A 55457-nucleotide genomic window follows, 5' to 3' on the forward strand; every position below is an offset into this window, starting at 1 on the left:
CAGGCCGGCTACCCGTCGTCGCCTTGGTAGGCCATTACCCCACCAACAAGCTGATAGGCCGCGGGCCCATCTCGTACCGATAAATCTTTCCACCCACGGACATGCATCCGAAGGTCATATCCGGTATTAGACCCAGTTTCCCAGGCTTATCCCGAAGTACGAGGCAGATCACCCACGTGTTACTCACCCGTTCGCCGCTCGTGTACCCCGAAGGGCCTTACCGCTCGACTTGCATGTGTTAAGCACGCCGCCAGCGTTCGTCCTGAGCCAGGATCAAACTCTCCGTTGAAGACTCTCAATCACACCCGAAGGTGTAATCAGAAATATCTAACTAGAGTCCGAAAACCTAGCAATGCCGAACACCAGCAAAAGTTTGCTGACATTCAAAATGTCCGACCTCGTCAACCGGGGGGTATGAGAGGCCGGAACCAATAATAATAATATTGGCACTGACATTCATCGACACACTATTGAGTTCTCAAAGAACACACGCACAAGCAGAACCACCGGCTCTCGTCCGGATCTTCTGCAGGGCAACTGTTCCAGCCTAACTGCGCTTCCAGGCGATGTCAATCGTAACGCTGGTCACACAGTCGAGGCAACGCCAGGCGCTCCCCGTCCTACCGCGTTTTCCCTGGCCCGCCGACCCTCTGGATCAGCGTCTCGGCTCCGGGTTGGTGTCCGTGTCGCTCTGACTTCCAATAAGTTACGCGCCGGAAAACGCTGCGTCAAATCGCCTGGACAGCAGGGCATCTGCGCAGGTCAGCGCGACGTCATCGGACCGCGTACCAGCCTGAATCACACGGATGTGACTCAGGCCTCCGCCGCGCGGTCAGGCTATGCGGCGCACGCCGGCCATGTTCTTCTTGCCGCGACGCAGCACCAGCCACTCGCCGTGCAGGTAGTCGGCGTCGGACGGGGTCCACTCGATGTCGCCGATGCGCTCGTTGTTCACCGACGCACCGCCTTCGGTCACCACGCGCCGGGCCGCTCCCCTGCTCTCGGCCAGGCCGGACGCGACGAGCAGATCGACGATCGTGTTCGGTTCACCGGGCACCACCTCGGCGACCTTGCCGTCGATCGCGGTCTCGCGCAGGGCGGCACCCAGGGTGGACGCGGGCAGGTCGCGCAGTTCGCCGCGGCCGAACAGGGCCTGGCTGGCCAGTTCCACCGCGGTGGTCTCGGCCTCGCCGTGCACCAGCGTGGTCATCTCCGCGGCCAGGCGCTTCTGGGCCTCGCGGGCGAACGGACGCTCGGTGGTGGCCTGCTCGAGCGCGTCGAGCTCCTCCCGGCTCAGGAAGGTGAACCAGCGCAGGTAGCGCACGACGTCGGCGTCGGCGGTGTTCACGAAGTACTGGTACCAGGCGTAGGGGCTGGTCAGCTCGGGGTCGAGCCAGAGGCTGCCGCCGCCGGTGGACTTGCCGAACTTCTTGCCGTCGGCCGAGGTCACCAGCGGGACGGTGAGGGCGTGCACGTGCGCGCCGTCGACCCGGCGGTTCAGCTCGACGCCGGCGATGATGTTGCCCCACTGGTCGGAGCCGCCGACCTGCAGCGTGCAGCCGTACTCGCGGCGCAGCTGCAGGTAGTCGTTGGCCTGCAGCAGCATGTAGCTGAACTCGGTGTAGGAGATGCCCTCCCCTTCGAGCCGCCGCTTGACGGTGTCGCGGGCCAGCATGACGTTCACCGAGAAGTGCTTGCCGATATCGCGCAGGAAGTCGACGGTGGACAGCGGTCCGGTCCAGTCCATGTTGTTCGCGATGATCGCGCCGGTCGGCGAATCGTCGAGGTCGACGAACCGCTCGAGCTGGGAGCGGATGCGGCCCGCCCACTCGGCGACGGTGTCGGTGGAGTTCATGGTGCGCTCGCCGACATCGCGCGGGTCGCCGATCAGGCCGGTGGCGCCACCGGCGAGCACGATCGGCCGGTGACCGGCGCGCTGGAACCGCTTCAGAGCGAGCAGCGGGACGAGGTGACCCGCGTGCAGGCTCGCCGCGGTGGGATCGAAGCCGGCATACAGGGTCAGCGGCGCCGCGGCGGCCGCCGCGCGCAGTTCGTCCAGGTCGGTGGACTGCGCGATCAGGCCGCGCCAGGTCAGTTCGTCGAAGATGTCGCCGGTCACGGTGTTCCATCTTTCCGTACTCGTTCCGCCGCGCGCGCGCAGGTCGGGCCGTGTTCGGCGGACGGGGTGCTCAGACCCGGGCCCGGGTGACCCAGGCGGCGAGATCGGCCTCGACCTCGTCCCGGTTGACCTCGTTGAGGACCTCGTGCCTGGCGCCCGGGTAGATCCGGTAGGTGATGTCGGTCAGCCCCGCGTCGCGATAGCGCTCGACGAGCCGATCCGACAGCCGGGTGCCGTCGTTGAGCGGGTCCTGATCGCCGACCATCACGTAGACCGGCAGGTCGGGGCGCACGGTGCTCGGATCGGACAGGCGCTGGTAGGCGGTGGTGGCGAGCAGCGCCATGTTGGCGTCGTCGACCGGGAAGCCGCACCACGGGTCGGCGAGATAGGCGTCGACCTGGGCCTCGTCGGTGCTGATCCAGTCGGCGTCGGTGCGGGTCGGCTGGAAGCGCGCGTTGAAGAACGCGGTGAGGTCGCCGCCGGCGGCCGCGATCGCGTCGAACAGGCCGTCGACAGCCGTCGACCCGCACAGCACGGCCTCGTCGACGAGCGCGGAGTGGTCGAGCAGGTACTGCTGCACCGCGAAGGACCCGAGGCTGTGCCCGAACAGGGTGACCGGAAGGCCGGGATGACGCTCGCGCAGCAGACCGGTCAGCGTCACCTGGTCGGCGACCAGCAGGTTCCAGCCGTCCGCGCCGAGCTGCCCCGGCTCGGAGAACATGCTGTAGCCGTGGCCGCGGTGGTCGGCGGCGTAGACCACGTAGCCGGCGCCGGCCAGCGTGGCGGCCAGGTGGCTGTACCGGTCGGAGTGCTCCCCCATCCCGTGCGCGATCTGCACGACGCCCACCGGTTCCGCGGCGGTGGGCGACCAGCTCCGGACGTGGATGGTGATGCCGTCGCTGCTGGTGAACGTGAGCACGAATTTCTCCTGCGGAAGGCCGTCGGGGCATGTAGGCATCGATCGTCGCATCGGAAGTACCCTGCGTCCCATAGGATTCGCCAACGAGTTCCGCGCCGGGACCTTGTGCCCACGGACAACCCCACCGGTGTCCGTGGACGCCGAAAATCGCCGGACCCGGGGGTCCGGCGATGCTCAGCGCGGTCGGTGACTCACCGGGCCGAGAAGGGCAGGCTGCCGCGGCGCTCGTAGGCGATCCAGGCGAAGATCGCGGCCAGCACCAGCGGGAAGATCGCCATCGACGGCTTGTCGGCGATGAAGGCCTGGGTCGCGGCGGCGAGCACGGTGAGCACCGACAGGCCCGCGGCGGCGAGTGCGGTGAGCCGCGGCACCATCAGGCCGATACCACCGGCCACCTCGGCGAGGCCGATGAAGACGAGCAGCCCGAGCGGGATGGTCAGGTTCTCGGGAGCGTTGTCCATCAGCATGTTCGGGATGACGAGCTTCGGGCCACCCGACGCGATGATGAAGAACAGGCCGAGCACCACCTGCAGGGTCCACAGGACGCGGTTGCGGATCGTGCCGGGGCGGTAGGCGGTGCCGGAGAAGTTCGCGGAAGCGGTGGCGGTGGTGGTCATTTCGTGTCCTTCGGGTCGGTCGCGCTCGGTGGGTAGCGCGTTCACCAGATAGGACGGACCCCGTCCGCGGAATTCATCGCTGCGCGGAAGAATTCTTCGGCGGGAGTTCCGGAGCGCGCGGACTGCGGCGGTAGACCGACACCGCCGGCGACGGCAACCGGAACCGCCACGGCACCTCGGCGGCCACGCTGACACCGACGCGCGGACCCTCCGCGATCTGGGCCGCGGGCACCGGTTCGGCCAGGTGCAGCCGGATGTCGGCGAAGGGATCGAACAGTTCGGTGCCGTAGTCGGACAGGCTGATGCCGAGCGCGCTGCCGACATTGCCGGGTCCACGCGCCAGATCGGCGTCGGTGCGAGCGGCGGGCCTGCGCGCGCGGGCGACGTCGAGACCGTCGACCACCTCCCCCGCGCGGATCAGCACCGCGCCCGCGATCCCGTCGAAACCGGTGGTCACGTTGACGCACAGGTGGATTCCATAGGACCGGTAGACGTAGAGCCGCCCGGCGGGGCCGAACATCACCGCGTTGCGGGCGGTCGGTCCCGGCCAGGAATGGGCGGCCGGGTCGGGCCACGGCCCTGCCGGATCGCTGCCGTAGGCCTCGACCTCGACGACGCGCAGCGCCACCGGCCCGGACGACAGGGTCGCGCCGAGCAGCCTGCGCGCGGCGGTGGGCGGATCGACGACCAGTTCCTGAGCGGACACGATCGTCATTGTCGCCCATCCCGCCGCGCGACCGGGTCAGGCGTAGGCGCTGTGCTGGCCCGCGCGCAGGATGCGCCGGTCGTCGAGGATGACGACCGCGTAGGCGAGGGCGACCAGCGCGGCGAGCTGCGCCCACGCGACGGTGTACACCCCGATCGGGGCGGTCGCGGCGACCACGACGGCACCGATCAGCCGGGCGCGGGCACCGGCAAGGCCCAGGGTCGCGCGGAACCACGCCTGCCCGGCGAAGTAGAGCGCGACACCGCCCGAGAGCGCGCCGGCGGCACCCCAGCCCACCGGCTCGTCACCGTGCGCGATGCTCAGCGCGATGCCCGCCGAGGTCAGGATGACGCCGATCAGCAGCGGGTAGTAGGCGTAGTCGTAGGCGACCAGGGCCGGCCGGACGCGGTCGGTGGCCGGGCGCGCGGCCAGCGCGTGTTCGCCGCGTTCGTCGTCGAAGCCGAAGTAGGCCCACCACAGCACGTACGCCAGCGCGAGACCGAGGGCGACCATCGCCATCAGCCCGACCGTGATGGGCTCGTCCGCGAGGCCGACACCGAGCGCGACGATAGATTCACCGAGCGCCACGATGATGACCAGGCCGTGCCGCTCGCAGAAGTGCGACGCGCGCACCACGAAACCGCCTGCGTCGACGAGGTACGGGCTGAGGATCTGCACCGCGAACGCGGCCGCCCACAGCAGGTATTGCACCGGCGGGTGGGTGAACCCACCACCGAGGACCAGCGCGGCCGACAGCGCGTTGAGCGGCCCGATCCGCCGGATCGCCAGGCTCGCCGAGGCACCGCCCGCCGAGGCGAACATCGCCGTGTGGATCGCGGTCACCAGCGCGTACCCCACGCCGAACGCGATCCCGGTGCCGTGGAAGGCATCCGGCACGGCGAGCGCGAGCACGAAGAACGCCGACATCCCGACGAGCAACCAGGTGCGCCGCGAGGAACTGCTCGGCGCGACCTCGTTGGTCAGCCACACGTACCCGCCGTACATCCACCAGATCACGCCGAACATCAACGCCACCTGCAGCAGCGCCTCCCAGTCCGGGTGGTGCACGAACACGTGGGTGAGCTGGGTGATGGTGAAGACGAAGACGAGATCGAAGAACAGTTCGAGGGTGGAGACCCGCACCTGCCCGCCGTCGGGGCGGGGCGCCGGAGATGTATCTGTCACCGGCGAATAGTAGGTCGGCGGCGGGCTCGGCGCGCGGCATGATGACCGGTCGGTTATGCCCGGCCCCTGCGGCGTTCGAGGAGCTGGGCCATGAGCGCGCGATCAGCGTCGCGACCGGCGCCGGTGATGGCAACCAGGACCGTGCGCTCGCCGAAGCCCGTGTTGGGGGAACCGGCCGCCATGCGGGTCCAGTGGTAGTGGATCTGGGCGCGCAGGAAGGTGCGGTCGGCGGACTCGTCACACAGCAGGACCACACCGGTCAGCGGGAACCGGTCGATCACGCGTTGCAGCTCGAACTGGGTTCCGGTGTTGGCGGGGAGGTAGCCGGACAGGTCGACGACGACGAATCCGACGCGGGCGAGCAGCATGTCGACGGCGCTCTGCCAGAAACTGCCGTGACACAGCAGGGCCCGGACCGGGTAGCTGCCCGCCGGGTCGTGCACGCGTTCGGCGGTGTTGGTGATGCCGGTGAGCCTGCGTCTACCGGGTGGCAGTGGTTCGGTGGGACACGCCGCCAGCGCGGCGCGGAAGGTGCGCGGCGAGGTGGCGAACAGGGTGCGGATCGCGCTGCCGGACCTGGCTTGCGCCACCTCCGCCGGACTGACCGATCCTGAACCGCGCAGGATGTGCACGTAGCCGAATTCCCGCCACGCCCCGCGCAGGAAGCTGCGGATCCTGGCGTGGTTGTCGAACAGGCGCAGGTAGGCGATCTCCTCGGGGGGCCAGCCGAACACATTGCGGGTGGCCGTCACGGTTGTCACCTTGTAGGCGGCCGGGCTCGGCCGCACGAACCGCACGCGCAGCGTGGGGATGTCGGCGGCGCGGACGCCGACGGGGTCGGCGGCCAGGCGATCCAGCGCGGCCGCGTAGGCGGGGTCGCGCGACCACTTCTCCGCGGTGGCGCCCGCCTGCCAGCGCCGCCAGCGGGGCAGTGCCGCGCCGACGACGGCGATCGCGATCAGCACGAGCACCACCACGTACGGCGCCGCGGGCACGTCCCGCATGGTGCCGTCGGGCTCCTCCACCTGGACACCCCAGATCGCGATGGCGACGACCAGGCCGACCGGGATCACCACCCATCTGGCCCGTCGCCACATCACCTGCCGATGTCCGCGGACCGCGCGCAGCGCGCTGAGATGATCCTCGAGCGGCGGGATCAGCAGCGCGGCGTGCTCGGGCCGCCGGTCGACCGCGAGCCGCACGCTGTGCGCGCGCTGCCAGTCGTACCAGTCGCGGGTGCCGTTCCATCCGCGCTCGAACAGGCCGAAGCAGCACAGCACCACCGGGAACAGCACGAGCGTCCGCCAGGTCGACAGGGGAACCTCGGGCACGGCGTCGGCGAGCGGTGCGGGGGCGAAGACGACGAGTCCGACGATCGCGGCCGCCCACGGCACCGCCAGCACGGTGTTACCCAGCGCCGAGCGCAGCGACTCCGTTTCCTTCGCGCGGACGCGTTCCCGGAGATCCTCGGCGGTCATGTCGTTCCCCCACTGTCACGTCAGCACGGCGACGAGGTAGATGACCACGTAGGTGCTCGCGAAGACCACCGGCACCCACTGTTCGAGGTGGGTGATCGGCGTGTAGAGCTTGCGGTCGCGGCCCTGCCCGAGCGCCGCCCACTCCGCCCGCCAGTACGGCGAGGCGGGGAGCCGTTCCTCCAGTTCACCCACCACCCGGTACTTGGCGGCATTGAGCTGACGGTAGGACCGCAGCGTGTAATACCAAGCGCCGCACTGCACGACCAGCGCCACCGTCGGGAAGATCAGCGTCCACACGCCCCGGCCCGGCCGCAGCTGCAGCACGAGCCCGATGACGGTGAAGGCGCTGGTGTTGAGGGTGAGGAAGAAGCCGTTGGTGACGGCGCGACGCGCGCTGATCCGGTCGGCCATCTCGACGTAGAGCTTGTACTGCTCGAGGACGAGATCGTGATAGCGGTCGGCGAACTCCGCGGGAGTTCGGTCGGGGTTCCACACGCTGGGACCTGGCATCGCAGCCACCTTCCGCGCGGGGCGAGGCGTCGACCTCGATGATATTCCGAAGTCGGCTCGCCCGCAGCGGGATTCAGCCGAGCAGCTCGGTGCCGTGATAGAGCCCGGCCAGCTTGCCCGGGTTGACCTGGAAGCGCAGATTGTGGATGCGCCCGTCGACGAGGTCGAAGGTGAACGCGGCGCCGGGGTTGCCGCCGAAGGAGGCGAGCGTGCCGAGTTCGCCGTTGATCTCGGCGGCGCTGAGTTCGGCGCCCGCCGAGGACGGTTTGGCCAGCACGCCGAGAATCCAGCGGGCGACGTGGTCGGGGCCGTGCAGCGGCCTGCGGGCGGCGGTGACCACCCCGCCCCCGTCGGACCAGCAGGTCACGTCGGGGGCGAGCAGGTCCATCAGCGCGTTCAGGTCGCCGCCCGCGCAGGCCGCCATGAACCGTTCGGTGATGTGGGCGCGGGCGGCCTTGTCGGTGTCGAAGCGCGGACGACGCGACTGCACGTGGTTCTTGGCGCGGTGCGCGATCTGGCGCACGCTCGCCTCCGAACGGTCGAGGACCTCGGCGATCTCGGCGTGCGAGTAGCCGAACACCTCGCGCAGCAGGAACACCGCGCGTTCGACCGGGGTCAGGGTTTCCAGGACCACCAGCATCGCGGTGGAGACGGTGTCGGCCAATGCGGTGTCCTCGGCGATGTCGGGTGAGGTCAGCACCGGTTCGGGCAACCAGGGGCCGACGTAGGACTCGCGGGTCACCCGGGCGGAGGTGAGCCGGTTCAGCGACAGATTGGTGACGGTGCGGACCAGGTAGGCCTTCGGATGGTCGACAGCGGCCCGATCGGTGCCGTTCCACTTGATCCAGGCGTCCTGCAGGATGTCCTCGGCGTCGGTGACGGTGCCGAGCATGCGGTAGGCGGTCGCGAACAGCAGCCTGCGGTGTTCGAGGAAGGGATCCTGGTCTGGCATGGGGTCAACCATGGCACGCTCCGTCGGTTCGCTCACGCGGTGGCGCGAGTCGCCTTGCCGCCCTTGGACAGCTGCACGCTCATCGGCACCCGCCGGTTCACCTTGAACGACGGCACCGGGCTGCCACTGACCATCTCCTTGTAGGTCCGGGCGGCCCAGCCGGTCAGGTAGAAACGGCCGGGGGTGTCGTCGGCACGGGTGAACTGGATGACCGCGTCGCGGCGGCCCAGGCTCACCGGCTGGTGGAAGTAGCCGAACCGGAACGGTTTCACCGTCTTGCCGCGCAGCCCGGCCGCGATCGCCCCGGCCGCGTAGGCGGCGGTGGGCAGGCCGCTCTGGCAGGTGCCGTGGATCTGTCCCCAGGCCTGGCGAACCGCGGCGGCGTCGCCGATCGCGTGAATCGTGGGGTGCGACACCGACTTCAGGGTGGGGTCGACGACGATCAGCCCGCGCTCGTCGGTCGCGATGCCCGCCGCGGCGGCCAGCGGCGACACCCGCACCCCGCTGGTCCACAGGGTGCGGTCGGCGTCGATCCTGGTGCCGTCGGCGAGCTCGACCGCGTCGGGCAGCACCTTGGTGACCCGGTGCCCGACCACGCGGACGATGCCGAGCCGGTCCATCACCTTGTTCAGATGGGCACGGGCCTTGTCGCCCATCATCGCGCCCGGTTCGGCCGAGCTGACCAGGGTCACGCGCAGGCCGGGGTGGCTCTCGGCGATCTCGGTGGCCGCCTCGATGCCGGTGAGGCCGCCGCCGCACACCGTCACCGTGCCGCCGGTGGCGGCCAGCCGGGTGAGCTCGCCCGCGAAGGCGTGCGCGTGCCGTGGGTCGTTCAGGGTCCAGGCGTGGTCGGCGACGCCGGGGACTCCGGTGGTGTCGGTGGTGCTGCCGAGGGCGTAGACGAGCTCGTCGTAGGCGAGGTCGCCGACGCCGTCGACGTGTACCCGGCGCGCGTCCGGGTCGACCGCGGTGGCCCAGCCCTGCACGAATTCGATTCCCGTGCCGGCGAGCAAGTCCGGGATGTGGTGGTTCGCGAGTTCCTGGCCTGCGGCGATCTGGTGCATCCGCAGCCGCTCGGTGAACCGCGCCGACGGATTGACCAGGGTGATCGCGACGTCGAGCCTGCGGGTCCGGCGGGCCAGGCAGACCGCGGCCAGCATGCCGGTGTAGCCGGCGCCGAGGACGACGATGCGGTGCGTCGTGGTGTGCATTGCGGTGCTCCTTGTCGGTGGGATGTCGATAGGACAAACGACCTCGCAGGAACGTGACAGCCAGCGTATGTGACCCGCGTCACATCATTTGATCGAGGTCTGGAAACCGGTGGTGACCTGCCGGAATGCCGATGCGGTCAGGGTGCGAGCCAGGGTCGGGTGGGGGAATCTTCCCGATGTGCGAGCACGGTCGCCGTCCCTACCGTCGGATCATGGCTTCCCCCTCTCGACCCGGCCGCGTGCGCCGGATACTGCTCGGCGCCGCCGCGCTCGCCCTCACCCTGGTGCCGGCGATCGCCGGCCTGGTGACCTGGACCTGGGCCGGCGCCGATGTGTCCACCGTCGGCAGCACGGATTTCGTCCGGCCACTGGCGATTCCGCCCCTGGCGCCCTCGACCGTCGACCCGGACGGCACCCGGGTATTCGCCCTCGACATGCGTTCCGGCACCACGGAATTCGAGCCGGGCCGGGCGACCGAGACCTGGGGGTTCAACGGCAGCTATCTGGGCCCGACCCTGCGGGCCGCCCGCGGCGAGCGGGTGCGGGTGCACGTGCGCAACCAGCTGCCCGAGGCGTCGACGGTGCACTGGCACGGCATGCACCTGCCCGCGAAGATGGACGGCGGTCCGCATCAGATGGTCGACGCGGGCCGGACGTGGACGCCGGAATGGACTGTCGCGCAACCCGCTTCGACACTCTGGTACCACCCCCACCCGCACGGCGCCACCGAGGACCACGTGCGCCGCGGCCTGGCGGGCATGTTCCTCATCGACGACGACGCCGCGGGCGCGCTGCCGCTGCCCGACACCTACGGCGTCGACGACATCCCGGTGATCGTGCAGGACATGCGCCTGCGCGGGGACCGCTTCGACGGCAGCCACGGCGCCTTCCGCGATGTCGGGTTCCTCGGTGACCGGCTCCTGGTCAACGGCACCCTCGCGCCGTACCAGGAGGTCGGCGACGAGCTGGTCCGGCTGCGCCTGCTCAACGCCTCGACCGCGCGGATCTACAACTTCGCCTTCCGCGACAGCAAGCGGTTCTCGCTGATCGCCTCCGACGGCGGTCTGCTCGAACGCCCGGAAACCATGACGGCCCTGCATCTTTCGCCCGGCGAGCGGGCCGAGATCGTGGTGCGGATGCAGCCGGGTGAGCGCGCGGTGCTGCGCAGCGAACAGCTCGACGTTGGCCTGGACTTCTGGACCAACCGGTTCTCCGGGGGCGACGACCGCTTCGATGTCCTCGAACTCCGCGCCGCGAACACCCTGCGCCCCTCCCCCGAGCTGCCGGGCGCGCTCGTCCCCGCGTCGACGCCGGACGGCGCCGACGCCGTCGTGGAGCGCCGCTTCGACCTCACCTTCGCCGGGATCAACGGCTCCCCGATGGCGATGGACCGGGTCGACGCGACCGTCACCCGGGGAACGACCGAGAAATGGGTGGTCCGCAATGCCGACGGGATGCCGCACAACTTCCACGTCCACGATGTGCAGTTCCGGGTGCTCGACTACGGCGGCGCCCCGCCACCGCCCGCGCTGACCGGCGCCAAGGACACCATCTTCCTGCCGCCGAACACCACCGCGACGCTGGCCCTGCGCTTCGACGGACCCGCCGATCCGGACACCCCGTACATGTATCACTGCCATCTGCTCTGGCACGAGGACCTGGGGATGATGGGCCAGTTCGTGGTCGTCGAGCCTGGTCAGCAGGCCGCGACACCGCCTCGACACGCGCACTGACCCTTGTCCCGCCGACGTGGTCGCGCTAAATTCATCACGTAGTGAATTCAACACTCGATGAATTGAGGCGACCATGTCGCACCCCACGCCGCCACCGTCCGCCGTCCGGGTCGACGGACTGACCGTCACGCGCGGCAAACGCACCGTCCTGCACGGGCTCACCCTCGATATCCCGCGCGGTTCGATCACCGGCCTGCTCGGACCGTCGGGCTGCGGCAAGACCACCCTGATGCGCAGCGTCGTCGGCACGCAGATCGTCGAGTCGGGCAGCGTCACCGTGCTCGGCGAGCCGGCGGGCAGCGCCGGACTGCGGCGCCGGGTCGGCTACGTCACCCAGGCGCCGAGCATCTACGCCGACATCAGCGTCCGCGAGAACGTCGCCTACTACGCCGCGCTCTACGGGCGCGACCGCGACGACGTCGACTCCGCGCTCACCTCGGTCGGGTTGAGCGACTACGCCGACCAGCTCGGCGACCAGCTCTCGGGCGGGCAGAAGACCAGGGCGTCGCTGGCCTGCGCGCTGGTCGGCAAGCCGGAACTGCTGGTGCTCGACGAACCGACCGTCGGTCTCGACCCGGTGTTGCGGGTCGAGCTGTGGAAGCAGTTCCACGAACTGGCGGCGCAAGGCACGACCCTGCTCGTCTCGAGTCACGTGATGGACGAGGCCGAGCACTGCGATCGACTGCTGCTGATGCGCGACGGCCACCTGCTCGCCCAGCTCAGCCCCGACGAACTGCGCGAACGCACCGACGAGCAGAACCTCGAGACCGCCTTCCTCACCCTGATCACGATGGGAGAGCGCGCATGATCACCACCCTGCGCCCCTACACCGCCACCACCGGCCGGATCCTGCGGCAGCTGCGCAACGATCACCGCACCGTGGCCATGATCCTGGTGGTCCCGGCCCTGCTGATGACACTGCTGTACTTCATCTACCAGGACGCGCCCCGCCCGCCGCACGCCCCGCTGACGATCTTCGACCGGGTCGGCATCACCATGCTCGGGATCCTGCCGTTCATCGTGATGTTCCTGATCACCGCCATCGCGATGCAGCGCGAACGCACCTCGGGCACACTCGAGCGGCTGCTCACCACGCCGCTGCGCAAGCTGGACCTGCTGGCCGGCTACGGCAGCGCGTTCTCGCTGGCCGCCGCCGCGCAGGCGGCCGTCGCCTGCCTGGTGGCCTTCTGGCTGCTGGGGATGAACGCGGCGGGCAATCCCGGCTGGGTGATGCTCATCGCCATGGTCGACGCGGTGTGCGGAGTGGCGCTGGGCCTGCTGGCCAGCGCGTTCGCGCGCACCGAATTCCAGGCCGTGCAGTTCATGCCGGTGGTGGTGGCGCCGCAGATCTTCCTGTGCGGCCTGCTCGTTCCGCGCGACCAGCTGCCCGACTGGCTGGAGGCGATCAGCAATGTGATGCCGTTGAGCTACGCGGTGGACGCGCTGCAGCAGGTGTCGCTGTACCCGGAGCCGACCGCGACCATGTGGCGCGATATCGCGGTGGTCGCCGGGTTCGCGGTGATCGCGCTGTGCCTCGGCGCGGCTACCCTGCGACGACGGACCCCCTAGCGAACGAGGAGAGACGGACACATGACCGACGGCGAATCCGGTTCGGGCACCACGCGATCCGGTCGGACCGGGCGCAGGCCCGGCAATACCGATACGCGCGCGGCGATTCTCGACGCGGCCCGGATCCGGTTCGCCGACAACGGTTTCGACAAGACCTCCATCCGGGCGATCGCCGGCGACGCCGACGTCGACCCCGCGCTGGTGCACCACTATTTCGGCACCAAGCAGCAGTTGTTCGCCGCGGCCGTGGAGTTCCCCGTCGATCCGGAGGCGACGCTGACCGCGGTCGACCACGCGCCGCTCGACGAGCTCGGGGCCACGATCGTGCGCTCGGTGGTCGGGGTGTGGGACTCCCCCGCCGGGCCGGGCGTGGTCGCCACGGTGCGCAGCATCTTCGGCGGCGGCGAGGCGAGCCCGGCCCGCGCGTTCCTGCTCCAGGTGGTGCTCGAACGGGTCCGGGTGCGGATCGCCACCCCCACCGACGACGGCCGGGCGCGGGTGGCGCTGGCGGCCGCGCAGATGGTCGGCCTGCTCACCGCGCGCAAGATCGTCGACATCGAGCCGTTGGCGTCGATGCCGATCGACGAGGTCGTCGCCGCGGTGGGCCCCGCGGTGCAGCGCTACCTGACCGGCGATATCGGTACCGGCGGCGCGTGATTCAGCGCGAGCGCACCCGCACGATGGCAGGCGGGATGTCGCGCAGCACCGGGAGCGCGGCGAACAGCGGCAGGGTGGCGGCGAGTGGACCGTGCGATGGCCCGTAGGAGCTCACCGTGACCTCGTCGACGGCGGGTGTCCACGACCGCAGCAGCGCGGCGATCCGGCTCCGTTCGACACCCCACGGCATCGGCGGCGCGAGGTAGTCCGGCGTCTTGCGGAAGCCGCGCATCGTCTTGCGCGAGAACCACGGTGGGATGGTGTCGAACATCAGCTCGACGCCGGGGAAGCGTTCGAGGATCGCGGTGACCAGATGGCACACGTCCTCGGGCGCGAAATACATGAAAAGCCCCTGGGCCGTGACGAACACGCCGCGCGCCGGGTCGACGTGGTTGAGCCAGCTCAGATCGAGCGCGCTGATCGGCAGGTACTCGCAGCGCTCGGTGGGCGGCAGGAACCGCCGGCGGATCTCGATCGATTCGGGCACGTCGACACACAACCAGCGCACCGTGCCGTCGTCGCAACGCTGGAACTGGGTCTCCAGCCCGGCGGCGAGTTCGACCACGGTCCCGCCGGGGTGGGCGGCCAGCCACGGCCGCAGCACCTCGTCGAAGCGCGCCGAGCGCACCGCGTGTGTGCCGTCGGGTGCTCCGAAAGTGCGGACATAGTCGAAATCGATGGTGTCGTACAGGCGTTCGCAGTCGGGGTCGGTGAGGACCGCGTCGGGGCGCTTCACCTCCGACCCGCGGTTGTGCAGGGTCCAGAGCATGGTCAGCGGGACACCGCTCAGAGCTACGTCGTCGGACATCGAAGGCACCTCTTCCGGTCGCCGGACGGGTATCGCCACCCGCCGGGGTGACGACTGAGGTAACCCTAACTCCTAAAGCGGGGCTGTGGGGAGACTCGCGTCGGCGCGTGCCCACGGTGGCAGCCAGCGGTCGGCGGGTTCGGTCGGACGGCCGGTCGCGAAATGCGCCAGCAGGGTGGACACCGCCGGGTGGGTGTCGTCGGTGCGCACGCAGACCGACCAGGGGTAGCAGGGCGTCGGGTCGATCAGCTCGATGCGGCGCAGATTCCGGCGGGAGGCGGCCTCGATGCGGGTGTCGACGCTGATCAGGGTCGCGGTCCGCGGATCGCCGCCGATCGTGTCGAGGAGATGCTCCATCCCGAAGTTGGGTCCGGCGCGATCGATGTCGAGGTCGAAGTCGGCGGTGAGATCGCGGTAGTAGGCGTCCCATTCGGTGCCGGTCGCCAGGCCCGGCATCCACAGCCGCACCGCGCGCAGCTCGGCCATCCGGATCGAATCCCGTTCGGCCAGTGGATGTTCCGCGCCGACGAGTAGTTGCAGCGGTTCGTCGTAGACCCGGTGCGCGACGACCGCGTCCGGCAGCACGGGCGACGCGACCGCCAGCAGCGCCGCGTCGATCTCGCCGTCCGCGACCGCAGGCACGGCCGCGTCGCCGCGCAGGGTCACGACGTCGAGCTCCACCGCCGGATGAGCACGGTGGAAGCGCCGCAGCAGGGCGGCCGAACCGACCCTGGTGGCGATCACGTCGACGCGCAGCGGCCGCGTCGGTGGCCGCAGCGCCGCTTCCGCGCGGCGGCAGGCCAGCAGGATCTCACGGGCGTGCGGCAACAGCTCCCGGCCGCTCGCGGTCAGCTCGGCGCCGTGCGGCGTGCGGCGGAACAGCTGCGTGCCGTAGGCGGCCTCCAGGCCCGCGATGCGCTTGGACACCGCCTGCTGGCTGATGCCGAGATCGATCGCGGCCTCCTGGAACTGCCCGGTGTCGACGACGGCGACGAAGGTGGCGACGGCTCGGAAATCCACGGGGTCCACCCTAGACAGGCACGCGGACATCGGCGGACAACCGTGGGTTGTGCGAATCGCGCGATCCGTTGTTTGATCCGCTGGGGTGCGCGGTGTTTCGGTGTCGGGCATGCGCAGCACCGCCGTCTCGGCGCCCCGGCTCGGCCGCGACTTCCGCAGGCTCTGGACCTCGTTCGGCGTCAGCGCCCTCGGCAGCCGGATCGCGCTGGATTCGTTCGCCCTGCTCGCGGTGACGCACCTGGGGGCCGGGGCGCTCGCGGTGGCGGCGCTGGCCGCGATCGGACCGGCGGCCGGCGCGGTGCTGGCGGCACCGCTGGGTGGCTGGGCGGAGCGCGCGCCCAAGCGGGCGGTGCTGATCGGCGCCGATCTGGTGCGCTGCGCGGTGCTGGCGAGCGTGGCCGCCGCGTGGTGGCTGGGGGTGCTCGGATACGGGCTGCTGGTGGTGGTCGCGGCCGTCACCGCCGCGGCGACGATCGTGTTCACCGCCGCGCGGGGTTCACTGCTGCGCGTGGTGGCACCGCCGGAGCTGCTGCTCGCGGCCAACAGCAGGCTCGAGGCGACGCAGTGGGCGGTCACCGCGACCGGGCCGCCCGTCGGCGGGGTGCTGCTCGGACTGTTCGGGCCGGTGATCACCGTGGCGATCGATGCGGTCAGCTATCTCGGGTCGGGCTGCGCGCTGGCCGGGATCCGGGCGCGGGAGTCGGTCGCGACGCGGTCAGCGGTGGTGGGCGGTACCGGGGTGGGTCTGCGGATCATCGTCGCGGATCCCGCGCTGCGGCTGCTGTGCGTGCACACGTGTCTGGTCAACGGCTTGATCCTGGGCAGCGCGCCGGTGCTGACGGTGCTGCTCGTCCGCGATCTCGGCTTCGCGACCTGGCAGTACGGGGTCGTCCTCGGGGTGCCGTGCCTGGGCGGTCTCGCGGCGACCCGGCTGACCGGGCCGCTCGTGCGCCGTTTCGGCGCGGGCGTGGTCCTGCGGGGCGCGGGGGTCGCGCGGGTCGGGGTGTCGATCGGCTTGGCGTGGACGCCCGCGGGTGTGCCGGGGATGGTCGTCGTGCTGGTGATCCAGACCTGGATCGTCGCGGCGATGGCGGTGTTCACCCCCGTGTTCGCGACCTACCGGCTCGAACGCATCGCGCCGGGCGTCACCACCCGCGTGCTGACCGCCTGGACCGTCACCAACAGCGCGGTCGTCGCCGCGACCACGGTGGCGATCGGAGTGGTCGCGCAGCTGTGGGGTGGCAGGCCCGCGCTGCTGGTGACCGGGATCGCGCTGATCGCCGGTGCCGCGGCGCTGTGGGCCGTTCCGCTCAGGACTGGGCGGTGAAGAACTCGTGCTCGGCGTCGTCGACGTCGCGGGCCTCGTCGACCAGCAGCACCGGGATGCCGTTGTCGATCGGGTAGGCCCGGCGCAGGCGCGGGTTGTAGAGCACACTCGCGTCCGATTCGGTGCGCACCAGCTGCAACGGGCCCTTGTCCTGGGGGCAGGCCAGCAGGCCGAGCAGGGTTGCGTCGATGGTGGATTCGTGCGCCATGTCCCTAACCTACCGCGCCCGCCGGAACGAGATGTAGCGGTGCCCGAAGAAGCTGAGCACCGCCACCAGACCCATCACGATCACCGACGCGGGCGCGGCCGGGAACCCCAGCGCCGTCACAGCCACCTCGACCAGGATCACGTTGAGCACCAGCCCGCCCGCGTTGACCCCGCAGAAGGCGACGAAGTCGCGCAGCACCCGCCCCCGCACCCTGAACACCAGGGTGCGGTGCAGCACGAACGCGAGCACCATGCTGACCGCGTACGCCGCGACCACCGCGAGCCCCGGCCTGCCGTCGCCGAAGACGCTCAGCCAGAACACCGTCAGCGCCATGCCGAGCAGGGTGTTGAAGCCGCCGACGATCGCGAACGCCAGCTCCTGACGCTTGACGATGCGCAGCAGCGGGCCCGGCGTCTCGAGCACGCCGCCCGCCGACGCCGCCTCGGCGGTCATCGCACCGCGTCCGCGAGCTCGGTGTCGTCGGCGGGGATCGACTCGGCCGCGGGCGCGTCCTGTTCGTCCTCGGGCTTGCGGCCGCGCACGTAGAGCCACTGGAACAGCCCGAGACCGAGCAGGCCGAGCACGATGGCGGCGCCGCCGATCTTCCAGCCCGGCGGACGCCAGGTCAGCTCGAGGTCGCCGTTGCGGGTGCCCGCCGGGATGTCGACCGCGACGAAGCTCTTCGCGACCACCGTGAACGGCACGTCCTTGCCGTCGATGCTCGCCCGGTAGCCCGGCCAGCCGAGCCGCGCGAACACCACCCGGCCGCCGTTCTCGGAACTGACCCTGACCTCGCTGGTGGTGTCGGACTCCGAGACCGAGACCGCGGTGCCGCCCTCGACCGCGGAGACGCGGCCGTTGCGGGTGGAGATCAGGCCGTTCTCGCGTTCGAGCACCGCGATGTACTTCTCGTGGCCCGGGTAGTCGACCCACTTCCAGCCCGCGGGCGCTTCCTGGGCACGCGCGTCCGGGTAGAGCGCGCGCTGCAGGACGACCCGGTCGACGTTCATCAGGTCGACGATGGTCTTGCCGGTCGACGGCTCGACGGCGAACGCGCGCCGGTACGCGTCGGGGCAGACGCTGGTGTCCCAGCGCATGCAGAGCATGTCGCCGAACCAGAAGTGCCCGTTCGGGGTGTACCCGCTGACGTAGGTGAGTTCGAGGTCCTTGGCGTAGTTGCCGAACACCAGCGAACCGTAGGCGCCGTCGGGGGTGCGCTCCCCCGGCTGGATCAGCGCGCGATCACCCAGTTGCAGGGTGGTGCCCGCGAAGTCGGGGAACGCGGCCATGGCGGCCGCGCGGTCGCTGGGCAGGTTCCAGCTCATCGGGGTCGGTTGTGCCCGGTCGACCTGGAAGTAGGCGATCGGGAACACCGCGACGATCGCCAGCGCGACCGCCGCCGAGGTGCCCTTGTGGACCGCCAGCCACACCACCCCGGCGCCGAGCGCGGCCAGGACCAGCGCGGCGCCGACGTGGACCGCCCAGTTGTGCGGGTCGGCCGAGAACGAGCGCACCCAGAGCAGGCCGATCAGCACCGCGGCGGCGATGCCGCGCGAACGCCAGTCCTTGAAGGTCGCGAACCGGCCGAGCAGCACGCAGACCAGCAGCAGCAGACCCAGCGCCACCATCGGCAGCACGCGGGCGGGCCAGCGCAGCGGGCCGATCGTGCCGGGGCCCGCGGTCCACATCAGCGCCGCGATCGCGAACAGCGCGATGCCACTGAGCTCGCGCCACGCGGCCCGCGCCCTGCCCCAATCGATGAACGCCAGCGCCGGGACCAGGAACCAGGCGATGTAGACCACCGGCAGCGGCTGCACATAGCCCCACCACGAGGTGAAGGCGGGCAGCGTCGATGGCAGGCTCGCGTTCAGCGATTCCGACCACGGCACGGTGAGGAACTGGTCGTTGTTGATCTGGGCGGTGCCGCGCCAGGTCACCTTGGCCGACAGCATCGACGGCAGGTAGGTCGCCACCCCCGCCAGCGCCGCCAGCCCGGCGACGGCCAGCAGCCGCAGCGGCGGCTTCCACGCCTTCTGGTAGATCAGCTCGCCGACCGCGACGGCACCGATCATCAGACCGGCCTCCACCGCCGGGAAGATGTACTGCACCGAGATCGCGAGGTAGAGGTAGACGAATACCGGGATCGGCCCGCCCCGGCCGCGCGCGTAGCGGACCCCCGAGGCCCACGCGTGCACCATCCACGCGGTGCCGGTGAACGCGGTCATCCAGCTGGCCTCGTCGAAGAACAGCAGCCAGCCGGTGAACGGGATCGAGACGCCGGCCAGCGCGGCCCACTGCACCTTCGAGCCGTAGGCCAGGCAGATCCGGTACACGCCGAGGCCGAGGATGATCGCGAAGATCAGTTTCACCACGGTCGCGTACAGCACGAGATTGTCCACCGAGGGCGCGATCAGATCGATCAGCAGCTGCGGCGGATTCAGCAGTCCCGCTTCTTCGATCGAGTAGTTTCCGGCCATCCAGTGCTCGGGCACCATCACCGGCAGATCACCGTCGCGCAGCCGCCTGCCGAGCATCACCCACAGCGGCACGTACTGGGATTCGGTGTCGTCGGTGTAGAAGTGCCTGGCGTTGGCCAGCAGAACCGCGCCGTAGCCCGCGATCACTCCGAGGGAGGTGATCAAGCCCCACAGGTACACGGCACGACGGGGAGGGGTTCTACTTTCCACCACGAGGACCAGACCCTACAGGTATACGATCACAGCGCCACCGCCGCACGGGCATTGCAGGAATACCCTCCGATCGCCCCACGATGCCACACCACGAAGCGTCGCATTCCGGTGTTAAAGTGCGCACCACCGCAGGAGTCTCTGCTGTCCTCGGCGCCAGCCGCCAATAGACACGAAAGTCGACGATGCCGCTTCCTCCCGCACCCTCGTCCCGCTCCGGCGCCGTTCTGCGTGCCGGTGCGCCCGACCGCAACGGGTCGCGCCCGGTGCACTCGGTGTCGGTGGTGGTCCCGGTGTATCGCGGCGAGGAGACGATCGCGGCGCTGGTGGCCGAGCTGGACCGGCTGACCGGTCCGTCGACGTCGAAGGACGGCGCGCGCTTCGCGGTCGAGGAGATCATCCTCGTCCACGACAACGGCCCCGACCGTTCGGACGTGGTGCTGCAGGACCTGGCCCGCACCTACCCGCAGGTGCGCCCGGTGTGGTTGAGCCGCAACTTCGGCCAGGACGCCGCGACGATCGCGGGCATGGCCGCGGCACGCGGCGACTGGATCGTCACCATGGACGAGGACGGTCAGCACGATCCGGCCTTCATCGCCGATTTCCTCGACGCCGCGCTGGCCTCGCGCGCGGACCTGGTCTATTCGAAGCCGACCAACACCCGCCCGCACGGTTTCCTGCGCAATCTCACCTCGCGCGGCGCCAAGATCGTGCTGGCGACGGTGTTCGCGTTCCCTGATTCGACGCGGTTCGAGAGCTTCCGGCTGATCCGCGGCGACATCGGCCGTCAGCTGGCCGAGGTCGCCGCCAACGGCGTGTACCTGGACGTGGCGCTGACCTGGGTGGTCGGCAACGCCGTCCAGGTGCCGGTGGAACTGCGCGCCGAGGGCCGCGACGAGTCCGGCTACAACTACCGCCGCCTGTTCTCCCTGTTCTGGAAGATGGTGCTGTGCAGCGGCACCCGTGGCCTGCGTCTGGTGAGCATGCTCGGGTTGACCCTCGCACTCGGCGGTGTCGCGATGGCGGCGGTGATCATCGCGCAGGCGCTGACCCAGGACAACCACAATCCCGAGGGCTGGGCGTCGATCATCGTCGTGCTGCTGCTGTGCTCGGGTGCCACCTTGTTCTCGCTGGGCCTGATCGCGGAGTATCTCGGTGTGGCGCTGCACATCCTGGTCGGCAAGCCGCTGTACCTGACGGTCGAGAGCCCCACGCCGCGCCCGGATACGATGCATGCGCCGGCCGTGTCTCATCGAGTCGACGCCGTGGCGCCGGCAGCCGCGGCGGAGAAGGGTCACCACGAGTGAACGAGCGCATCATCTTCAGCAGGCCGTTCCGCGCCGCCGCCGAGCGCGCCAATCTGCTGGCCGTGCTCGATTCCGATCACAGTCACGGTGACGGCCGGTTCACCAAGTCGGCGACGGCGAAGATCAAGGCCATCACCGGCGCCGACCACGCCCTGCTGACCACCTCGTGCACGCACGCCCTCGAACTCGGCGCGCTGCTGCTGGAACTGGGCCCCGAGGACGAGGTGATCGTCCCGAGCTTCGCGTTCACCTCGGCGGCGACGGCGATGGCGCTGCGCGGGTCCACGTGCGTGTTCGTCGACATCGACGACGCGACCGGCAACATCGACCCGGCGGCCGCGGCGGCCGCGATCACCGACCGCACCAAGGCGATCGTCGTCATGCACTACGGCGGCGTGGCCGCCGACATGGAGCCGCTGCTCGCGCTGGCCGCCCAGCACGGGGTGGCGATCATCGAGGACAACGCGCACGGCCTCGGCGGCACCTGGCGCGGCAGGCAGCTCGGCACCATCGGCACGCTGGGCACCCAGAGCTTCCACGACACCAAGAACGTGCACTGCGGTGAGGGTGGCGCGCTGCTGCTCTCGGACGAGATCCTGATGGGTCGCGCCGAGATCATGCGCGAGAAGGGCACCGACCGGGCGCGTTTCCTGCGCGGCCAGGTCGACAAGTACTCCTGGCAGGACATCGGCTCGAGCTACCTGCCCAGCGAACTCAACGCGGCGGTCCTGGACGCGCAGCTGGCCGAGTTCGACACCATCCAGCAGCAGCGCCACCGGGTGTGGGACACCTACGCGGCCGCGCTGCCCGAGTGGGCGGCCCGCAACGACGTCCGCCCGATGACGGTGCCCGCCGACCGCGGCCACACCGCGCACCTGTTCTACCTGCGGATGCCGACCGAGGAGAGCCGCGACGGCATCATCGGCCATCTCGCCGAGCGCGGGATCGTCGCGCCGTTCCACTACATTCCGCTGGACTCCAGCCCGGCCGGGCTCAAGTACGGCCGCACGCCGGTGCCCTGCACCCGATCGGCGAACTTCTCGGCGACGATCGTGCGGCTGCCGCTGTGGCCGCTGCTCTCGGAAGCGCAGCAGACCCGCGTCATCGACGCGGTCACCGAGTTCCGGGTGTAGTCCCGGCGCGTTCCGCGCGACGCTCAGCGGCCGAAGCGCGTGTTCACCCAGGCCAGGGCATCGTCGTAGCCCGCTTCGAGCAGGCCGCGGTGGTCGATGCCGGAGTAGGTGCGGTAGTCCACCGCCTGACCCGCGATCCGCTGCTGAGCCACCATGGCGTCGGTGGCGAGCGGCAGCACCACGATGTCGCCGGACCCCTGCTGCACCAGCAGCGGTGTGGTCAGCGGTAGCGAGCTCGGGTCGTTGGCGTCGAGGACCCCGGCGAGCGCGTCGACGTCCGGGTCATCGGTGAACACCGTGTCCGGATCGAGTCCGCCCCAGGAGTCGGCGGCCCGCAGCTGCCCGACGCAGCGGTCGTCGGCCTGACCGAGCATCGACAAGGCCTGCGGCGCGAGGAAAGTCGACGGGTCGATCGGGGCGACTGTTTCCGCGCCGCGGATGAACAGTGGCAGGAACGCCACCGAACCGGCCGGGACCCGGTCCGCCGCGATCCCGGCGTGCCCGATCACGCCCAGCCCCCGCACGACGGGCCCGAGGTGCGATGCCGGGGCCATCGCCACCGAGCCGAGCAGTCGCATCCCGGGCGCCCACTCCTGCGAGCGCGCGTTGGCGAAGATCGCGGCCTGGCCGCCCTGCGAATGCCCCATCGCCACCCATCGGGTGCCGACCTCCGGCGCGACCACCCGGGCGGCGGTCGCCATATCGGCGACGGCGCGCTGCTCGGCCTCCCCGATCAGGTAGCCGTGCGCGCCGGGCGTGCCGAGTCCCTGGTAGTCGGTCTGCGCCACCGCGTATCCGGCGGCGATCCAGCGCGCCTGCACGTCACGGGCGCGTGCGGTGTAGTCGTGCGCGGGGAAGGACGGGTCGGTGTCCCGCGACGGCGCGCAGACGTCGGCGGTGCCGGTGGTGCCGTGCGCCCACGAGATCAGCGGCCAGCCCCCGGCGGGCGGCTCGCCCTCGGGCACCGCGAGCGTGCCGGAAACCGCGACCGGAGCGCCCTGCATGTCCACCGACCGGTACAGCACCAGGTAGTTGCGCGCACCCGGCAGCGCGGGATCGCCGGTGAGCGGTCGCGACCGGATCACCGAGCCGTGCTCGCCCGGCACCAGATCCGCTGCGGGCGAATAGAATTCGAGCCCGGCCGGTCCGGTCTCGGCGATCGCGACGGGCGGGCCGACCGCGAGCAGCGCGGCGAGCACGGCCACCGGCGCCGCCAGTCGAGCCGCGACAGTCCCCGTCCGAGAGCCGATCACTACGAACCTCCGAGTCCGCCCGCGCCGGAACGCGGGACGCCGATCAGTGCCGCGGGCAATCTACCCGACGCGCACCGATCGACCCGGACTCGACTCAGTGGCCGCCGAACAACGCCGCGGCCGCGGCGTCGGTGAGCACCTCGTAGACGTCGGCCTCCCGGTGGTAGATCCAGGTGTTCGGCCCCGCCTTCGGCAGGCCGGCGGCCTGCACCGCCGTGGCCGACGGCCGGAAGCTGGTGCTGCGCGGGATCTCGTCGACGACGTAGACCAGATCGGGTCGCTGGTCGGGGGCCAGTGCCCGCATCGCCTCGGTGATGTCACCCGGTTCGATGCGGAAACCCGTGCGCACGCTCAGCGCGGCCGCGGCCAGCACACCCGACGGCGTCGTCAACCCGTAGGCGACCTCCATGTCGACCGGGGTGATGTCGTTGAGCACGTCGATGATCGGCTGGGTGAATACCGGCCCGCGCGCCGTACGGATCACCGTGTCGCGGCGGTCGACCAGCCAGTAGTCGCCGTCGCTGTCGCGCCGGAACAGGTTCTCCGTCGGCCACCAGGCGTCTCCGGCCCGGAACACGCCGCGCAGCCCACCGTCGGACAGGTCACCACCGTCGACCGACTTGCCGAGCAGCAGACCCGGCTCGTTGTCGGCGCAGCGCCGCGCGAAACCGTCGTCGCCGACGAGGATCTGCTCGGTGACCGGGTCGTAGGCGACCAGTTCGACGTGCGCGGTGCCCGGCACCGGCCTGCCCTTGGACCCGATCTTGGCGCCGGGCACATTGGCCAGCACCACATCGCCGTCGATCGAGGCGTAGAACTCCAGCACCCGGGCCGGGGTGAACTGCTCCAGGGTGCGCCGCCACAGCCCGGCGGGCATGCCGGAGCCGATGAACAGCCGGATCGGGTGGTTGTGCCCGGCCGGGAAGACCTGCGCGTCGAGCAGGTCGCGCAGCATCGTCCACGTGTAGGTGACCACGGTGACGCCGTAACGGTGCACCTCCTCGGCGAACCGGCCCGGCTCCATGTCCATCGGCCTGGCCAGCGCGATCCGGCTGCCACCCGCGATCGCGCCACCGAGACTCACCAGCAGACCCGACGAATGATGCAGCGGCGCGAGGCAGTACACGGTGTCGCGGCGATCGAGGTCGGCCGCGCTGGCGGTGCCGAACGCCGACAGCGCCCAGCGGTGGTTGGTGATGTATTTGGCCTCGAGCCGGTCACCGGTGCCGATGACGAGGATGAACGCGAGCTCGCGCGCCAGGCCCGGATTGGGCCGGTACCACGCGGGCACGCGCACCTTCGACGGGTCGATCTGCTCGAGATCGATCACCCGGTCCCCGGTCGGCAGCGCGAGCCGCCGGGCGTCACCACCGCCGAGCACCAGCACCCTGGCGCCGGTCGCGGCGGCGGTGCGCAGGTTCTCCGGGTCGGTGATCAGCGTCTGCACGCCGGTCAGCTCCATCGCCCGGTCCAGCTCGGCGCCGGGGGCCAGCAGCACCGCGACGGCGCCGAGGCGCGAGAGCGCGGCCACGGCGGCCAGCGCGCTCGGCCTGGTCTCCATGACGACGCCCACCCTGGTGGCGGGCCGGATGCCGACCGAGATCAGGCCGCGCACCACATTGTCGATGCGCACCTCCACCGCGGCGTTGGTGTGCACCCGGTCGTCGAAGAGGAACAGGTCCTTCTGCGGCGCCCGCTTGGCGTGCTCGTGCAGCAGTTTGCCCAGCGAGATCCGGGTGTGCGGCTGGATCATGCCGAGCCGGGTCAGGCGCGGCAGCGCCCGCGCGGCCTCCCCCGCCATCTCGACGGAACCGCGAATCGTGTTGCTGGCGATGCCTTCCAGCGCCTTGCCGACGCCGGCGCCCGCCTCGGCCAACGACGCCGCGGTGTGCACCACCCGGGTCGCCGCGGTGCGCGGGGCGTTGCTCGCGACATGTTCTTTCATCGGCACGATCTGCTCGGGCAGCGCGCCGTTGCCGTCCATCCAGGCGATCCAGTCACGCACCATCGGCCAGGTGTGATTGGTCGCGGTCGAACCGGCGACGAGACCGAAATGCCCTGCCACCAAACTGGCTTCGTAGACCTCGGCGTTGGGCGCGGCCCGCACGATGCCGCGCACGGCACCGGGCTGGCCGATGTCGTCGACCTCGCCGACGAAGGCCAGGATCGGGCACCGCAGCTCGGCCAGCGAGATCGGGTGATCGCGGATCACGAAGCCGCCCAGCATCATCCGGTTGTGCGCGACGAACTGCTTGAGCAGATCCGCGACCGCGGGACCCGAATACCCCACCCAGCCGTCGCTGTTGAGGAAACGGCGCTGACGTTCCTTGGGCAGCAACGCTTCCCGGTCGTGCAGCTGCAACAGGAAGTCGATCCGCGACTTGGCGGTCTTGACCGGGTCCAGCATCTGGAAGCCGATGCGCACCATCGACTCGGTGATCGGCAGGCGGTGCATCACGTGGTCGGCCAGGAAGTCGGCCACCTCGGAGACCACGCCGTAGGGCAGCCCGAACGGCATGCCCGCGACGATGTCGACAGGGCTGCCGAAAGTGACGATGGAGGCCACGCCCTTGCCGTACCGGTAGGCGGCGGTCTGGTAGGCGAACATGCCGCCCTGCGAGTACCCCATCAGGTGCAGCTGCGCGCCGGTGGCCTCGCACACGGTGTCGATGGCCGAGTCCACCGCGAGCACGTGGTCGGCCAGGTCACGTTCCCAGCCGCCCTCCTCGGTGGCCGGCGAGCCGAAATCGATGACCCAGCAGTCGATTCCGCTCGCGTGCAGGATGCCGACGGCACCGCCGGCGGCGTTCACGTCCCAGATGTCGGCGTTCACCATCAGCGGCGGAACCAGCAGCGCCACCGGGCGGCCCGGCGTCGTATCGTCGGGGAAGTAATGACGCAGCCGGTACATGCGTCTGCGCTCGACGACCTCGAAGGGCGAGGACTCGACATCGTGGGCCAATCCGCCGAAGCGGATCACCTCCAGTCCGTTCTGCGCGGTAGCCAGCAACCGCTGCATCGAACCGACCACACCTTTTGGACTGATATCCACCATTCCCACCTGGCCTACCCTGCTGAAAGTGACACACCTCACACACCCCGATGTGCTCATATGAGCTAACCACACCGGACCTCCATTATGTGTCGGCTGTGACAGGCCGCATGTTGCGGCGATTCGGGTCACACCGTGGCAGTTCAGCGGCCCATCACGTTGACGTAGACGCTGTCGAACGGCTCGCTGCTCACACTGAGATCGCCGCGGAACGGATAGTCCAGCGCGGCGATCAGGAAGATCATCGCGCCGAGGAAGAACGCGAACAAGCCGCCGAGCACCAGATGCGCGTGTTTGCCGAGGCTGAACAGGCACAGCAGCACCAGGTTCACCGCGCCGCCGACCAGGATCGTCCACCAGAGCACGTCCGGAATGCCGCCTTTGGTGGCATTGATCCGGTGTCTGCGGTCGGAATCGAAGCGGGCGAACTGGTCGATGGTGGCGGCGTGCACGATCTCCTCGGCGCTGCTGGACGGCCGGAATTCGAGCAGGTGCCCCTGGAACCTGGTCACCAGCGCGGTGCCACCCATCGGCTCCTCGCCCTCCCGCAGCGCGGGCCAGACGACGTCGAGCACATCGCGGGTGTAGTCGGCGAGATCCTCGCGCAGCAACTCCCGGTACGGCTCCGGATAGGCGCTCACCTCCCGGTAGAGCGTGCCGATCGCGGCGGCCTCGTCGGCGACCCGGCTCTGCGCCACGTCGTAGGACTCGTAGGTGGCGGCCGCGATGAGCCCGAGCAGCAACCCGTAGAACACCCCGCCGACGGTGAGCACCATCGTGACGGTCTCGTTCCAGCCGGGTTCGGGTCCGAACGCACGCTGCACCGCCGCTCTGCTGAGCAGGATCCCGGTCACGGTGAGCCCGACGGCCGTGCCGGTGATGAGAAGGAAGTCCAGCCAGATCGGTAGCTCGTATATCCAGGTGAACATGATCCGACGATAACGACCCCTGATCCGATTCCGGCATCGATCCGCGATTCATCCCAGGACATCTCGCGGTCCGCAATCGCCTACCGCGCAAGGGATCTCCCGGTCACAGCCATGTTTTCGCGAATAGCTCGCGCACGGCGCCGCCGACCACCTACCATCGAACTCGTCCGGAACGCACTGACACGCATCGACTTTCGTGTAACACCGTTTCACACGCCCGGTTTCACCCCGCGCAGGACCATTCGATTCGCATCGTTACCCACCCCCAGCCTGTCGCGCATCGTCGCGCCACACAGGCCGATCGGCCGTGCCGATTTCCGTCCCGAGGTGAGGATCTCCATGACCATCGAAATGCCGCTGCCCACAGACAATTCCGTCCGCAAGAGCCTCAGTACCACCGCGGCGCATCAGCTGGCGCACACCACCAAATCCGAGCCGCAGATGCAGGGCATCAGCTCCCGGTGGCTGTCCCGCGCGCTGCCATGGGTGCAGGTCGCGGGCGGTATCTACCGCGTCAACCGGCGACTCACCCACACCGTCGGCAACGGCGAGGTCGAGTTCGTCGTCGACGGTGCGCGCGCCAGGGTGATCCCCCAGGAATTGCGCGAACTGCCCGCGCTGCGCGATGTCGACGACGAGCTGATCTTGCGCCCGCTGGCCGACAATTTCGTCCAGTACGATCTCGATCCCGGTGCCGTCGTCGCCGAATTCGGCAATCCCATGGATCAGGTGATCCTGGTCGTCCACGGGAAACTCGCCAGGATCGGCTCCGGTGAATACGGCGAGTCGACCAAACTCGGCATGCTGTCGGGCGGTGACTACTACGGCGAGGACATGCTCACCGACCCGTCGGCCATTTGGCCGGACACCGTGAAAACGGTGACCAGAACGACAATTCTGTGTCTGCCCAGACAATCGTTCGAGCAATTCCTGGAAATGAATCCCGACCTCGCCCGCATTCGCTCCGACGCCGCCCGGACGCCACAGCGAACGCAGAATTCCAAGGGCGAGGCCGATATCGAGATCTCCTCGGGCCACTCCGGAGAGCCCCTGCTCGAGGGCACCTTCGTCGACTACGACGCGAGTCCCCGGGAATACGAGCTCAGCCTGGCGCAGAGCGTGCTGCGGATCCACACCCGCGTCGCGGATCTGTTCAACGACCCGATGAACCAGGTCGACCAGCAGTTGCGCCTGACCGTCGAGGCGCTCTACGAACGCCGCGAGCACGACCTGGTGAACAATCCGGAGTTCGGCCTGCTGCACAACTGCGACCTCAAGCAGCGCATCACCACCGAGTCCGGCGCACCGACCCCCGACGACATGGACGAGTTGCTGAGCATGCGCCGCGGCACCAAGTTCTTCCTCGCGCACCCGAAGGCGATCGCGGCGTTCGGTCGCGAATGTTCGCGCCGCGGACTGTATCCCGACCCGGTGGAGTTCCAGGGCCACCGCGTCCCCGGCTGGCGCGGCGTGCCGATCCTGCCGTGCGGCAAGATCCCCGTCAGCGCCACCCAGACCACCTCGATCATGGCGATGCGGATCGGGGAGAAGGACCAGGGCGTGGTCGGCCTGCATCAGACCGGCATCCCCGACGAGTACGAGCCGAGCCTCAACGTCCGGTTCAAGCAGATCGACGACCAGTCGATCATGTCCTACCTGGTGAGCTGCTACTACTCGGCCGCCGTCCTGGTCCCCGACGCGCTCGGCGTTCTCGACGACGTCCTCGTCGCGCGCCGGGCCGACTGATCGGCGCGCGCCGTGTCGATCCTCACCAGGGCGGCGGCGCCGCACGCGAGCACCGAGCTCGCCGCCACGGTGGCCGCCCTGCTGCACGACGCGACGGCACCCGCGGTCCTGTTCACCCGGCTCGGCACCTCGGCATCCACACTCCCCCACCGGGTTTCGCCGTCCCCGCCCCGGCCGTTCGGCCCGCGCCGGCTGCCGGGTCCGACCGGCCTCGGCACCACCAGCCTGTGGCGCAGCGAGCAGGCTCCACCGGTCACCGAGACGAAGAGCGGTGCACCGCAGCAGATTCCGCCTCTCTACTGTCCGCCACCCGAACGTGACGATCCCGCGCTGGCCGAGGCCGTCAATGTCGGCCTGCTCGCCTGGGCCGCCGAGATCGGCCTCTACGAAGGACGACTCGACGAACTCGGCAAGGCCGACTTCGGCCGGCTGATCATGCTCGCCCACCCCGATTGCGACGACCCCGACTTGCTCCTGGGCGCCGCCCGCTGCGCGGTCGCCGAATGGTCGGTCGACGACTACTACTGCGAGGAGGACGCCCCTGGCGACACCGCACCCGACGGCACCCCGTCCAGCGCCGCCGCCGAACTCGGACCCCGGCTCGAGCTCGCCGCGGCCGCGATGGACCCGGCGCACCTGCCCGCGCGGTACGCGCCCCGGCTCGAACAGGCCATGCAGGCCGACCCGATCCTGCGGGCGTTCCGCACCTCCTTCGCGTGCCTGGCGGGGTACGCGAGCCCGGCGCAGCTGGCCAGGTTACGCACCGAGATCGCGGGCTGGTTCATCGCGCTCGGCGCCGAGGCCGGCTGGCGCGCCGCGGACCGGATGCCACCGGTCTGGGAGTACCTCACCAACCGGCAGCCGCACAGTTTCCTGCCGTGTATGGCGCCGATCGACGTCGTCGGGGGCTACGAGCTCGGTGCCCCCGAGTACACCGATCCGGCCGTCCGACGGGTCACCACCACGGCCGCGCTGGCCGCCCAGATGGTGAACGACCTGTATTCGATGGCGCGCGAGGACCTTTCCGGCGGCAGGGAGTTCAACCTGCCGACGGTCCTGGCCGCCGAGGAGGGCTGCGGCCGCGCCGACGCGGTCCTGCGAACCGCACAGATCCACGACGAGCTCATGCACCGCTTCGAACGGGAAGCGGCCCCGCTCGCCGCCGCGGGCTCACCCCAGCTGCGCCGATTCCTGGCCGGCCTGTGGGCCTGGATGGGTGGCAACCGCGCCTGGCACGCCGGCAGCCGCCGCTACCACGACATCGCTCCAGGAGAGGACGACCGATGACCATCGCGAACCCCCAGACCGACCGCACCGTCCTGCGCACCACGTACCAGCGCTCCGTCGCGGCCTACTGGAACAACAACCCCAACGACGATCGGGTGAACACCAAGCTCGGCGAGGTCGACGGTCTCTACCACCACCACTACGGCATCGGCGCCCCCGACTGGTCGGTCATCGAAGGGCCGGAGGCGACCAAGCAGGACCGGATCGTGCGGGAACTGCACCGGCTCGAGACCGCCCAGGCCGACTTCCTGCTCGACAATCTCGGGCCGATCCAGAACGCGGACCGCCTCGTCGACGGCGGCTCGGGCCGCGGCGGCACCAGCTTCATGGCGGCCGAGCGTTTCGGCTGCCAGGTCGACGGGGTGTCCATCTCCGAATACCAGGTGGGCTTCGCCAACGACCAGGCCGCGACGCGTGGGGTCACCGACCGGGTCAAATTCCACTTCCGCAACATGCTCGACACCGGTTTCGCCGACGAGTCGGTGCGCGGCATCTGGACCAACGAGACCACCATGTACGTCGACCTGTTCGACCTGTTCGACGAGTTCGCCCGGCTTCTGGAACCCGGTGGCCGCTACGTCTGCATCACCGGCTGCTCCAATGACGTGACCGGCGGCCGGTCCGCCTCGGTGAGCTGGATCGACGCGCACTACGGCTGCATGATCCATCCGCGCAGCGAGTATTTCCGGGCCCTGTCCGACAACGGCCTCATCCCCACCACCGTGGTCGACCTCACCCCCGACACCATCCCGTACTGGGAGCTGCGCACCCATTCCGAGCTCGCCACCGGCGTCGAGCAGCCCTTCCTCACCGCCTACCGCGAGGGGAGCTTCCAGTACCTGATGATCGTCGCCGATAAGGTGGCCAGGTGACCGAACAGCTCGCCGAACCGTCGACCGACCGCGAAGCCCTGCCCGTGGAACTGGTCGACGACGCGGGTCTGGCGATCGGAGCGTGCTCGGTGGCCGATGCTCATCGGCCACCGGGCACGCTCCACCGCGCCTTCTCGGTACTGCTGTTCGATCGGCACGGCCACGTGCTGATCCAGCAGCGCGCCGCGGTGAAGACCCGGTTCCCGCTCCAGTGGGCCAACACCTGCTGCGGTCATCCCGCACCCGGTCAGGCGGTGCTCGAGGCCGCCGCGATCCGGCTGCGCGAGGAGTTCGGCATGGCGGCCGAGCTCACCGAGGTCGGCACCTTCCGGTACCGCGCGGGCGACGAGAAGACCGGCCGGGTGGAGCACGAATACGACCACGTCGTGATCGGCGTGGTCGGCGATGTGCCACCGCGGCCCGATCCCGCCGAGATCGCCACCTGGGCCTGGATCGCCCCGCACGCCCTGCGAGCCGACCTCACCGACAATCCGGGGCGGTATACGCCGTGGCTGGCCGAGGTGCTCGAGATCGCCGACCGGGCACACACCGCCACCCAGGCCTAGCCCCTCCCCTCCTTGCCGTTTTCCCTGACAGCACGCTGTCCACCCATACCGAGGAGGCACCTATTCGTTAGATGCGCATATCTATATCTGCCGATGTTCTGAGTTCTTGGTGAAATCACAGGCTGGCCACAGTCGCCGACCAGGCCGGGCGCGGACCCTGAACAGGGAACGGTTACACCGACGGCGAGTGAGGTAGCGATGGTCGAGGTCGAGATCAACGACGACACGGTGACGGTCAATGTGCTCGGCGGGCATCGCCTGCTCGCCCTGCGCCAGCAGGTCGTGATCGACCGCGCCGCCATCACCGGCATCCGCCCCGCCGAGGTCGACCTGCGCCCGCCGTGGGTCCGCGCCCCCGGCACCTTCATCCCCGGCGTCATCGCCGCCGGCGTCTACCGCGGCAAGGGCCGGAAGGAATTCTGGGACACCACCTTCGGCGGCAGCGCTGTCCGCATCGACCTGGACGGACCCGATTTCACCCGGCTGGTCGTCGACGTCGACGATCTCGACGCCGTCCTGCGCGCGCTGACGCCCGAGGCGATCGCCGTCTGACCCGGCGCTCCGGCACTCAGGAGCCGAACGATTCCAGCAACCCGGTGTAGGGCTTCGGTGGCGGCGCGGCGAACTCTCCCCTGCCCGATTTGCGCAGCCCGAGCGTGATCAGCGACTGCACGGTCAGGGTCGCGGCCGCGACGCCATCGATCACCGGCACACCGATCTCCGCGCTGATATGCGCGCACAGGTCGGCCATGCCCGCGCAGCCGAGCACCACCGCGTCGGAGCCGTCGGCGGTCACCGCCGTCCGGCACGCCTCGGTGACGATCTTGCGGGCGTCCGGGTCGGTATCGAGGGCGAGCACCGGCAGGTCGCAGGCGTGGATGCCGAGGCAGAAGCGGTTCATCCCATAGCGTTCGGCCAGGTCGGCGGCGCGACCGAGGGTGCGGCCGAGCGTCGTCACCACACTGAACCCGCGGCCGAGGTGGCTCGCGGTGTGCATGGCCGCCTCCGCGATGCCGATCACCGGGCCCGCCGCCAGTTCCCTGGCCGCGTCCAGCCCCGGATCACCGAAGCAGGCGATCACATAGCCGTCCACGCCGTCGGCCTCGCCCTGCCGGATCGCCGCGAGCAGACCGGGCACACTCATCGCCTCGTCGTAGTGGCTCTCGATGGAGACGGGACCGGTCTCGGAGGTGACCGCGTCGAGCAGCGTGCCCCGGCCGACGACGGCCAGGGCGCACTGCTCGATCGTCTCGGTCATCGCCCGGGTGGTGTTCGGGTTGACGACCCGGATCCGCATCAGGCACCGACCTCCTGGGTAGCCGCCGCGCGCTTGGCCGCGGTCAGCAGATAGTAGGTGAGAAAACCGAGACCGCAGCCGATGAACCAGCTGTACTGGGCGGCGGTGTGCATCCCCGGCAGGCTGTTGGCCAGCACCGGGAACACGGCGACGAGGGCACCGACGGCCGTCGCCACGACCGCGGCCGGGTGATAGCCCTTGCGGTACCAGTACGCCCCCCGCTCGGACATCGTGAACAGATCGTCGACGATCACCTTCTGCTTGCGCACCAGGTAGTAGTCACAGATCAGCACGCCGAACAGCGGGCCGATGAAGGCGCCGAGCACCTCGAGCGTGTAGTGGATGACATCGGGGTTGTTGTAGAGATTCCACGGCGTGATCAACACCGAACCGACCGCGGCGATCATGCCGCCCGCCCGCCAGCTGATCCGCTGCGGGCTCACATTCGAGAAATCGAACGCGGGCGAGATGAAATTCGCGACGATATTGATGCCGATGGTGGCGATGGTGAAGGTGAGCGCGCCGAGCACGATCGCGAACGTGGAATCGATCTTGGCGACGGTGGCGACCGGATCGGTGATCAATTCACCGTAGACCGGCACCGTCAGCGACGCGGTGATCACCACCAGCAACGAGAACAGCAGGAAATTCACCGGCAGGCCGAGCAGATTGCCGGTCTTCACGGCCTGAAAACTCTTGCCGTAGCGGGAGAAGTCACCGAAATTCAGCATCGGTCCGGAGAAGTAGGACACCACCAGCGCGATCGCGCCGAGCATCACCGGCACCGACGCCCAGCCGGTGTACTTCACCTCGCCCAGGCTCAGGTCGATCGCGCCCCAGCCCGCTTTCGCGATGAGATATCCGCACAGCACGAACATGACAACATACACGGCGGGACCACAGAAATCGATGAACTTGCGGATCGAGTCCATGCCGCGCCAGAACACGCACGCCTGCACCACCCAGAGCAGCAGGTAGCTCCCCCAGCCGAGCAGCGACAACCCCAGGAAACCGTAGTCGGCGGTGACGGCGTAGGGCGCCAGCCCCGGAAACAGTTTCACCAGCACGACATCCAGCGCCGCCGAGGCGAGGAACGTCTGGATGCCGTACCAGGCGACCGCGATCAACCCGCGGATGATCGCCGGGATATTCGCGCCGAGGACCCCGAAAGCACTGCGGCAGATCACCGGATAGGGCACGCCCGTCACCTGGCTGGGCTTGGCCACCAGATTGCAGAAGAAATAGACGATGGTGATACCGATGAGCAACGCCGCCAGCACCTGCCAGCTGGCCAGGCCGAGCGCGAAAAGGCTACCGGCCGTGACATATCCGCCGACACTGTGCACATCCGACATCCAGAACGCGAAGATGTTGTAGGTGCCCCAGCTCTGTTTCCGCAGCGGCGCCAGATCCTCGTTCGTCAGCCGCGGATCGTAGGCGGGTGGATCACCGGCGGGTACCCCCGCCGAGGAGGTGATGGTATCGGTCATGGTCGTTCCCATCCGAAGGGTGAATCTGCTTCGCTGACGGTAAGTATCAGCAGTTGCCCTTCGGTTTCCCGACAATTTCCCGGCTATTGCACCGAAGATATATCTTCCGGCGCGAGCAATCCGGTATCGGTGGGCAGGGTCGCGATGACCGATTCCAGTCGGCGGTGGTGTTCCTCGGCGGCGGCGAGCAACCGTTCGACATCGCGGGCCAGGAACGCGTCGAGCATCGCGATGTGGTCGGTGTGTAGCCGTTCCCGGTCGCACCGGTCGATGTGGACCATCGATTGCACGGGTTCGGTGACGTTCCAGGCGGATTCGAGCATGTGCAGCAGCCGGAACATCCGCGACGGCCGGGTCAGCGCGACATGGAAGCTGCGCGACTGCCGCTGATAGGTCTCGGGGTCGTCGTCGAGGATCGCCCGCTCGAGCAGTTCGTTCACCGCGAGCAGGTGCGCGCGCTCGGCCTCGCCGGCATTGGTCGCCGCGGCCGCGAGCGAGGCGGTTTCCAAGGTGTCGCGCACGATGTACATCTCACGCAATTCGCGGGCTGTGAGCTGGGCCACCTGGTAACCGCGCTGCGGGCGATGGGTGACCAGTCCCTCGCCGATCAGCGTCTTGAGCGCCTCGCGCACGGGGATGTGGCTCACCCCGAACAGCACGGCCACTTCACGCAGGGGAATCACGGTGCACGGTGGCACGGCGCCGTCGAGGATCACCCGGCGTAGTTCGCCGAGGATCACCTGGGGGCGGCCGGGCTCGTCCACCACGAGCCTCGCGAGCAGCGCCGATCGTCGTCTCGGGGGCATATCCACATGCTATGGACGATGTATTGCGCCCGCGGTCATCTATGTGACGGTCAGGAAACGATCACCGTACCGACCGGTCCTGTGTGCGGGGGTGGCATGCTCGAACGATGGGAGTTTCGACAACGCAGTCGGTGGATCGCCGTTTCGTCAGCCTGGTCGCGATGTTCGACCGCCTGTTCCGCAAGCCGTCGCACGGTGGTGGCGCGCTGTGCGTGTACCTGCACGGCGAACCGGTGGTCGATGTGTGGGCGGGGTACGCGAGCCCCGGGGTGCCCTGGGCGTCGGATTCGGTGGCGCTGGCCTTCTCCACCGGAAAAGGCGTGGCCTCCACGGTGATCCACCAGCTCGCCGAGCGCGGACAGCTCGACTACGACACCGCGGTCGCCGAGTACTGGCCCGAGTTCGCGGCGGCGGGCAAGGGACACATCACGGTCCGCGATGTGCTCACCCACCGGGCCGGCCTGCACCGGCTGCGCGGCCTGCTGCCCGGGCCCGCCGAGCGATTCCTCGACGACGAGGCCGTCACCGCCGCGCTGGCCGCGGCCACCCCCGATCCCCGGCATCGCGTCACCAGCGGCTATCACGGGATCAGCTACGGGCACCTGGCCGCCGAACTGGTGCGCCGGGTGACGGGCCGCGATTTCGTCGACGTCGTGCGCACCGAGCTCGCCGAACCGCTCGGCGCCGACGAACTCTGGTTCCGGGTGCCGAAGGAGGAGCGGCACCGCATCGCCACCACCTTCCCGCGGCTGCGGGCGGCGGGCATGGAGTGGGACCGCGGTTCGGACCTGCTCACCCGCACCCGGTACGCGGCCGCCGCGGAGACCACCCCGCGCGGTTTCGCCGACCTCATCGTCGACCCGCGCGTGCACGACTCGGTGATGCCGGGCGTCAACGGTGTGTTCTCGGCCCGCGCGCTGGCCCGCGTCTACGCGGCGCTGGCCAACGACGGCGAGCTCGACGGCACCCGCGTCCTGGAGCCCGGGTCGATCCGCCGTTTCGCCACCCGCCAGGTCTTCACTCCCGACTATGTTCTCGCGTTCCGCATCCCGTGGGCGCTGGGTTTCCACGGTGTCCCGATGAAACCGTCCAAGGCCGACCCCATCTCGGCCTTCGGTCACTTCGGCCTCGGCGGCTCCGGCGCGTTCGCCGACCCCGAGACCGGCATGTCGCTGGCCTTCGTCACCAACCGGCTCGGCGGCAAGCTCACCCCGCTCGGTGACGCCCGGCTCACCCGCCTCGGCACCACCGCCCACAACATCGCGAAAGCCGACAGGCTCCGCTGAGACCCGATCCAACGCCATACCTCCGCGCTCGCCGCGCTTGCCCAACCGGCTGCCGTGAGCTGGTTCCGGGCTGTAGTCTCGAGTGTGCATTTCTGATTGTTCTCGACGCTGACACCTTCGACGCGAGGAGTGCACAGATGGCGAACGACCAGCGGGCTCAGCGACGACCAGCGCCACTCGGCATCTCCGGTGACACGCTCGACAGGTCGGTCCCGCGTTCCCGGTAACTCGGCGGCGCGCGTCGCCTCGGTCTGCGGTACCCGAGGAATCGAGTTCGGTGATGCGTCCAACGGGAGTCGATGCCGACGCGTCGCTGCCGCTGTGTGTCGTGATCGGCAGTCGAATCGAGCAGATCGAGCGAGCGCACGCCCGGCTCACACCGATCCTGCACGGCATGTGGGACAACGATTCCGCGGTCTGGCCGATCGAACTGGCGATCCACGAAGCGGTGGTCAACGCGATCGAACACGGTGGCGCCGGTGTTCCGGACGCCACGGTCGAGATCGTCCTCGATATCGAGGACGACGAACTACTGATCGAGATCAGCGACCAAGGACCGGGATTCGACCCCGATGCCGTGCCCGATCCGCGTCTCCCCGATGGCGTGCTCCGCGCGTCGGGGCGCGGTGTGCTCCTCATGCGCACATTCTTCGATTCCCTCGCGGTCGCCCACGGTCCGCGAGGGCGGTTCACACTCACCCTGCGTACCAAGCTCCCTCGCTCCGTCGCGCGGGGAGTACCACCACCCAGAGGAGGGTTCCATGGAGATCAAAGAACGTAGCGTCAACGGCGTCACCATCCTGGATCTGACCGGGGAACTCGTCATCGGCGAGGGCGACATCGAGCTCAGAGAGGAGATCCGGAATCTGATCGACACCGGGAAGAAGCAGATCCTGCTGAACCTCGCAGCGGTGAGTCGCATCGATTCCGCCGGCGTCGGTGGATTGGTCTCGAGCCACCAAACCGTCACCCGCGACGGCGGGAAACTCACACTGGTCAACGTGACCGACCGTATTCAGGATCTGCTCGTGATCAGCAACCTCCTCACGGTGTTCGATACCTACGACACCGAGCAGGAGGCTGTCGACTCCTGCTGACCTCGTCGGCGACGCTCGAGGCGGTACGTTCGGCCCATGGAGATCGTCGGGCTCGAGCGGATCGAGGCGGCCGCGCGGCTGCTGGCACCGGTGATCCGGCGGACGCCGACCGTGGGGTCGCGGGTGCTGTCGGAGCGGGCTGGTGCGCAGGTGCTGCTCAAATGCGAGAATCTGCAGCGCACCGGGTCGTTCAAGCCGCGCGGCGCCTACAACCGGATCGCGAACCTCCCCGCCGCCGAGCGGGCGCGGGGTGTGGTCGCGGCCAGTGCCGGCAATCACGCGCAGGGGGTGGCGTGGTCGGCGGCCGAACTCGGCACCACCTCGACGGTGTTCATGCCGATCGGCGCGTCACTGCCCAAGCTCGTGGCGACCCGCGCCTATGGGGCCGAGGTGCACCAGGTGGGTGACACCATCGACGAATCCCTGCTCGCCGCAGAGGAATTCGCCCAGCGCACCGGTGCGACGCTGATCCACCCGTTCGACCACCCCGATATCGTGGCCGGGCAGGCGACGGTGGCGCTGGAGATCCTCGAGCAGGTGCCCGAGGTCGGCACCGTCGTCGTACCGACCGGCGGTGGCGGCCTGCTCGCCGGTGTCGCGGTCGCGCTCGCCGCGCTCGCGCCGCACGTCACGGTGATCGGGGTGCAGGCGGCCGAGGCCGCGGCCTGGCCCGATTCCCTGGCGGCGGGCAAGCCGGTGCGGGTGCCGCGGATGGCGACGATGGCCGACGGTATCGCGGTCGGCCTGCCCGGCGCGGTGCCGTTCGCGCATGTCGCGGACCTGGTCAGGGAGATCGTGACCGTCGACGAGGACGCCCTGTCCAAGGCCCTGTTGCTGTGTCTGGAGCGGGCCAAGCTGATCGTCGAACCGGCGGGCGCGGCCGGTGTGGCCGCGCTGCTGTCGCCCCTGCGCGACCGCGCGCTGCCCGGCCCGGTGGTGACCATCCTGTCCGGCGGCAATATCGACCCGCTGCTGCTCACCCGGGTGATCGGGCACGGCCTCAGCGCGGCGGGCCGCTACCTGGCCATGCGGGTGACCATCGCCGATCGTCCCGGCGCGCTGTCGGCGCTGCTCGGGGTGGTCGGGCGGGCCGGGGCGAGCGTGGTCGACATCGTCCACTCGCGCACCGGGATGTGGCTCGAGGTCGACGAGGTCGAGGTGTCGCTCACGGTCGAGACGCGCGGCCCCGCCCACCGCGACGACGTCCTGGAAGCGTTGCGCGACGCCGGGTTCCGCGTCCGCGCCGAGCTCTAGCGCACCGAAGTCAGTGCGCGCCACCGAGTTCCAGCGCGAGCACCCCGAGAATCACCAGCCCGATCCCGGCCACCTGCACCAGGGTGAGCCGCTCCCCCAGGAACAGCACCCCGATCGCCGCGATCGCCGCGACACCCACCGCCGACCAGATCCCGTACGCCACCCCGATCGCCATCCCCCGCTTCAACACCTGGGACAGGAAGTAGAACGCGGCGCCGTACCCGATGACCACGACGATCGAGGGAACGAGCTTGGTGAAACCCTCCGAGAGTTTCAGCGACACCGTCGCGGTCACTTCGGAGGCGATGGCCAGTGCCAGCAGGACCAGGGTCATGGCCGCAGGGTAACCGCCGTGCGAAGCTCACGCCTCGATCGCGCCGCGTGATCCCGATCGCGCTCGCGCCGCGAGGACCGTCATGACCAGGGCGAGCAGCGCGTACCCGGCGATGATCGCGATCCGGATCCCGTTGGTGGCCATATACCGTTCGTACGCGGGATGCAGGCCGCCCGCGATCCACACCGAGCCAGCGTCACGCACCTGCTCGGCCAACGCGCCCCACCACCAGACGCGCGTGACGAACACCGACAGTTGCAGCGCCAGGGTCAGGATCGGCAGCCAGATCGGTACGCCGCGAGGCCGGATCCACAGCACCAGTACCGAGAGCGCGACGCCGAGGACCCCGGCCGGGATCACGGTCAGGTCCGACAGCGTCTCGTAGCCGGCGTCGAAGGCGGTCATGCGCGCGGGGTCGAGGTAGCGGAGCGCGCGATGGTGCATGTGGGTCATCCAGGACAGACCGGCGCCGAAGGCGGTCGTCGCGGTCAGCAGAGCGAGTACGGGCAGTGCCCAGCGTTGTCCCATGGTGTCCTCCGATGCGGAAAGCCTTCGGGGACAACGATGCCCGTGGACATCGGCCGAAGCATCGGCCCACGGAACGGAGCCGGGACTCCTCCGCGGGAGGTAGCGGGCACCGCCGGATACTCCGTGCGCGGTAGCCCGCTCCCGGCTCAGCTCAGCCAGGCGCGGGCGTCGTCGGCGTTCTTACGGACCTCGTCGAGCTGCTCGGCGACGCGGACACCGGCGGTGCCGCCGCGCGCGTTGCGGGAGGCGATCGAGCCCTGCACGGTGAGGACGTCGCGCACGCCCGCGGTCAGCGAGGCGTCGACGGCGGCGAATTCCGCGTCGGTCAGTTCGTCGAGGCCGACGCCGCGCGCTTCGGCGGCCCGTACGCAGGCGCCCGCCGCCTCGTGCGCGACCCGGAACGGAACGCCCTGGCGCACCATCCATTCCGCGATGTCGGTGGCGAGGGTGAAACCGGCGGGCGCGAGCTCGGCCATCCGGTCGGTGTGGAAGGTGAGGGTGCCGACCAGGCCCGCGATGGCGGGCAGCAGCAGTTCGAGCTGGGCGACCGAGTCGAACAGGGGTTCCTTGTCCTCCTGCAGGTCCCGGTTGTAGGCCAGCGGCTGGGCCTTCAGGGTGGCCAGCAGGCCGGTCAGGTTGCCGATCAGGCGACCCGCCTTGCCACGGGTCAGCTCGGAGACGTCGGGGTTCTTCTTCTGCGGCATGATCGACGAACCGGTCGACCACGCGTCGGCGAGGGTGACGTACCCGAATTCCGGCGTGCTCCAGATGATGACCTCTTCGGCCATCCGGCTCAGGTCGACGCCGATCATGGCCAGCACGAACGCGGCCTCGGCGGCGAAGTCGCGCGCGGAGGTCGCGTCGATCGAATTGGCCGCCGACGCGGTGAAATCGAGCTCGGCGGCGATCTGCTCGGGGTCCAGGCCCAGCGACGACCCGGCCAGCGCGCCCGAGCCGTACGGGGAGATCGCGGCGCGCTTGTCGAAGTCGCGCAGGCGTTCCAGGTCGCGCAGCAGCGGGTGGGCGTGCGCGAGCAGGTGGTGCGCGAGCAGCACCGGCTGCGCGGCCTGCAGGTGGGTCTTGCCCGGCATCACCGCGTCCGGGTGCGCGGCGGCCTGGGCGACCAGAGCGTCGACCACGTCGAGCACGCCGGCGGCGACGCGGCGCACACCGTCGCGCAGCCACATCCGGAACAGGGTGGCCACCTGGTCGTTGCGGGAGCGGCCCGCCCGCAGCCTGCCGCCGAGCTCGGTGCCGACCCGCTCGATCAGGCCGCGCTCGAGCGCGCCGTGCACGTCCTCGTCGGACTCGGCGGGCCCGAAGGCACCCGAGGCGACGTCGGCGGCCAGGGTGTCCAGCCCGGCCAGCATGCCGGTCAGGTCGTCGTCGGCGAGCAGCCCGGCCTTGTGCAGCACGCGGGCGTGCGCCTTGGAGGCGCGGATGTCATAGGGCGCCAGCGCCCAGTCGAAGTGCGTCGACTTGCTCAGCGCCGCCATCGCCTCGGCCGGGCCGGACGCGAATCGCCCACCCCAGAGGGCACCTTCGTTGGTTCCGCTGTGGGTCATCGGATTCTCCTCCGGTCTGGCTGGCGGGCATGGCTGGGCACGGCACCGGCCGGTCCGTGACGGGACCGGCCGGTGTCGAGACTACGACGTGCTGACTACTACTTCTGGTTCAGGTCGCGACGCGCGGCGACCTTCGAGGACAGACCGTGGATCTGCACGAAGCCCTTGGCCAGCGACTGGTCGAAGGTGTCGCCCTCGTCGTAGGTGGCCAGGTTGAAGTCGTAGAGCGACTGCTCGGAGCGGCGGCCGTTGACGACGGCGGAACCACCGTGCAGCACCATCCGGATCTCGCCGGTGACGTGCTGCTGGGTGTCCTGCACGAAGGCGTCAAGCGCGCGCTTGAGCGGGGAGAACCACAGGCCGTCGTAGGCCAGCTCGCCCCAGCGCTGCTCGACCTGCCGCTTGTAGCGGCCCAGCTCACGCTCGATGGTGACGTTCTCCAGCGCCTGGTGCGCGGTGATCAGCGCGATGGCGCCCGGCGCCTCGTAGATCTCGCGGCTCTTGATGCCGACGAGCCGGTCCTCGACCATGTCGAGGCGGCCGACACCCTGGCGACCGGCGCGGGTGTTCATCTCCTCGATGGCCTGCAGCACGGTGACGGGACGGCCGTCGATGGCGACCGGCACGCCCTTTTCGAAGGTGATGATGACCTCGTCGGGCGCCTCGAAGTTCACCGTCGGGTCGGCGGTGTAGTCGTAGACGTCCTTGGTCGGCGCGTTCCACAGATCCTCGAGGAAGCCGGTCTCGACGGCGCGGCCCCACACGTTCTGGTCGATCGAGAACGGCGACTTCTTGGTGACGTTGATCGGCAGGTTGTTCTGCTCGGCGAAGGCGATGGCCTTCTCGCGGGTCCAGGCGTAGTCGCGGACCGGGGCGATGACCTCCAGGTCGGGCGCCAGGGCGCCGATGCCGACCTCGAAGCGGACCTGGTCGTTGCCCTTGCCGGTGCAGCCGTGCGAGACGGTGGTCGCGTTGTGGAACTTCGCGGCCTCGACCAGGTGCTTGACGATCAGCGGGCGGCTGATGGCCGACACCAGCGGGTACTGGCCCATGTACATGGCGTTGGCCTGGATGGTGGGCAGGCAGTACTCGTCGGCGAACTCGTCGCGCGCGTCGACCACGATGGCCTCGACGGCGCCGCAGTCCAGGGCGCGCTGGCGCACCACGTTCATGTCCTCGCCGCCCTGGCCCAGGTCGATGGCCACGGCCACCACCTCGGCACCGGTCTCCTTCGCGATCCAGCTGATGGCGACGGAGGTGTCAAGCCCACCGGAGTAGGCGAGTACGACGCGATCGGACATGTCTGTTGTGCTCCTCGAAGTGTGTACGTGATCTGCACGGGCTGCCTGGAGCAGTATGAATGCTCCGGCCGCCGGTCGGCTCGCGCCGCTGCTGCAAATGATTATGCACGATGATGCAATCTCATTCATACCCGGGGGTAGAGATACCGCATATCGCATCGCCCGGCGCGGACGAAATCACCTATCACCTGCGGCGACGTCCGGCAGCAACTTGGCAGCAAGCATCGTCTGTGAGACGCTGGTCACATCAGCTACCCATCGGTCGGGGTCGAGGAGTGGACATGCAGCAGCTACGTGATTTCGCCCAGGCGAACTACGACCTGATCGGGGCCGTCGTCATCGGGCTCGGCAATCTGGGGTTGACGGTCGCCAAGACGGTGATCGACCTCGGCACACCGATCCTCCAGGGCTTCTTCGCCTGATCCCCCGCCCGCATCACCCCACCGGGAGCATCCATGGTTGACGCGATCCTGCAGTTCCTGTCCGACCACTACGAATCCGGCGCCACCGCGGGCCTGCACGTCGGTCGCGTGCTGTTCGACCTGAGCGCCCCGCTGGCGCTGGCCATCCTGAACTTCCTCAACTCCTGACCCGCCCGATCAGCGGTCGCCCAGCCGCGCGGCGAGCCCCGCGCGCACCCGCGGCCAGTCCTCCGCGATGATCGAGAACAGCACACTGTCGCGCACGGTGCCGTCCGCGCGCCGGAACTGACGTCGCAGCGTCCCCTCGTAGCGCGCCCCGAGCCGCGCGATCGCCTGCTGCGAACGCTGGTTGCGCACATCGGTCTTCAACTGCACCCGGCCTACATGCAGCTCGTCGAACGCGTATTCCAGCAGCAGCAGTTTGGCTTCCGGGTTGACCGGACCGCCCCAGACCGACGGCGTGTAGGCGGTGAACCCGATTTCCAGCGCCGCGTCCCGCGGGCGGACGTCCAGGTAGGACGTGACGCCGAGCACCGCTCCCGCCGCTCGATCGCCGATCCCGGTGCGCGCGCGGACGATCCAGACATGCCAGTCGGAATTGACGTTCAATTCCCGGAGATGATCGGCGAATTCGCTCGCCCCGCGCGGGCGCCAGGGCAGGTGCGCCCAGACCGCGTCCGCGTCCAGGGCGGCGAAGAGTTCACCGGCGTCCGCCGACGGATCGACAGTGGTCAGCCGCACCGTCTCGCCGATCAACCGGGCGCCGTCGGGCACCGGCCACACCATGTCCGGCCAAGGCTTGTCGTCGGGCCGGGGATCGGGCACTGGCTGGAATCGGACGGTCGTTGGACTCTCGGTCACCTGTGCAATGTAGTGCCCATGTCGGCGGTGTGTGGCACTCTGGGAGAGCACTATTCGGCTCGCCAACGTGAGGACGAACAAGATGCTCCATTACGTCGCGCAGGAATTCTCCACTCTCGGCAACGGCGTGCTCGATGTCGGCCGGGCCGTCGTCGCCCTGGTCCAGAGCATCATCGACGTCGCCACCCCGGACTCCCCCGGCGGCGGCGCGGGCGGCGGGCAGTACCCGTTCACCTGATCCGGCGTGGGCTCCCGCCACTGAGCGCGGCGCGCCGCTAGTCTCGCCGGCATGGCCGCCGACGACGTGCGACTCCACGCGGGCACCACCGGACTGACCATCGCTCCCGGCGACGGTGGCGCGCTGCACAGCCTCACCGTCGACGGGACCGAACTGCTGCGCCAGGACCCGGGGACGGGCTGTTTCGTCATGGCCCCGTGGGCGGGCAGGCTCGGCTACGGCACGTTCACGGTCGGTGACCGGACCTACGAGATGCCGATCAACAATCCGCCGCACAGCATCCACGGCACCGCGCGCGACGGCGCGTGGGAGGTCGTGTCCGCCACGGCGACCGAGGCGACGGTGCGGCACCGGCTGACCGACCCGTGGCCGTTCGCGGGCACCGTCACCCAGCGGTTCACCCTCACCGACACCGGCCTCACCCTCGACCTGCGCATCGCCACCGACGCCGATCCCTTTCCCGCCCAGGGCGGCTGGCATCCCTGGTTCCTGCGCGAGGTCTCCGCGGCCACGGGTCCGCTCGCCCTCGATGTCCGGCCGGCCTGGCAATACGAGCGCGGGCCGGACTACCTGCCCACCGGTCGCCACCTCCCGCCGTCGCCCCCGCCGTGGGACGACTGCTTCGGCATGCCCGACGGCGTCACCGCGCGCCTCACCTGGCCCGGTTTCCTGGAATTCACGATCACCAGTCCCGTCACCGATGTCGTCGTCTGGACCCTGCCGGAGGAGTCGCTGTCGGTGGAGGCCCAGTCGGGTCCACCCAACGGCGTGAACACCGATCCCCGGATGGTCACGCCGGACGCGCCGCTGGATATCCGGGTGGACTGGACCTGGCGCCGGCTGACCCGGGACTGACACCGCGGCGGGCGGGATAGCGTGGTCGGGTGCCGATCACGCTCGCCCACCCGGTCGCGGTGCTGCCCCTGGCTCGGCACCTGCCGCTGTCGGCGCTGGTGGCCGGGGCGATCGCGCCCGATGTCGTCTACTACCTGCCGATTCCGCTGGGTGGCGCCGCGACGCATTCGCTCGTCGGGGTGCTGAGCTGGGACCTGGTGATCGGCGTCGGCCTGCTGCTGTGCTTCCGGCTCTCCGCCGGACCGGCCGCCGCGCTCTTCCCGTTCCGTGTCGCCCTACCGGCTCGTGTGCCCGCCGATGCTCTCCGGCGCCTGTGGGTTCCGGTCGTCGCCATCGCCCTGGGCGCCCTGACCCACCTCGCGTGGGACTCCTGCACGCAGACAGCCGGTTTCGTGGTGCGGCACTGGGCGCTGCTGCGCGCCCCGGTGATCGGGCCGCACACGGCGTACAACGTGATCGGCTACGCCTCGTCGCTGCTCGGTACCGCCGCGCTCGCCCACTACCTGGTTCGCCGCACCAGCCGACGGTCGCCGACGCCGCCGGTCCGGTGGGGTCGCGCGATTCGCACCGGACTGCTCCTCGCCCCCGTCCTCGGCGCCGTGCTCGCCATCGACGACCCGGTGACCCGGGCCAGCTCCTACGACCTGGTCCGGCACACGATCGTCGGCGCAGCCCAGGGACTGGGCTGCGCCTGGACGTTCTACGTATTGCTCTGGCAGATCAGGAGCTTCGGCTCATCGCGGCGACCGGATACTGCGGAAGGTGAGGGCGACCACGAAGGTCAGCGCCGCGATGACGGCGGCGGCGCCGAACGCGGCGGTCATCCCGCCGACGAGGGCGTGCGTCGGTGAACCGCCCGCCTCGCGGGCCGCGGTGCCGAAGACCGTCACCAGGATGGCCAGGCCGAGCGCGCCACCGGTCTGTTGCATGGTCTGCAACGCACCACCCGCCGCGCCAGCCTCGTCCGGCGACACCGTGGACATGATGATCACGTTCAGCGGCGAGAACGCCAGCCCGATCCCGCAACCCATCGCGACCATGGCGACGAACAGCAGCGGGAAATAGCCGCTGTCGGCCGAGAGCCGGGTCAGCAGCACGAGCCCGGTGGTCATCGCGACGGTGCCGGTCACGGTCACCGGTTTCGGGCCGAAGCGGGCCAGCAACCGGGGAATCAGCCGGATCATCGCGAACATCAGGGCCGCCGTCGGCAGGAACGCGAATCCCGTTGCCAGCGCGCTCATGCCGCGCACATCCTGCAGGTACTGGGTCAGGAAGAAGAACATCGACATGCCCGCCATCGGCCCGAGGAACATGTTCAGATAGGCGGCGGCCCGATTGCGATCGGCGAACAGGTGCAGTGGCAGCAGCGGTTGCGGTGCCCGGAGTTCGATCGCCACGAACCCCGCGAGCAATGCCGCGCCGACCGCCAGGGAGATATCGGTGCCCGGCGCGCCCCAGCCGTCGGCGGCCGCGCTGATGAATCCGTAGACCAGCGCGGCGACACCGGCGGTCGCGGTCACCGCGCCCGGCAGATCGAGCCGGGCGACGCGGCGTGGCGCGTCGGGCAGGTAGCGCAGCGCGAGCGCAAGGATCAGCAGCCCGAACGGCACATTGATGAACAGCACCGAGCGCCAGCCGACCCATTCGGTCAGCAGTCCGCCGACGATGAGCCCGATCGCGAATCCGGCGCTGGACATGCCGGAGAACAAGGCCAGCACGCGGATGCGCGCCTTCGGCTCGGTGAACGTCGTCGTCAGCAGCGCGAGGGTATTGGGCGCGGCCATCGCGCCACCGATGCCCTGCAGCACCCGGGCCGCGAGCAGCCAGCCTGCCGAGGGCGCCAGCCCGCCGGCCAGGGAGGCGAGGGTGAACAGTGTCGCGCCCGCGATGAACAGCCTGCGCCTGCCGAACAGGTCGCCGGCGCGGCCGCCGAGCAGCAGCAGGCCGCCGAAGACGAGGGTGTAGGAGTTCATCACCCAGGACAGGCCGGTGGCGCTGAACTCCAGGTCGGTCCGGATCCGCGGCAGGGCCACGTTCATCACCGTGACGTCGAGAATGATCATCAGCTGGCAGGTCAGCAAGGTGACCAGGACGACGCCCGGCCGGGCGCGCGCTACCTGGGCTTTCGCCGGAAGTGTGGTGGTGGTCAAGTGAGCTCCATCGAGAGGGAAGCTAAACGGAGAGAGTCTCCGTTTATGACAGAGCTAGCATAGGGAGAAAGTCTCCGGTTCCGCAAGACTAAACGGAGACTTCATCCGTTTCCAGTGGAGGACCGAGTGGACGCACCGTCGCGGCCGATGCGCGCCGACGCGCGCCGCAACTACGAACGCATCATCGGAAGCGCGCGCGACGCCTTCGCCGAGCACGGCATCGAGGCCCCCCTCGACGACATCGCCCGACGCGCCGGCGTCGGACCCGGCACCCTGTACCGGCACTTCCCGAATCGCACGGCGCTGATGGAGGCGGTCTACCGCGCCAATATCGAAACCCTCGCCGCGCGCGCCGCCGAGCTGCGCGAAACCCGCACTCCCCCGGATGCTTTCACCGAGTGGTTCGGCGAACTGGTCTTCTACATCCTGCACCGGCACGGCCTGGCGGCCACCCTCAAGGCCGCGATCGACCGGACCTCCGACGTCTTCACCGCCTGCTCGACCCTGCTCGCCGAGGCGGCCGAGTCCGTCCTGGTCCCCGTCCAGGAAGCCGGGCTCGTGCGCCGTGACGTCACCCCGCGCGACATCCTGCGACTCGGCCACGGCATCGGCGCGGGCTGCCAAGCCGCCCCCGACTCGGCGCCCCTGCTCACCGAGATCGCCCTGACCGGCCTGCGCACCCCACCCACCCCGGCAGGATGACCCCGATGCGGATCAGCGTCACCGGCCACATGAACCTCACCTCCGCCACCGAAACCCTGGTGCGCGAGGCGATCTCGGCCCTCCTCACCGACGTCCCCGACCTGGTCGGCATCACCTGCCTGGCCCGCGGCGCGGATTCGATCTTCGCCGAAGCGGTACTGGCGGCAGGCGGACGCCTGGAGGTCGTCCTCCCCTCCCGCGACTACCGCGCGGCCAAGGTGAAGCCCGACCACGCACCCCTGTTCGACGCCCTGCTCGCCCGCGCGAGCACGGTGCGGGTGATGGACTTCGACACCGCGGGCAAGAACGCCTACGAGTCCGCCAACGAAGTCCTCGTCACCGGCTGCGACCGCCTCGTCGCGGTGTGGGACGGCAACGAGGGCGAACGCGGCGGCACCGCCACCGTCGTCGAATCCGCCCGCGCCCAAGGCATTCCGGTGGACATCGTCTGGCCGGACGGCGCCACCAGGGAGTAACCCGGCGCTATCGGTGTCACAGATTCGGCGCCGGCGTGGGATACACGGGCAAGGGCGCCGGCCGGTGTGGCCGCCGATCCGCCGGATCGGCGTCGGGGCGAGTCCACGCCAGCACCAAGGTCGGCAAGTAGGCGCCGATCACCAGAATCGTGAGCAGCAGAATCGCGCAGCCGCGAACGACTCGCGGATAGTCCGCGCCGTCGACGAAGTTGCCGACGATGGAGAGCCAGAAAACTGGAATCAACGACAGTCGCACCGTGACAGTGAGGCCGATCCCGCGAGCGGCGTTGCGCTGCTGGATCTCCCACTCCTGGAGGACCTCTACGGGAGCCACCGACTGGCCACCCATCACCCGATCCAGTGGGATCGATGCCAAATTGAACAGGGCCATGGCCAGCACCCAGACGAGGGTCGCCGGGTCCTCCCGCACCGGTAGCGCCAACGCGGACACGAACATGACGGCGAGAATCACGACGAGCACTCGCACCTGCTGACGCCGTCGCCGCTGCGCACACCAGCTCGGCGCAATGGCCGCGGCCTCCTGGGCCAATTTCCGGAACCGCCTGATCCGGTATTGCCGATAACGTGCGAACACCTTCCGCAGAGTCATCGCATCTCCCCTCCCCGGTGCGACGGGGACAGCGACCCGACCCCACCCGCACGAACACGGCCTCCACCGGCATCGCGGACGCACTGCGCCGATACAGAGAGTGTCGACTCGGCCCGGCACGCGGACCAGGGGTCCGCGCGGAACATCAGGTGAACGAAACCCCGTGATTCAGGCCAATTCCTCGATGCGGGCGGCTAGTTCGGCGCCGGTGAGGGGTTCGCGGGCGATGACGGCGATGGTGTCGTCGCCGGCGATGGTGCCGACGATGAAGGGCAGGGCGGCGCGGTCGAGGGCGCTGGCCAGGAAGTGGGCGGCGCCGGGTGGGGTGCGCAGGACGGCGAGGTTGCCGCTGGCGTCGGTGGAGACCAGCAGGTCGCCGAGGAGTTTGGACAGGCGGCCGGTGCCGCCGGTGACGCCGCGGACGGGGCTGCCGTCCTCGGGGACGACGTAGACGCCGGCGCCACCGTCGGCGGCGCGCAGCTTGACCGCGCCGAGTTCGTCGAGATCACGCGACAGGGTCGCCTGGGTGGTCTCGATGCCCTCGGCGGCCAGCAGGGTCGCGAGTTCGGTCTGGCTGCGGACCGAATGCGCGGACAGCAGCTCGACGATGCGCGATTGGCGGCCGGCGCGGGTGCGGGCGATGGCGGGCGAGCCCTTCTCGGGCGCGCTCATGCCTGCGCCTCGCTGTCGCTCGGCTTCGGCATGACCGCGCAGGCGGCTGTGCCTTCCAGCCGCTCGCTGCGCTCGCTCATCGACCGACCTCCGCGCCGGCCCCGATTCGCGGTCTCACGCGGCGGCTTTCGCGAGCAGCCAGACCAGCAGCGCCTTCTGGGCGTGCAGCCGGTTCTCGGCCTCGTCCCAGACCACGCTGTGCGGGCCGTCGAGCACCTCGTCGGTGATCTCCTCGCCGCGGTGCGCCGGAAGGCAGTGCATCACAATGGCTTCCGGGTCGGCGGCGGCGAGCAGCGCCGCGTTGACCTGGAACGGGCGGAACGGGCCGACGCGGTCGAGACCGTCGTTCTCCTGCCCCATCGAGGTCCAGGTGTCGGTGACCAGCACATCCGCGCCGGTCGCGCCCACTACCGGGTCGTTGGTGACCGACACCGTCGCCCCGGTCTCCGCGGCCCGCTTGGCGGCGGCCTCGAGGATCCACGGCAGCGGTTCGAAACCGGCGGGCGCGGCGACGGTCACGTTCATGCCCGCGGTCACCCCGCCGAGCAGCAGCGAGTGCGCCATATTGTTGGCGCCGTCGCCGAAGTAGGTGAGGTTCAGCCCGGCGAGGGTGCCCTTGCGCTCGCTGATCGTCTGCAGATCGGCGAGCACCTGGCAGGGGTGGAACTCGTTGGACAGCGCGTTCACGACGGGCACCGTCGCGGTGGCCGACATCTCGTCGAGGCGGGACTGTTCGAAGGTCCGCCAGACGATGGCCTCGACGTAGCGCGAGAGCACGCTGCCGGTGTCGCCGAGGGTTTCCTCCCGGCCCAGCTGGGTGTCGCGGCCGTCGACGACGACGGCGTGCCCGCCGAGCTGGGCGATGCCGAGCTCGAACGAGAACCGGGTGCGGGTGGAGTTCTTCTCGAAGATCACCCCGACCCCGCGCGGGCCGTCGAGCGGCCGGTGCGCGAACGGGTTCTTCTTCAGATCCGCGGCGATGACGAGGATTTCGGCCTGCTCGGCCTGGGTCACATCGTCGTCGCGCAGGAAGTGGCGCAGGGTCACTTACTCGCTCCCTTCGCATCGGCGGCGGCCTTGTCGAGGATCTCGGGCAGGTCGGCGACGAAGTTGTCGGCCTGGGTTTCGGTGAGTACCAGCGGCGGCGCCAACCGGATCACGTTCGGCTTGGCGGGGTTGATCAGGTAGCCCGCCTCCCGCGCCCGCTCGTCCACGAAGGCGGAGATGTCGTTGCGCAAGACGATGCCGATGAGCAGACCGGCCCCACGCACGTGATCGATCTCGGGGTGCTCGAGCAGCGCGATACCGTCGCTGAGCTTCTTGCCCACCCACTCCACGTGCGTCAGCAGGCCCTCGGCATCGATCGTGCGCAGCACTGCCAGCGCCGCCGCCGCGCAGACCGGATTGCCGCCGAAGGTGGTGCCGTGCAGGCCGGGCGTCAGCAGTTCAGCGGCCCGGCCCTGCGCCAGCACGGCGCCGATCGGCAGACCGCCACCGAGCCCCTTGGCCAGGGTGATCGCGTCGGGCACGATGCCCGCCGCCTGATGCGCGAAAAACGTTCCGGTGCGGCCGATTCCGGTCTGCACCTCGTCGAGGATCAGCAGCGCGCCCGCCCGCGAGGTGATCTCGCGCGCCCGGGCCAGGTAGTCGAACGGCGGGACGACCACACCGCTCTCGCCCATCATCGGCTCCAGGAACACCGCGGCGGTGTCGGAGTCGACGACGGCCTCCAGCGCGGCGGCGTCACCGTAGGGCACGTGCACGACGCCGGGCGGCATCGGCTCGAACGGCTCCCGCTTCGAGGGCTGACCGGTGAGCGCGAGCGCGCCCATGGTCCGGCCGTGGAAGGCCTCCTCGGCGGCGACGATCTTGGTCCGGCCGGTCAGCCGGGCCATCTTGAACGCGGCCTCGTTGGCCTCGGTGCCGGAGTTGCAGAAGAACGCCTTGCCCTCGCCGTCACCGAAGTGCGCGAGCAGCTTCTCGGCCAGCTCGATCACCGGCTCGCTGGCATACAGGTTCGACACGTGGCCGAGTGTGCCCAGCTGCTGGGTGACCGCTTCCAGGATGGCGGGGTGGGCGTGGCCGAGGCTGTTCACCGCGATGCCACCGAGGAAGTCGACGTAGCGCTTGCCGTCGGCGTCGTAGAGCACCGCGCCCGCGCCGCGCACCAGCGCGACCTTCGGGGTGCCGTAGTTGTTCATCATCGCGGCCGACCACCGCTGCTGCAGCTTCTCTACTTCACTCATGCGGTCACCATCGTTCCGATTCCTTCTCCGGTGAACAACTCCAGTAGTACCGAATGCGGCACCCTGCCGTCGATCACATGGGCGCTGGGTACCCCACCCCGCACTGCCCGCAGGCACGCTTCCATCTTCGGCACCATGCCCGCATCCAGGCGCGGCAGCAACTCCGCGAGCGCCGTCGCGTCGATCTCGCTGGTCAGCGAGGAACGGTCGGGCCAGTCGGTGTAGAGGCCCTCGACATCGGTGAGGACGACGAGCTTCTCCGCGCCGATGCCCTCCGCCAGCGCGGCGGCGGCGGTGTCGGCGTTGATGTTGTGCACCACGCCGTCGGCGTCGGGGGCGATGGTGGACACCACCGGGATGCGCCCGGCGTCGATCAGGTCGAGCACGGCGCCGGGGTTGACCTCGGTGACGTCGCCGACCAGGCCGATGTCGGTGGCGACACCCTCCACCGTGACCGTGCGCCGCGTCGCGGTGAACAGGTGCGCGTCCTCACCGGAGATACCGACCGCGTACGGGCCGTGCGCGTTGATCAGCCCGACGAGCTCGCGCCCGACCTGGCCGAACAGCACCATCCGCACCACGTCCATCACCTCGGGGGTGGTGACGCGGAAGCCGCCGCGGAACTCGCCCGCCATGCCGAGCTTCTTCAGCATCGCGGTGATCTGCGGGCCACCGCCGTGCACGACCACCGGGTGCACGCCGACGGTGCGCAGGAACGCCATGTCGGCGGCGAAGGCGGCCTTGAGCTCGTCGTCGACCATGGCGTTGCCGCCGTACTTCACGACGACGACCTTGTCGCGGAACTTCTGCAGCCACGGCAGCGCGTCGGCGAGCACGTGCGCCTTGTCCAGCGCCGAGAGGGACTGCACCACACCGCTGCTCATGAGCTGTACGCCGAGTTCTCTTCGACGTAGGCGTGCGAGAGGTCGGTGGTGCGCACCATCGCGGTGCCCGCGCCGACGTTCAGCTCGATCAGCACCGCGATGTCTTCGCCGGACAGGTCGACCTCGCGGGCGCCGGGCGCGCCGACGCTGTCGACACAGACCGGATTGCCGTTGAACGACACCGCGATCCGGTCCGGGTTCAGCGTCACCGGGGCGATGCCGACGGCGGCGAGCACCCGGCCCCAGTTCGGGTCCGAGCCGAACAGCGCGGTCTTGACCAGGCTGTCGCGGGCGACCGCCCTGGCCACGGTCAGCGCCTCGTCCTCGGAGGCCGCGCCGGTGACGGTGATCTGCACGCGCTTGGTGACGCCCTCGGCGTCGGCCATCAGCTGGGCGGCCAGGTCGTCGCACACGGTGAAGACGGCGGCGTCGAGGTCCTCCTGCGACGGGGCGACGCCGCTGGCGCCGTTGGCCAGCAGCAGCACGGTGTCGTTGGTGGAGCAGGAACCGTCGACGTCGAGCCGGTCGAAGGTGTACTTGGCGGCCTGGCGCAGCGCCTGGTCGAGCTGCTCGGGCGTGGCCACCGCGTCGGTGGTGAGCACCACGAGCATGGTGGCCAGCGACGGGGCGAGCATGCCCGCGCCCTTGGCCATGCCGCCGACGTTCCACTTGTCCTCGTGGTGGAACGCCGATTCCTTCGGCACGGTGTCGGTGGTCATGATGGCGTGCGCGGCGTCGGAGCCGCCGGACATGCCGCCGCCCATCTCGTGCACGATCTCGGTGACGGCGGGGATCAGCTTGTCCATCGGCAGCCGGTCACCGATCAGGCCGGTGGAGCAGACCGCGATCTCGCCCGCGCCGGTCTCGGTGCCCCAATTGCTCAGCGCGGCGGCGAGTTCCTCGGCGGTCTTGTGGGTGTCCTGGAAGCCACCGGGCCCGGTGCAGGCGTTCGCGCCACCCGAGTTGAGGATGACCGCGCGCACGCGCCCCGACTTCAGCACCTGCTGCGACCACAGCACCGGCGCGGCCTTGACCTGATTGCTGGTGAACACACCGGCGGCCGCGTATTCGGGGCCCTCGTTGAGCACCAGGGCGAGGTCGGGCTTGCCGCTGGCCTTGATGCCCGCCGCGATGCCGGCGGCGCGGAAGCCGAGCGGGGCGGTGACGCCCTGGGTATGGATCAAGTTGCCGTGGTCCGTCGAGTGCGGATCAGGGGTCGTCACGGTGCCACTCCTACGGTGGAAAGTCCTGCGGTCTCGTCGAATCCGACGGCCAGGTTCATCGATTGCACCGCGGCGCCCGCGGTGCCCTTGGTCAAGTTGTCGATCGCGCCGATCACCACGAGCAGGCCCGCGTCGGTGTCGACGGCGACCTGCAGGGTGATGGCGTTGGAGCCCAGGACCGAACCGGTCTGCGGCAGAACGCCTTCGGGCAGCAGGTGCACGAACGGCTCGTCGGCGTAGGCCTTGTCGTAGACGGCGCGCGCCTCGGCCGCGTCCACCTTCACCGGGGCGGTGCAGGTCGCGAGGATGCCGCGCGGCATCGGGGCGAGCACGGGAGTGAACGACACCGCGACGTCGACGCCGCCCGCCGCCTTCAGGTTCTGCGCGATCTCGGGGGTGTGCCGGTGCGCGCCGGCGATGCCGTAGGCGCGGACGCTGCCCATCACCTCGGAACCGAGCAGGCCGACATCGAGCTTGCGGCCGGCACCCGAGGTGCCGCTGACGGCGACCACGTTCACGCTCGGCTCGATGATGCCCGCCGCGATGGCGGGCGCCAGCGCGACGCTGGACACCGTCGGATAGCAGCCGGGCACGGCGATGCGCCGGGCTCCGGTGAGCCGCGCCCGGCCGCCGGGCAGCTCGGGCAGGCCGTAGGGCCAGCTGCCCGCGTGGGCGCTGCCGTAGTACTTCTCCCAGGCGGCGGCGTCGGTGAGCCGGAAGTCGGCACCGCAGTCGATGATCACCGTGGACTCGGGCAGTGCCTGCGCGATGGCGCCGGACTGGCCGTGCGGCAGGCCGAGGAAGACGATGTCGTGCCCGGCCAGGACCTCAGGGGTGGTTTCCTGCAGGATCCGGTCGGCCAGCGGCAGCAGATGCGGCTGGAGCGCGCCCAGCGCGGTGCCCGCGTTGGATCCGGCGGTCAGCGCCCCGATCTCGAGGCGCCCGGTTCGGTATTCGGGGTGCGACAGCAGCAAACGCAACACTTCGCCACCGGCGTATCCACTCGCACCGGCAACCGCCACCCGCAGCGCGGGTCCTCCCGACGAATCAACCATGTGATGATTATGCACGACTATGCAAGCTCATTCATGAGCAGGTGCGGTCGCGAGCGGCGCCTTCCCGCCGATCAGGCGCGCTACCAGCGGGAACAGCAGAACCGTCGTCGCGCCCGCGGCGACCAGAACCGAGGCGGTATCCGCCGTCATCAGCTCCGTCGACACGGCCACCTGGGTGACGGCGACGATGATCGGCAGGCCGGTGGCCGCGAACAGGGCCAGCTGGGCCCGCTCGTGTGGCGATTCCAGATTGC

The 55457-nt window shown here is 69.8% G+C and carries 57 protein-coding genes and 1 rRNA gene (1 of these 58 running past the window's edge); 23 read left to right on the forward strand and 35 right to left on the reverse strand.

Features of this window, described 5'->3' with window-relative positions:
* The 10 genes from ACFVW6_RS31665 to ACFVW6_RS31710 form a co-directional block, all read right to left on the reverse strand.
* Nucleotides 1–289 (reverse strand): 16S ribosomal RNA (locus tag ACFVW6_RS31665); the annotation flags it as partial.
* Nucleotides 290–832: 543 nt separating this feature from the next.
* Entirely contained in the window at nucleotides 833–2119 is a 1287-nt protein-coding gene (gene tyrS, locus ACFVW6_RS31670; protein ID WP_378832913.1) for a tyrosine--tRNA ligase, read from the reverse strand.
* Nucleotides 2120–2189: 70 nt separating this feature from the next.
* A complete protein-coding gene (locus ACFVW6_RS31675; protein WP_378832910.1) occupies nucleotides 2190–3038 on the reverse strand; it encodes an alpha/beta fold hydrolase in 849 nt (282 codons plus the stop codon).
* A 191-nt stretch (nucleotides 3039–3229) separates the two neighbouring features.
* Nucleotides 3230–3655: a DoxX family protein gene (locus tag ACFVW6_RS31680; protein ID WP_378832908.1), complete on the reverse strand. Its 426-nt coding sequence runs from the start codon at nucleotides 3653–3655 to the stop codon at nucleotides 3230–3232.
* Nucleotides 3656–3728: 73 nt separating this feature from the next.
* Complete coding sequence (locus tag ACFVW6_RS31685) at nucleotides 3729–4361, reverse strand: DNA-3-methyladenine glycosylase (RefSeq protein ID WP_378832906.1); 633 nt, start codon at nucleotides 4359–4361, stop codon at nucleotides 3729–3731.
* Between the two features lie 36 nt (nucleotides 4362–4397).
* Complete coding sequence (locus tag ACFVW6_RS31690; RefSeq protein WP_378832904.1) at nucleotides 4398–5546, reverse strand: low temperature requirement protein A; 1149 nt, start codon at nucleotides 5544–5546, stop codon at nucleotides 4398–4400.
* A gap of 53 nt (nucleotides 5547–5599) precedes the next feature.
* Nucleotides 5600–7024, reverse strand: coding sequence for a hypothetical protein (locus tag ACFVW6_RS31695; protein WP_378832901.1), 1425 nt, complete (start codon nucleotides 7022–7024; stop codon nucleotides 5600–5602).
* A 15-nt stretch (nucleotides 7025–7039) separates the two neighbouring features.
* A complete protein-coding gene (locus tag ACFVW6_RS31700; RefSeq protein WP_378832899.1) occupies nucleotides 7040–7534 on the reverse strand; it encodes a hypothetical protein in 495 nt (164 codons plus the stop codon).
* A gap of 73 nt (nucleotides 7535–7607) precedes the next feature.
* Nucleotides 7608–8486: an RNA polymerase sigma-70 factor gene (locus ACFVW6_RS31705; RefSeq protein ID WP_355281816.1), complete on the reverse strand. Its 879-nt coding sequence runs from the start codon at nucleotides 8484–8486 to the stop codon at nucleotides 7608–7610.
* Nucleotides 8487–8518: 32 nt separating this feature from the next.
* Nucleotides 8519–9697, reverse strand: coding sequence for an NAD(P)/FAD-dependent oxidoreductase (locus tag ACFVW6_RS31710; RefSeq protein ID WP_378832897.1), 1179 nt, complete (start codon nucleotides 9695–9697; stop codon nucleotides 8519–8521).
* Between the two features lie 212 nt (nucleotides 9698–9909).
* Between ACFVW6_RS31710 and ACFVW6_RS31715 the strand changes: the two genes are divergently transcribed.
* The 4 genes from ACFVW6_RS31715 to ACFVW6_RS31730 all read left to right on the forward strand — a co-directional run bounded on the left by ACFVW6_RS31715 (nucleotide 9910) and on the right by ACFVW6_RS31730 (nucleotide 13656).
* Nucleotides 9910–11430: a multicopper oxidase family protein gene (locus ACFVW6_RS31715; RefSeq protein WP_378832894.1), complete on the forward strand. Its 1521-nt coding sequence runs from the start codon at nucleotides 9910–9912 to the stop codon at nucleotides 11428–11430.
* A 73-nt stretch (nucleotides 11431–11503) separates the two neighbouring features.
* Nucleotides 11504–12238 (forward strand): ABC transporter ATP-binding protein, encoded by a 735-nt coding sequence (locus ACFVW6_RS31720; protein ID WP_378832892.1) that lies wholly within the window; start codon nucleotides 11504–11506, stop codon nucleotides 12236–12238.
* Complete coding sequence (locus tag ACFVW6_RS31725; RefSeq protein ID WP_355281806.1) at nucleotides 12235–12999, forward strand: ABC transporter permease; 765 nt, start codon at nucleotides 12235–12237, stop codon at nucleotides 12997–12999. Before ACFVW6_RS31720 ends, ACFVW6_RS31725 begins: the two co-directional genes overlap by 4 nt.
* A gap of 21 nt (nucleotides 13000–13020) precedes the next feature.
* The gene (locus ACFVW6_RS31730; protein ID WP_357350542.1) at nucleotides 13021–13656 is read left to right on the forward strand and encodes a TetR family transcriptional regulator; all 636 of its coding nucleotides are present in this window, start codon (nucleotides 13021–13023) and stop codon (nucleotides 13654–13656) included.
* A gap of 1 nt (nucleotide 13657) precedes the next feature.
* Here the strand turns inward: ACFVW6_RS31730 and ACFVW6_RS31735 are convergent, their stop codons facing one another.
* On the reverse strand, nucleotides 13658–14464 hold the full coding sequence (locus ACFVW6_RS31735; RefSeq protein WP_378832888.1) for a class I SAM-dependent methyltransferase: 807 nt from the start codon (nucleotides 14462–14464) through the stop codon (nucleotides 13658–13660).
* A 72-nt stretch (nucleotides 14465–14536) separates the two neighbouring features.
* Nucleotides 14537–15484 (reverse strand): LysR family transcriptional regulator, encoded by a 948-nt coding sequence (locus ACFVW6_RS31740; protein WP_378832886.1) that lies wholly within the window; start codon nucleotides 15482–15484, stop codon nucleotides 14537–14539.
* 109 nt (nucleotides 15485–15593) lie between these two features.
* On the opposite strand from ACFVW6_RS31740, the gene ACFVW6_RS31745 reads away from it, so the two are divergent.
* Nucleotides 15594–16811: an MFS transporter gene (locus tag ACFVW6_RS31745; RefSeq protein WP_378832884.1), complete on the forward strand. Its 1218-nt coding sequence runs from the start codon at nucleotides 15594–15596 to the stop codon at nucleotides 16809–16811.
* On the opposite strand, the gene ACFVW6_RS31750 is transcribed toward ACFVW6_RS31745, so the two are convergent.
* The 3 genes from ACFVW6_RS31750 to ACFVW6_RS31760 are packed head-to-tail and all read right to left on the reverse strand — an operon-like array spanning nucleotide 16795 to nucleotide 19676.
* Complete coding sequence (locus ACFVW6_RS31750; protein WP_355281793.1) at nucleotides 16795–17019, reverse strand: Trm112 family protein; 225 nt, start codon at nucleotides 17017–17019, stop codon at nucleotides 16795–16797. The genes ACFVW6_RS31745 and ACFVW6_RS31750 overlap by 17 nt on opposite strands.
* Nucleotides 17020–17028: 9 nt before the next feature.
* Nucleotides 17029–17472: a GtrA family protein gene (locus ACFVW6_RS31755; protein WP_355281791.1), complete on the reverse strand. Its 444-nt coding sequence runs from the start codon at nucleotides 17470–17472 to the stop codon at nucleotides 17029–17031.
* Complete coding sequence (locus ACFVW6_RS31760) at nucleotides 17469–19676, reverse strand: hypothetical protein (RefSeq protein WP_378832931.1); 2208 nt, start codon at nucleotides 19674–19676, stop codon at nucleotides 17469–17471. Before ACFVW6_RS31760 ends, ACFVW6_RS31755 begins: the two co-directional genes overlap by 4 nt.
* Before the next feature lie 296 nt (nucleotides 19677–19972).
* On the opposite strand from ACFVW6_RS31760, the gene ACFVW6_RS31765 reads away from it, so the two are divergent.
* Together ACFVW6_RS31765 and rffA are read left to right on the forward strand one after the other, a co-directional pair.
* Nucleotides 19973–21013 (forward strand): glycosyltransferase, encoded by a 1041-nt coding sequence (locus tag ACFVW6_RS31765; RefSeq protein WP_378832928.1) that lies wholly within the window; start codon nucleotides 19973–19975, stop codon nucleotides 21011–21013.
* Nucleotides 21010–22146 carry a dTDP-4-amino-4,6-dideoxygalactose transaminase gene (gene rffA / locus ACFVW6_RS31770; RefSeq protein ID WP_355281789.1) on the forward strand — a complete coding sequence of 379 codons (1137 nt, stop codon included), beginning with the start codon at nucleotides 21010–21012 and terminating at the stop codon, nucleotides 22144–22146. The genes ACFVW6_RS31765 and rffA overlap by 4 nt, the downstream gene beginning before the upstream one ends.
* Nucleotides 22147–22169: 23 nt before the next feature.
* On the opposite strand, the gene ACFVW6_RS31775 is transcribed toward rffA, so the two are convergent.
* From ACFVW6_RS31775 to ACFVW6_RS31785, 3 genes are all read right to left on the reverse strand, one after another.
* Nucleotides 22170–23399, reverse strand: coding sequence for an alpha/beta hydrolase family protein (locus ACFVW6_RS31775; RefSeq protein WP_378832880.1), 1230 nt, complete (start codon nucleotides 23397–23399; stop codon nucleotides 22170–22172).
* A gap of 94 nt (nucleotides 23400–23493) precedes the next feature.
* Complete coding sequence (locus tag ACFVW6_RS31780; protein WP_378832877.1) at nucleotides 23494–26454, reverse strand: AMP-binding protein; 2961 nt, start codon at nucleotides 26452–26454, stop codon at nucleotides 23494–23496.
* Nucleotides 26455–26594: 140 nt separating this feature from the next.
* Complete coding sequence (locus tag ACFVW6_RS31785; RefSeq protein ID WP_355281782.1) at nucleotides 26595–27380, reverse strand: hypothetical protein; 786 nt, start codon at nucleotides 27378–27380, stop codon at nucleotides 26595–26597.
* Between the two features lie 339 nt (nucleotides 27381–27719).
* On the opposite strand from ACFVW6_RS31785, the gene ACFVW6_RS31790 reads away from it, so the two are divergent.
* From ACFVW6_RS31790 to ACFVW6_RS31810, 5 genes are all read left to right on the forward strand, one after another.
* The gene (locus tag ACFVW6_RS31790; RefSeq protein WP_378832874.1) at nucleotides 27720–29126 is read left to right on the forward strand and encodes a family 2B encapsulin nanocompartment shell protein; all 1407 of its coding nucleotides are present in this window, start codon (nucleotides 27720–27722) and stop codon (nucleotides 29124–29126) included.
* 12 nt (nucleotides 29127–29138) lie between these two features.
* Nucleotides 29139–30413, forward strand: coding sequence for a family 2 encapsulin nanocompartment cargo protein terpene cyclase (locus ACFVW6_RS31795; RefSeq protein ID WP_378832871.1), 1275 nt, complete (start codon nucleotides 29139–29141; stop codon nucleotides 30411–30413).
* Complete coding sequence (locus ACFVW6_RS31800) at nucleotides 30410–31285, forward strand: geranyl diphosphate 2-C-methyltransferase (protein ID WP_378832868.1); 876 nt, start codon at nucleotides 30410–30412, stop codon at nucleotides 31283–31285. The genes ACFVW6_RS31795 and ACFVW6_RS31800 overlap by 4 nt, the downstream gene beginning before the upstream one ends.
* Nucleotides 31282–31851 (forward strand): isopentenyl-diphosphate Delta-isomerase, encoded by a 570-nt coding sequence (gene idi / locus ACFVW6_RS31805; protein WP_378832866.1) that lies wholly within the window; start codon nucleotides 31282–31284, stop codon nucleotides 31849–31851. The genes ACFVW6_RS31800 and idi overlap by 4 nt, the downstream gene beginning before the upstream one ends.
* Nucleotides 31852–32049: 198 nt before the next feature.
* Nucleotides 32050–32403: a hypothetical protein gene (locus ACFVW6_RS31810; protein ID WP_355281768.1), complete on the forward strand. Its 354-nt coding sequence runs from the start codon at nucleotides 32050–32052 to the stop codon at nucleotides 32401–32403.
* 16 nt (nucleotides 32404–32419) lie between these two features.
* Here the strand turns inward: ACFVW6_RS31810 and ACFVW6_RS31815 are convergent, their stop codons facing one another.
* The 3 genes from ACFVW6_RS31815 to ACFVW6_RS31825 form a co-directional block, all read right to left on the reverse strand.
* Entirely contained in the window at nucleotides 32420–33148 is a 729-nt protein-coding gene (locus ACFVW6_RS31815) for an aspartate/glutamate racemase family protein (RefSeq protein WP_378832863.1), read from the reverse strand.
* Nucleotides 33148–34638 carry an NCS1 family nucleobase:cation symporter-1 gene (locus ACFVW6_RS31820; protein ID WP_355281763.1) on the reverse strand — a complete coding sequence of 497 codons (1491 nt, stop codon included), beginning with the start codon at nucleotides 34636–34638 and terminating at the stop codon, nucleotides 33148–33150. The genes ACFVW6_RS31815 and ACFVW6_RS31820 overlap by 1 nt, the downstream gene beginning before the upstream one ends.
* Before the next feature lie 83 nt (nucleotides 34639–34721).
* On the reverse strand, nucleotides 34722–35444 hold the full coding sequence (locus ACFVW6_RS31825; RefSeq protein ID WP_355281760.1) for a GntR family transcriptional regulator: 723 nt from the start codon (nucleotides 35442–35444) through the stop codon (nucleotides 34722–34724).
* A 107-nt stretch (nucleotides 35445–35551) separates the two neighbouring features.
* Between ACFVW6_RS31825 and ACFVW6_RS31830 the strand changes: the two genes are divergently transcribed.
* From ACFVW6_RS31830 to ilvA, 4 genes are all read left to right on the forward strand, one after another.
* Nucleotides 35552–36730 carry a serine hydrolase domain-containing protein gene (locus tag ACFVW6_RS31830; RefSeq protein ID WP_378832860.1) on the forward strand — a complete coding sequence of 393 codons (1179 nt, stop codon included), beginning with the start codon at nucleotides 35552–35554 and terminating at the stop codon, nucleotides 36728–36730.
* 280 nt (nucleotides 36731–37010) lie between these two features.
* Nucleotides 37011–37511 carry an ATP-binding protein gene (locus ACFVW6_RS31835; RefSeq protein ID WP_378832858.1) on the forward strand — a complete coding sequence of 167 codons (501 nt, stop codon included), beginning with the start codon at nucleotides 37011–37013 and terminating at the stop codon, nucleotides 37509–37511.
* Nucleotides 37492–37827, forward strand: a complete 336-nt coding sequence (locus ACFVW6_RS31840; protein ID WP_378832855.1) for an STAS domain-containing protein — start codon at nucleotides 37492–37494, stop codon at nucleotides 37825–37827. The genes ACFVW6_RS31835 and ACFVW6_RS31840 overlap by 20 nt, the downstream gene beginning before the upstream one ends.
* Before the next feature lie 36 nt (nucleotides 37828–37863).
* Complete coding sequence (ilvA, locus tag ACFVW6_RS31845) at nucleotides 37864–39081, forward strand: threonine ammonia-lyase (RefSeq protein ID WP_357350512.1); 1218 nt, start codon at nucleotides 37864–37866, stop codon at nucleotides 39079–39081.
* A 10-nt stretch (nucleotides 39082–39091) separates the two neighbouring features.
* Here the strand turns inward: ilvA and ACFVW6_RS31850 are convergent, their stop codons facing one another.
* The 4 genes from ACFVW6_RS31850 to ACFVW6_RS31865 form a co-directional block, all read right to left on the reverse strand.
* Nucleotides 39092–39415, reverse strand: coding sequence for a multidrug efflux SMR transporter (locus ACFVW6_RS31850; protein WP_357350510.1), 324 nt, complete (start codon nucleotides 39413–39415; stop codon nucleotides 39092–39094).
* A 27-nt stretch (nucleotides 39416–39442) separates the two neighbouring features.
* Nucleotides 39443–39943 (reverse strand): hypothetical protein, encoded by a 501-nt coding sequence (locus ACFVW6_RS31855; protein ID WP_378832852.1) that lies wholly within the window; start codon nucleotides 39941–39943, stop codon nucleotides 39443–39445.
* Nucleotides 39944–40089: 146 nt separating this feature from the next.
* Nucleotides 40090–41508, reverse strand: a complete 1419-nt coding sequence (gene argH / locus ACFVW6_RS31860) for an argininosuccinate lyase (RefSeq protein ID WP_378832850.1) — start codon at nucleotides 41506–41508, stop codon at nucleotides 40090–40092.
* Nucleotides 41509–41606: 98 nt separating this feature from the next.
* Nucleotides 41607–42809, reverse strand: a complete 1203-nt coding sequence (locus tag ACFVW6_RS31865; RefSeq protein ID WP_378832848.1) for an argininosuccinate synthase — start codon at nucleotides 42807–42809, stop codon at nucleotides 41607–41609.
* Between the two features lie 281 nt (nucleotides 42810–43090).
* Between ACFVW6_RS31865 and ACFVW6_RS31870 the strand changes: the two genes are divergently transcribed.
* Complete coding sequence (locus ACFVW6_RS31870) at nucleotides 43091–43231, forward strand: hypothetical protein (protein ID WP_218718162.1); 141 nt, start codon at nucleotides 43091–43093, stop codon at nucleotides 43229–43231.
* Between the two features lie 33 nt (nucleotides 43232–43264).
* Nucleotides 43265–43399, forward strand: coding sequence for a hypothetical protein (locus ACFVW6_RS31875; protein ID WP_355281738.1), 135 nt, complete (start codon nucleotides 43265–43267; stop codon nucleotides 43397–43399).
* Nucleotides 43400–43408: 9 nt separating this feature from the next.
* Here ACFVW6_RS31875 and ACFVW6_RS31880 read toward each other — a convergent pair whose 3' ends face one another.
* The gene (locus tag ACFVW6_RS31880) at nucleotides 43409–44092 is read right to left on the reverse strand and encodes a GNAT family N-acetyltransferase (protein ID WP_378832844.1); all 684 of its coding nucleotides are present in this window, start codon (nucleotides 44090–44092) and stop codon (nucleotides 43409–43411) included.
* An 82-nt stretch (nucleotides 44093–44174) separates the two neighbouring features.
* On the opposite strand from ACFVW6_RS31880, the gene ACFVW6_RS31885 reads away from it, so the two are divergent.
* The 3 genes from ACFVW6_RS31885 to ACFVW6_RS31895 are packed head-to-tail and all read left to right on the forward strand — an operon-like array spanning nucleotide 44175 to nucleotide 46036.
* Nucleotides 44175–44330, forward strand: coding sequence for a hypothetical protein (locus ACFVW6_RS31885; protein ID WP_378832842.1), 156 nt, complete (start codon nucleotides 44175–44177; stop codon nucleotides 44328–44330).
* 51 nt (nucleotides 44331–44381) lie between these two features.
* Nucleotides 44382–45185: an aldose 1-epimerase gene (locus tag ACFVW6_RS31890; protein ID WP_378832839.1), complete on the forward strand. Its 804-nt coding sequence runs from the start codon at nucleotides 44382–44384 to the stop codon at nucleotides 45183–45185.
* A gap of 29 nt (nucleotides 45186–45214) precedes the next feature.
* On the forward strand, nucleotides 45215–46036 hold the full coding sequence (locus tag ACFVW6_RS31895; RefSeq protein ID WP_378832837.1) for a DUF4184 family protein: 822 nt from the start codon (nucleotides 45215–45217) through the stop codon (nucleotides 46034–46036).
* On the opposite strand, the gene ACFVW6_RS31900 is transcribed toward ACFVW6_RS31895, so the two are convergent.
* Nucleotides 45920–47335, reverse strand: a complete 1416-nt coding sequence (locus ACFVW6_RS31900) for an MFS transporter (RefSeq protein ID WP_378832834.1) — start codon at nucleotides 47333–47335, stop codon at nucleotides 45920–45922. The genes ACFVW6_RS31895 and ACFVW6_RS31900 overlap by 117 nt on opposite strands.
* A 126-nt stretch (nucleotides 47336–47461) precedes the next feature.
* On the opposite strand from ACFVW6_RS31900, the gene ACFVW6_RS31905 reads away from it, so the two are divergent.
* Nucleotides 47462–48037 carry a TetR/AcrR family transcriptional regulator gene (locus ACFVW6_RS31905; protein WP_378832832.1) on the forward strand — a complete coding sequence of 192 codons (576 nt, stop codon included), beginning with the start codon at nucleotides 47462–47464 and terminating at the stop codon, nucleotides 48035–48037.
* Nucleotides 48038–48042: 5 nt separating this feature from the next.
* Nucleotides 48043–48513 (forward strand): hypothetical protein, encoded by a 471-nt coding sequence (locus tag ACFVW6_RS31910; protein WP_378832829.1) that lies wholly within the window; start codon nucleotides 48043–48045, stop codon nucleotides 48511–48513.
* Between the two features lie 16 nt (nucleotides 48514–48529).
* Here ACFVW6_RS31910 and ACFVW6_RS31915 read toward each other — a convergent pair whose 3' ends face one another.
* From ACFVW6_RS31915 to ACFVW6_RS31950, 8 genes are all read right to left on the reverse strand, one after another.
* Nucleotides 48530–49123 (reverse strand): hypothetical protein, encoded by a 594-nt coding sequence (locus ACFVW6_RS31915; RefSeq protein ID WP_378832827.1) that lies wholly within the window; start codon nucleotides 49121–49123, stop codon nucleotides 48530–48532.
* 168 nt (nucleotides 49124–49291) lie between these two features.
* Nucleotides 49292–49795 (reverse strand): arginine repressor, encoded by a 504-nt coding sequence (locus tag ACFVW6_RS31920; RefSeq protein ID WP_218718167.1) that lies wholly within the window; start codon nucleotides 49793–49795, stop codon nucleotides 49292–49294.
* Between the two features lie 114 nt (nucleotides 49796–49909).
* Nucleotides 49910–50842, reverse strand: a complete 933-nt coding sequence (argF, locus tag ACFVW6_RS31925; RefSeq protein WP_378832825.1) for an ornithine carbamoyltransferase — start codon at nucleotides 50840–50842, stop codon at nucleotides 49910–49912.
* Nucleotides 50839–52041 (reverse strand): acetylornithine transaminase, encoded by a 1203-nt coding sequence (locus ACFVW6_RS31930; RefSeq protein ID WP_378832823.1) that lies wholly within the window; start codon nucleotides 52039–52041, stop codon nucleotides 50839–50841. Before ACFVW6_RS31930 ends, argF begins: the two co-directional genes overlap by 4 nt.
* On the reverse strand, nucleotides 52038–52925 hold the full coding sequence (gene argB / locus ACFVW6_RS31935) for an acetylglutamate kinase (RefSeq protein ID WP_378832821.1): 888 nt from the start codon (nucleotides 52923–52925) through the stop codon (nucleotides 52038–52040). The genes ACFVW6_RS31930 and argB overlap by 4 nt, the downstream gene beginning before the upstream one ends.
* The gene (gene argJ / locus ACFVW6_RS31940; RefSeq protein ID WP_378832818.1) at nucleotides 52922–54148 is read right to left on the reverse strand and encodes a bifunctional glutamate N-acetyltransferase/amino-acid acetyltransferase ArgJ; all 1227 of its coding nucleotides are present in this window, start codon (nucleotides 54146–54148) and stop codon (nucleotides 52922–52924) included. Before argJ ends, argB begins: the two co-directional genes overlap by 4 nt.
* Nucleotides 54145–55203: an N-acetyl-gamma-glutamyl-phosphate reductase gene (argC, locus tag ACFVW6_RS31945; RefSeq protein ID WP_378832816.1), complete on the reverse strand. Its 1059-nt coding sequence runs from the start codon at nucleotides 55201–55203 to the stop codon at nucleotides 54145–54147. The genes argJ and argC overlap by 4 nt, the downstream gene beginning before the upstream one ends.
* A gap of 27 nt (nucleotides 55204–55230) precedes the next feature.
* On the reverse strand, nucleotides 55231–55457 hold the 3' portion of the coding sequence (locus ACFVW6_RS31950) for a cation:proton antiporter (protein ID WP_378832814.1). The gene runs 997 nt beyond the window's last position; the window shows 227 of its 1224 coding nt (coding positions 998–1224); the start codon falls outside the window, past its right edge — the gene reads right to left on this strand; it ends in the stop codon at nucleotides 55231–55233.

It is taken from the genome of Nocardia sp. NPDC058244 (assembly GCF_042882065.1).
GTDB lineage: Bacteria > Actinomycetota > Actinomycetes > Mycobacteriales > Mycobacteriaceae > Nocardia.

Bases quoted from the DNA above. Each gene is read 5' to 3' on its own strand.
- ACFVW6_RS31920 (WP_218718167.1), bottom strand. From the start codon at position 49,795: ATGAGCGCGCCCGAGAAGGGCTCGCCCGCCATCGCCCGCACCCGCGCC.
- ACFVW6_RS31915 (WP_378832827.1), bottom strand. From the start codon at position 49,123: ATGACTCTGCGGAAGGTGTTCGCACGTTATCGGCAATACCGGATCAGG.
- ACFVW6_RS31720 (WP_378832892.1), top strand. From the start codon at position 11,504: ATGTCGCACCCCACGCCGCCACCGTCCGCCGTCCGGGTCGACGGACTG.
- ACFVW6_RS31755 (WP_355281791.1), bottom strand. From the start codon at position 17,472: ATGACCGCCGAGGCGGCGTCGGCGGGCGGCGTGCTCGAGACGCCGGGC.
- ACFVW6_RS31840 (WP_378832855.1), top strand. From the start codon at position 37,492: ATGGAGATCAAAGAACGTAGCGTCAACGGCGTCACCATCCTGGATCTG.
- ACFVW6_RS31790 (WP_378832874.1), top strand. From the start codon at position 27,720: ATGACCATCGAAATGCCGCTGCCCACAGACAATTCCGTCCGCAAGAGC.
- ACFVW6_RS31780 (WP_378832877.1), bottom strand. From the start codon at position 26,454: ATGGTGGATATCAGTCCAAAAGGTGTGGTCGGTTCGATGCAGCGGTTG.
- ACFVW6_RS31825 (WP_355281760.1), bottom strand. From the start codon at position 35,444: ATGCCCCCGAGACGACGATCGGCGCTGCTCGCGAGGCTCGTGGTGGAC.
- ACFVW6_RS31705 (WP_355281816.1), bottom strand. From the start codon at position 8,486: ATGCCAGACCAGGATCCCTTCCTCGAACACCGCAGGCTGCTGTTCGCG.
- ACFVW6_RS31890 (WP_378832839.1), top strand. From the start codon at position 44,382: ATGGCCGCCGACGACGTGCGACTCCACGCGGGCACCACCGGACTGACC.
- ACFVW6_RS31875 (WP_355281738.1), top strand. From the start codon at position 43,265: ATGGTTGACGCGATCCTGCAGTTCCTGTCCGACCACTACGAATCCGGC.
- ACFVW6_RS31815 (WP_378832863.1), bottom strand. From the start codon at position 33,148: ATGCGGATCCGGGTCGTCAACCCGAACACCACCCGGGCGATGACCGAG.
- ACFVW6_RS31710 (WP_378832897.1), bottom strand. From the start codon at position 9,697: ATGCACACCACGACGCACCGCATCGTCGTCCTCGGCGCCGGCTACACC.
- ACFVW6_RS31835 (WP_378832858.1), top strand. From the start codon at position 37,011: ATGCGTCCAACGGGAGTCGATGCCGACGCGTCGCTGCCGCTGTGTGTC.
- ACFVW6_RS31725 (WP_355281806.1), top strand. From the start codon at position 12,235: ATGATCACCACCCTGCGCCCCTACACCGCCACCACCGGCCGGATCCTG.
- ilvA (WP_357350512.1), top strand. From the start codon at position 37,864: ATGGAGATCGTCGGGCTCGAGCGGATCGAGGCGGCCGCGCGGCTGCTG.
- ACFVW6_RS31855 (WP_378832852.1), bottom strand. From the start codon at position 39,943: ATGGGACAACGCTGGGCACTGCCCGTACTCGCTCTGCTGACCGCGACG.
- ACFVW6_RS31830 (WP_378832860.1), top strand. From the start codon at position 35,552: ATGGGAGTTTCGACAACGCAGTCGGTGGATCGCCGTTTCGTCAGCCTG.
- ACFVW6_RS31785 (WP_355281782.1), bottom strand. From the start codon at position 27,380: ATGTTCACCTGGATATACGAGCTACCGATCTGGCTGGACTTCCTTCTC.
- ACFVW6_RS31800 (WP_378832868.1), top strand. From the start codon at position 30,410: ATGACCATCGCGAACCCCCAGACCGACCGCACCGTCCTGCGCACCACG.
- argB (WP_378832821.1), bottom strand. From the start codon at position 52,925: ATGAGCAGCGGTGTGGTGCAGTCCCTCTCGGCGCTGGACAAGGCGCAC.
- ACFVW6_RS31730 (WP_357350542.1), top strand. From the start codon at position 13,021: ATGACCGACGGCGAATCCGGTTCGGGCACCACGCGATCCGGTCGGACC.
- ACFVW6_RS31745 (WP_378832884.1), top strand. From the start codon at position 15,594: ATGCGCAGCACCGCCGTCTCGGCGCCCCGGCTCGGCCGCGACTTCCGC.
- ACFVW6_RS31700 (WP_378832899.1), bottom strand. From the start codon at position 7,534: ATGCCAGGTCCCAGCGTGTGGAACCCCGACCGAACTCCCGCGGAGTTC.
- ACFVW6_RS31885 (WP_378832842.1), top strand. From the start codon at position 44,175: ATGCTCCATTACGTCGCGCAGGAATTCTCCACTCTCGGCAACGGCGTG.
- ACFVW6_RS31820 (WP_355281763.1), bottom strand. From the start codon at position 34,638: ATGACCGATACCATCACCTCCTCGGCGGGGGTACCCGCCGGTGATCCA.
- ACFVW6_RS31870 (WP_218718162.1), top strand. From the start codon at position 43,091: ATGCAGCAGCTACGTGATTTCGCCCAGGCGAACTACGACCTGATCGGG.
- ACFVW6_RS31680 (WP_378832908.1), bottom strand. From the start codon at position 3,655: ATGACCACCACCGCCACCGCTTCCGCGAACTTCTCCGGCACCGCCTAC.
- ACFVW6_RS31695 (WP_378832901.1), bottom strand. From the start codon at position 7,024: ATGACCGCCGAGGATCTCCGGGAACGCGTCCGCGCGAAGGAAACGGAG.
- argH (WP_378832850.1), bottom strand. From the start codon at position 41,508: ATGACCCACAGCGGAACCAACGAAGGTGCCCTCTGGGGTGGGCGATTC.
- ACFVW6_RS31735 (WP_378832888.1), bottom strand. From the start codon at position 14,464: ATGTCCGACGACGTAGCTCTGAGCGGTGTCCCGCTGACCATGCTCTGG.
- argC (WP_378832816.1), bottom strand. From the start codon at position 55,203: ATGGTTGATTCGTCGGGAGGACCCGCGCTGCGGGTGGCGGTTGCCGGT.
- ACFVW6_RS31865 (WP_378832848.1), bottom strand. From the start codon at position 42,809: ATGTCCGATCGCGTCGTACTCGCCTACTCCGGTGGGCTTGACACCTCC.
- ACFVW6_RS31750 (WP_355281793.1), bottom strand. From the start codon at position 17,019: ATGGCGCACGAATCCACCATCGACGCAACCCTGCTCGGCCTGCTGGCC.
- ACFVW6_RS31910 (WP_378832829.1), top strand. From the start codon at position 48,043: ATGCGGATCAGCGTCACCGGCCACATGAACCTCACCTCCGCCACCGAA.
- ACFVW6_RS31810 (WP_355281768.1), top strand. From the start codon at position 32,050: ATGGTCGAGGTCGAGATCAACGACGACACGGTGACGGTCAATGTGCTC.
- ACFVW6_RS31850 (WP_357350510.1), bottom strand. From the start codon at position 39,415: ATGACCCTGGTCCTGCTGGCACTGGCCATCGCCTCCGAAGTGACCGCG.
- ACFVW6_RS31930 (WP_378832823.1), bottom strand. From the start codon at position 52,041: ATGAGTGAAGTAGAGAAGCTGCAGCAGCGGTGGTCGGCCGCGATGATG.
- ACFVW6_RS31715 (WP_378832894.1), top strand. From the start codon at position 9,910: ATGGCTTCCCCCTCTCGACCCGGCCGCGTGCGCCGGATACTGCTCGGC.